Genomic DNA, 56,806 nt, shown 5'->3' on the forward strand with positions numbered 1-56,806 from the left:
GAACGCCCATGCAAACAACGAGATGACAAATGCTGCCCAGCTATCGGCAGACAGGCCTGCCACGCTACGCGGCCCATCGTCGAACATTGAAACGCCTTCGATAAGCGTCACCACGTAGTAGCTGGCAAAGACCATGGCGGCGATGGCAAGGCCGGTCAGCACAGGGCCAACAGGCGAAACCGCCATCAGTTTCTGCTCCCATACCGGGAGATGCCGCCAAGCCTGATCCGGAGGAATATCAGTCATGTCAGGCAGCATCCGGCAATTGCGTCACCACGATAGGTCCACGCCGTGTGGCGACGAGCGTGTGCTCGTACTGCACGGCCAGCGTGCCCTTGGGCGTAAACAGGCTCCAGCCGTCATCCAGTTCATCCACTTGCGTGGCACCGGTGGAGAGAAACGGCTCAATGGTGAAGACAAGACCTTCCGTTATCCGGCGGCGGTCATGCTTGTCATACCAGGTTGGAATTTCACGTGGCTCTTCATGCAGTGCCCGCCCGACGCCATGGCTGGCAAGATTGTCGATCACCGTAAAGCCACGCTTGGCTGCAACACTCTCAACCGTGCGCCCGATGACATTGAACCGCGCTCCGGTTTTGACCTGCCGTACGGATTGCTCCAGCGCCATGCGGCCAGCCTTGCACAGGGCGGCAATGGCGGGTGTCACCGGCGGCACACTGAAACTCGCGCCTGTGTCCGCAAAGTAGCCATCAAGCTCCAACGACACATCAATGTTGATGAGGTCGCCCGCCTGAATGACGTCATCACCAGGAATGCCATGGGCGCAGACTTCGTTCCGACTGATGCAGGTGGCGCCGGGAAAATCATAGGTAAGGGCGGGGGCGGAGCGGGCACCGGCGCGATCCATCATCGCGGCCCCGATGCTGTCCAGCTCCCGGGTCGTCATGCCGGGTTCGGCCGCGCGCACCATGCACTGCAAAATGTCCGCAACCAGCCGCCCGGATTTTTTCAGGCCTTGCAGATCGTCATCATTGTCGATGGTCATGCGCTGCTCCCCAGCTGCGGCAAATGTTGCAGGCTAATGCGCTTCCGCCCAGCTTAACGCCGCATTGGCGTCCACCACCAGTGGCACGGAGAGATTGACCGCAGGTGCGGCTGCACCCTCCATGACCTGGCGCACAACCTTGATGGTCTTGTCCGCCTGCTTTTCGGGCACTTCAAAGATCAACTCATCATGCACCTGCAACAGCATTCTCGCTGGCAGCTTCGCAGCTTCCAGCGCTTCCGGCATACGGATCATTGCCCTGCGGATGATATCTGCGGCTGATCCCTGGATAGGTGCATTGATGGCTGCGCGTTCTGTGAACGAGCGTTGCGCACCGTTCTTGGAGGCAATCTCCGGCAGATGTGTCTTGCGGCCAAACAGCGTCGACACAAAACCATGCTCGCGCGCGTAGGCCTTGGTCTCGTCCATATAGGCGCGAATGCCCGGGAAGCGCTCAAAGTACTTGTCGATATAGTCGGCAGCTTCACCGCGCGGAATAGACAGCTGGTTCGCCAGCCCGAACGCGGAAATGCCGTAGATGATGCCGAAATTGATGGCCTTGGCCTTGCGGCGGATCATCGGGTCCATGCCTTCAATCGGCTCATTGAACATTTCGCTCGCCGTCATGGCATGAATGTCCAGCCCGTCCGCAAAGGCCTGCCGCAACGTATCAATGCCCGCCATATGCGCGAGCACCCGTAGTTCGATCTGGCTGTAGTCAGCCGAGATCAGCACATTGCCTTCATCCGCCACAAAGGCTGTGCGGATCTTGCGGCCTTCTTCCGTCCGAATGGGAATGTTCTGAAGGTTCGGGTCTGACGATGACAGCCGCCCCGTGGTGGTGGAAGCAAGCGAGTAGCTTGTGTGCACGCGGCCCGTGTCTTCATTGATGAAGTCCGGCAGGGCGTCCGTATACGTGCTTTTGAGCTTGGAGAGCTGACGCCATTCCAGAACGCGGATCGGTAGGTCATGGCCCTGCGCCGCCAGCGTTTCCAGAACATCCGCACCCGTGCCCCAGGCTCCGGTCTTGGTCTTCTTGCCGCCTTCAATCCCCATCTTGTCGAACAGGATTTCGCCCAGCTGCTTGGGACTGCCGATATTGAACTCTTCACCCGCAAGCTCGTGGATCTCCGCTTCAAGGCCTGCAAGCTTCTGCGCAAAGTCACTGGACATGCGCTTGAGGATGGCCGGGTCCAGCTTGATGCCCGCCATTTCCATTTGCTGCAGCACGCCGACCATGGGGCGCTCCAGCGTTTCATAGACGGTCATCATCCGCTCGCCCACAAGACGGGGCTTCAGTACGTGATAAAGCCTGAGCGTGACATCCGCGTCCTCGGCGGCGTAGCGGGTCGCCTTGTCCAAGGGCACCTTGTCGAAGGTGATCTGTGACTTCCCCGTGCCCGCCACTTCCTTGAAGGGAATGGGTGTGTGCTCAAGGAACCGTTGTGACAGCGCATCCATGCCGTGGCTGTGCAGGCCGGTGTCCAGCGCATAGGAAATCAGCATGGTGTCATCGATGGGATAGACGTCAATGCCGACACGCTTGAGCACCACCAGGTCGTACTTTGCGTTCTGCAGCACTTTCATGACGCCGCCATCTTCCAGCAGCGGTTTCAACCGTGAGATGACATCCTTGACAGGAATTTGTTCAGGGGCCGGATCATCCAGCGCCAGCGTGCCTTCGCTTGCCATGCCGTGGGTGAGGGGAATGTAACAGGCACGCCCGGGCTTGGTTGCCAGCGAGATGCCCACAAGGGACCCGGACATGGGGTCGAGAGAGGTGGTTTCCGTATCAAGCCCGATCAGCCCCGTCGCATAGGACTCAGCAATCCACGCGTCCAGCGCCTCAAGGGTCGTGACGCAGTCATACTCGGTCTCTTCAATGGGCGGGTTGTCCACATAAGTCGGGTCTACAGCGCCGGGCGTGCCGCCGGTTTCACCGGCTTCCACCGATGGGGCAGCCTTCGGTTTCGCCTCGGACTTGTGATCACCCGCCGCCTCAATGGCATCTGCGTCGGCGTCCAGCATTTCCGCCATGCGCCGCGTCAGGGTGTTGAATTCCATGTCCTTCAAAAAGCCGATGAGCTTCTTGGCGTCCGGCTCGATAACCACCATGTCGTCCAGCGGCACATCCACCGGCACGTCCTGGTCCAGCAGCACAAGCCGGCGTGAGATGCGTGCCTGCTCTGCAAACTCGATGAGGTTTTCCCGGCGCTTCTTCTGCTTGATGGTCTCCGCATTGGCGAGCAGGTTTTCAAGGTCGCCAAACTCGTTGATGAGCAGCGCCGCCGTCTTGATGCCAATACCCGGCACACCCGGCACATTGTCTGACGAGTCCCCCGCCAGCGCCTGCACCTCCACAACCTTGTCCGGTGTCACGCCAAACTTTTCAACAACCCCGTCGCTGTCGATGATCTTGTCCTTCATCGGGTCCAGCATCTCGATCTTGTCATCAACGAGCTGCATCAGGTCCTTGTCCGACGAGACGATGGTGACTTCAGCACCCAGCGCGGCTGCCTGCTTCGCATAAGTGGCAATCAGATCATCGGCCTCAAAGCCGGTCATCTCGATGGAGGGCAGGCTGAACGCCCGCGTCGCATCGCGGACCAGCGGAAACTGCGGCACCATGTCTTCCGGCGGCGCATCGCGATTGGCTTTGTACTCGGAATAGATCTCGTTGCGGAACGTGTTGCCCTTGGCATCAAAAATCACCGCAAAATGCGTCGCCGCATCCCGGCTGCCCTTCTCCCGGGAGGCCAGCACCAGCTTTTGCAGCATATTGCAAAAGCCCGACACAGCCCCCACCGGCAGCCCGTCAGACTTGCGCGTCAGCGGCGGCAGCGCGTGATAGGCCCGAAACAGATAGGCGGACCCATCCACCAGATAAAGATGGCTGTTCTTGGTGACGGGCGTTCCGCCGCTCGATGTCTTCTTGGTTGCCACGCAACACACTCCAGACGATAGTCAAAGTCACATTGATGCAAGTGACCAACCTATCATGCGACCACCAATGAAAAAGGGAGAATTCAATGTTCACGCAGGGTGGCTTTGCGGTAGTTGCCTTGAGCGTACTTTCGTTTCTGGTCCCGCTTGTAGTGGGCGCGCTTTTCCTGATCGCCCTCTTTCGCCCGAACTATCGCTGGAAACTCATCACATACAGACGGGCGGGTGTTCTGTTTCTCATCTGCGTTGCCTGCGAGGCCATCGTCGGTTTGATGTCCGCGTTTCAGAGTGTTCGCTTCTATTGGAAGGATGCGCCGTATGAGCTGCATCTGGATAGCGTTACGCTATGGATGAATTGGGCAGCGGTGCCATTCTCGCTTTTCTCCGCTTCTTTCGTTTATGTGTCTGCGGCGTCATTGGTACTGCTACTTCTCAAAAACAATGGAGTTGACGTGGTTGAGGCCTGGGGCACAAAGCGCAAGGGGCTTGACCCTTACAATTGAGACCCCAGGTTTGACCGCGTACCCTGCACGGGTGTACCAACGCCACCCCGGAAAAGCGGACTCACAAAGAGCCTGCCACCGGCCGAGGAAGACGCCCATGGATATGGAAACCCCTGCCGCTTTGAAAAGCGATGCCTCCACGCGCATCCCCGCCATTCAGGCGCGCGGTCTGCGCAAGATCTACAAGGCATCCAACAATGAGCCCGCCAAAGAGGCGCTCAAGGGCATCGATCTGACCATTCCGCGCGGCAGCATCTTTGGGCTTCTGGGCCCCAACGGCGCGGGCAAATCCACCTTTATCAACGTCCTTGCCGGCCTTGTGGTGAAGACGGAAGGCGAGGTGGATGTCTGGGGATTTGATATCGACGAGAACCCGCGCCAGGCGCGCGCCTCTATCGGCGTCGTCCCGCAGGAACTCAACATCGACCCGTTCTTTACGCCCGGCGAAGTGCTGGAGCTGCAGGCGGGCCTCTATGGTGTGCCGCGCGCTGAGCGCCGCACCGACGAAATTCTGGAAGCCATGGGCCTGGCCGACAAGAAGGACGCCTATGCCCGCACTCTGTCTGGCGGCATGCGTCGCCGACTGCTTGTGGGCAAGGCCATGGTGCACTCACCCCCCGTTATCGTGCTTGATGAGCCAACTGCCGGTGTGGACATCGAACTGCGTCAGCAGCTGTGGGCTTATGTCAAAGGCCTCAATGAGCGCGGCGTGACAATTGTTTTGACCACGCACTATCTCGAAGAAGCAGAAAGCCTGTGCGACGAGATCGCCATCATCAACCACGGTGAAGTAGTGGCCTGCGAGCCAACGCCCCAGCTCGTGTCACGGCTGGACCGCAAGACGCTGCTGGTCACACCGGAAGCACCGTTGAATGACGTGCCCGGCAGCCTCACCAAATATGACGCCAGCATCCTGCCCGGCGGCGTGCTGGAAATCGGCTACCGTCCTTCAAGCCAGAACGTGGCCGAGATCCTTGAGCATGTCAGCACAGCGGGCATCACCATCCGCGATCTGTCGATCGAGGAAGGTCATCTTGAAGATGTGTTCCTGGAAATCACCCGGTCGACAAACAGCTAGAGCCTTAGGCCTCAACCTGTAAGCCTAGATGCCGATCTCGGGAAACGGCGGCTGGTCGTCGCCGGAGTACGCCACCAGCGCACACATGATGATGTCCACCTCTGCGCCATTGGGCGACAGGGGCATGTGCACGGCTTCAAACGTCATATGCGCCAGATCATGGGCCGGTGCTTCAAACGACGCTTCCTTGGGCGGTGTCCACCAGTCCATGGCGCCAAGCGTGCGCATGGGCCGACCATATTCAACAACCGCCGTAAACACAGCCGACGCCAGCCGGGCCGCCTGAGGCCCCAGCGCATCGAGCAATGACTTACCCGTCGGCTCGCAGCCAAACAGATCAACAATCGCCGTGCCCGCGAGCCGGAAGGCAAAGCCCCCATCCGGCAGCACATCAATCAAGAAGACCCGCGGCAGATGGTTCACGAAGTCGCGCGGGTGAATGTTCTCGCGTGCGGGAATGGGCGTCGCGCCGCGCTTGCCGCGCCAGTAGTCGTGCAAAGCCACAAGGCGGGGATCTTTGAGCGCACAGACTGGGTCAGCATAGGCCTCAAACGGCGCCAGCTTGAGCAAAGGCGAGCGCTGTGCCGCTTTGCGGGCTGCTTCATTGGCAGCTGTCTGTGCTGGTGTCGCCATCGTCGTCGCGCCTCGTTGCCGGTCCAGGGCGGTCTCATGTGTCCCGTCAGAACAAAAAAGTCCCAAAAAGGCACAAAACACGCCTGTTCAAAGGCCAAAACGAATCGTCCGGCCTCCTTCCCCGCAACCCATGCGACTATCGCGCCACCTTGCCCCCAAGCCAAGCGCGATCAGGTTTTTGTCCAAATTCGGCGAAATTCAGGCCCGCAGCGCAATCTGCATGATTGCCGCCGCCCCCCAACCGCGCTAGTTTCCGCGCTCCCGTGACAGGGTCACTCCAAGTGGCCCCACTCGCCGGACCAGCACCCGTAGCTCAGCTGGATAGAGCGCTGCCCTCCGAAGGCAGAGGTCGCACGTTCGAATCGTGCCGGGTGCGCCACTTATATTTTCGAAAGCACCAGAACTACCAACGCCTCATTTCATGAAAACTGGGCAAGATAGGTGCGCAGGAGCCTGGCACGCTCCGGGTGGAAGCTTTCGTCGGTGGGCTTGAAAGCTTTGATCCGCGCCACCCAGAATTTTCGAAAGTCTTTGCGAAGGCAGCACCAGGCGAGCAAGGCGCAGCCGGTGTCGAGATAAACGATGGCCAGTGGGTAGATGCGCCGCTGTGTCCTGGCGCCGTCCGCATCGCGATAGTCAATGTCGAGGGCGCGTTCATCCCAGCAGGCCGAACGGATATCCGAGATGTCCGGCGTGTCACTGTCCGACGCTTCATACCGATAGACCATGTGGGTCGCGTGAAGCATCTGGCGCTGCAGACGGTCAGGCAGCGTTGCTGTGATCTTGGCAAGGGCTGCATCAGCGGCTTGTGCCAGATGCGGGTCGCCCCGCTGACGCACATCGCTGAGCCCAACGACCAGCGCCTCCATCTCGATCCGATCGAATGTCTGCGGCGGCAAGGCCGGGTCTTCAGTGAGCGTGTAGCCAAGACCGGGCGCACCATCAATCAATGCACCACCTGCCCGCAGGCTTTCAATGTCGCGGTAAAGCGTGCGCTCGGAGACTTCGGTTTCGTGCGCCAGTCGCGCCGCCGTCACTGGCTTGGGCAACACCCGCAGCGCGTTCAGAAGGCGAAAAAGGCGTTCAGGCCGACTCATGAAACCCTCTCATGACATCCTGACGGAAACTGACAGTAGGGTCCGCCTATACCAGACGTCACGTGGAAACCAAATCATGAGATCACACCATGCCGACCCTCTACCACTCGCCCAACTCCCGTTCGTCGCGCATCATCCGCCTGATTGATGAACTGAATGTCTGGAGCGAGATCGATGTCCAGATTGTCGGCGTCGCGCGCAATGACGGAACGGGCGGGCACGACCCAAAGAACCCGCATCCTGAGGGCAAGGTGCCGCTGTTGGTTCACAACGGTGTCGAGATTTGGGAATCGAATGCGATCATCCTCTATCTCACCGACCTGTTCCCCAAGGCCGGGATGGGCCCGGTTGTGGGCGACCCGCAGCGCGGCCGCTATCTCAGCTGGCTAGCCTGGTACGGCAACGTCGTAGAGCCGGTCGTCGCAATTGGCGTGGCCGGCCTGTCGCATCCGGTCCTCGACGTCACGTTCCGGGGCATGCCCGAGATGATCGCCCGCTTGGCCCGTGCGCTGGAAAGCGCCCCATACCTGATAGGAGAGAGTTTTACGGCGGCGGACCTCTTGCTGGTCTCGACATTCACCTGGTCTCCCGATGCCGCGCCGGACAATCAGGCCATCAAGGAATGGATCAATCGATGCGAAGCCCGGCCGTCGGCAAAGCGGATAGCGGAGTTCGACAGCAAGCACGTTGAGCAAAGCAGCGATGTATGATCGATCGCGCGGCCTGCCAGATGAAGAGCAACGGTCGTGGTTTCTAGTTCGCCAGCACTGTTCTGTATGTAAGCGACACCCGTCGTTTGCGCGGTGTTCGAACACCCTGAACCATGTCGGATTTGCGGGCGGGGATTGTGTGTGTCCACTCAAAGCGTGCAGGCCCGCCAAGAACCAGTAGGCTCCGCGGTTCTAGCATACAGCTCAGCCTCGCGCCGCTCGTTCTGTTGCCAAAAACAATCTCGCACGGTGACCCAAGCGACAACGACGCGACCACAGGGCCAAAACAGGGAACGCAATCAATATGTGGAGCGATGCCCTGCCCGGGCTCGTACTCGTTCACGATGATCTGGCTTGGCTGCTCATCAAACATATCCGAAGCACTGAGCTGGTCACACTCGGCCCTGAGGGGTGGGGGCAGCGGGCCGAGATAAGCGTCCGCAGAGACATGTCTGGCTCGATAGTCGTAAACCCAGCCATAGTGCTGGACCCGGCGACGCAGATCATCCCGCCAGTTCTGATGGTTTACCCACTCCAACAACTCCGCCTCGCGCGCGGCCGAAACAAATCCAAGTATGAGTGATGCACCTGCTGGCAGATTCATAGAAGTCACCTTCTGAGGATCACCCATGATGAGTCTGATGCCTCAGTTGGAAAACCCAAGTGCTGAAAGAGTCGTACTTCGTGATCGCGCTGTCAGGACCCTCAGTGTTCACATGGGTATATCCAGAAAAATCACTTGGTCGGAATGGATAAACCTCGGGTTTATTAAGTCCAGCCATTTTTCCGGCGTCAGGTAGATTGAATGCGCCAAGATAGTAGGGGCTGTTTACGATTGATATCGCTACTAATCCGGTCGGCAGAAGGCAGCCCGCAGCCGACTTTAGAAACCGCCTGATCATCACGTGGTTTGGATTTCTGCCGTAGACTGGGTTTCTACTATGGACATTCGGAAACTGGAAAATGATGAGATGAAAACGCTTGGAGCTAAAGTGGTTGTTTAGCTTGGTGGCATCAATGCTGTATTCCACGCTCGAACCGAGTGATCTAATATAGCTTGCGTTGCGTTTGGCGGAGTTCGATATGTCAACCCTCGACTCAAAAGTCGTGGCCAATAAATTGCTAGCGCGACGCGGGTTCGTCTTAGCGAGACTGAGAGCAAAGCTCAGGTTCCCTTCGCCAACCAGCAAAGTAGCGCCCTCGCCCGTGTGGCCTAAAAAGTCGAAGGAAGCACCCTTTGCTTCAAGAAGTCGACAATATTTCTGGTAGGCGTCATCAAGTTTTATCTTGCGAACAAGCTTGAACGGGTTTGATTTTGCATTTCCGCTCAGGATGTTTTCTTGGGCTTGCGGCCCCAAGTACCAGTAGGATCCAATTTCGTGCATATGAGGGCCTCGAGAAGTTGCGATCAGCAATTTTCTCATACCCTGTTGCACCGGGGATAAGCCCTCTTGTATGGGGCCTGTCCACCAAGCTTCTGATTGTCGTGGCTACATCTCGATTCTCCAGAGTTAGCGAGGAAATAATTCCGGGATGTGTTCTAGCCCACGCCTCACTCCCGGCCACTGGCACATTCCTCGCAACGCCCTGTCTTATCGAGGCGCTCAGCGCGCATTTGTCCATAAAGGGCACAGCGCAATGCCTCAGATATTTGGGCGGGAACGGGTATGGCTAGGGTTAAGATCCTTGGAGACGTGTCTTCTGGACGCGACAACAATCTCAATTTGATGCGGCTGGTAGCAGCAGCCCTTGTGGCGCTGTCTCACAGCTATCTTATCGTTAATGGCGAGGGCAGTTCCCAGCCATTGGCTGATCTGACCGGTTTCACGCTGGGCTATCACGCGGTCAATATCTTCTTCGTTGTCAGCGGGTTTCTGGTGATCCGCAGCTGGCACCGCTCGTCTTCGCTGACCCATTTCGGGGCAGCGCGCGCCATTCGTATTCTCCCGGCACTGATTGTCTGTGTCGTGATTACTGCTTTGATGGTGCTGCCGTTTGCTTCCAGTCTTTCCCTGTGGGCGTATTTCACGTCCCCACAAACCATGGCCTATGTGCCGTTGACCGCGAGCCTTGTGACGCCTGACGCCATACTGCCCGGCGTATTTGAAACCAATCCGGTGCCCTTCGAGGTCAACGGGTCACTGTGGACACTGCGCTACGAGATTGTCTGTTACGCAGCACTCGCGGTTCTGGGCATGCTCGGCGTGTTCTCAAACCGGTTAAAAATGCTTGCGGTCTTTGCTGTGCTGAGTGCGCCGTTGATCGTCCTGTCTTTCATGCCGACGCTCTTTGCCGACATCACGCCGGTGCAGCATCTGGTGCGCTTTGGCCTGTGCTTCGGTCTGGGTGTGCTGGCGCATGAGCTGCGCGACACTATTCCTCTGCACTGGAGCGGTGTGATCGCGCTTCTCGCGTCATCCGTTGTTGCCCACGGCACAGCTGCCTTTCCTTTGGCGCTATATGTTTTTGTTGCATACACGTCTCTTTGGGTGGCCTTCATTCCCGAAGGGCCTGTGCGCAAATTCAATCAGTTCGGCGACATTTCGTACGGCCTGTACATCTATGCCTTCCCGATCCAGCAATTGCTGATCTATCAACTGCCCGCACTGGGGCCGCTGGAGCTGTTCGTGGCGACACTGGCCATCACAATTCCCGTCGCCACCATGTCATGGCTATGGATCGAGCAGCCGATGCTGACTCACAAAGATGCGATGTACGGTTTCGTGCGGCGCGTTTTGAAACTGTCACCTGCACGCGCGTAGCCACACCTATACAAGCGGCTGACAAATGCCGACACTTCCCGGGAACGACACAAAACAAACTGTGCATCCCCGGGAGGAAGCCGTGACTCATCTCAGAAAAAAACCTCTGCCAAATTTGGCCTCGAGCCGAGGCCTTACCGTGAGCAAAGCCCTGGCCAGCACCGCTGCAGGCCTTGCCCTGCTGGTCGCCGGTTCGGGTTATGCACAGGATGTCACTTCCGATGCTGCCCTGCTTGAGCAGGCCCGCGTCATTCATGGCCAGAGCCTCGTGCTGGATGCCCATGCGGACATCGTCATTCCTTCGACGTCCGAAAGCTATCTTGCTGAAGGCGGTGTTTCCAAAGTCTCGCCGGAGAAGATGCGCGCAGGCGGCGTTGACGCGGTGGTCATGTCGCTCGCGGTTGGCCCGGGGCCACGCACGCCGGAGGCTGACAAGGCCGCGCGGGCGCAAGTGGATGAGAAACTGGCTGCCGTCCTCGCGCTTGTGGCTGCGGCGCCGAACGAAGTCGTTCTGGCCACAACAGCAGACGAGATTGTTGCAGCCGATGCCGCTGGTCAGTCGGCCCTCATTTTGGGTTTCCAGAATGCGCGGTCACTGGAAGGCAATGTTTCAGCGCTCGACGACTTCTATGCTGCAGGCATGCGCGTCTTTGGGCTGAACCACCTGGCGCACAACGACTTTGCGGACTCGTCACGCCCACTCTATGACGGAGCAACCGGCAGTTATGAGCCGACCGAAGAACACGGCGGCCTGTCGCCGCTTGGTGTTGAGGCGGTCAGCAGAGTCAACGCGCTTGGTGCTCTCGTTGACGTGTCGCAGATGTCAAAGGCCGCCACGCTGCAGGCGATTGATCTCTCAACGTCGCCCGTCATTGCCAGTCACTCAAACGTACGCGCCATCTCCAATGTCACCCGCAATCTGTCTGATGAGGAGATTGATCGCATCGGTGAAACCGGTGGTGTCATTCATATCGCTGCCTTTGGCGCATACCTGGTGCAGTTGTCGGATCCAGAGACCCTGGCTGCGGTGGAAGCCGTCCGCCTCGAAGCAGGTCTGCCCGCAGAATATTCATACCCTTACGAGCTCTACTGGGAGCTTGAAGACCCCGACGCCCAGCGCGCCTTCCTGATGAAGATGCGGTCCACCATCGGTAAGGGCAGCGTTGCCGACATGATTGCCCACATCAATTACATCGTGGAACGCATCGGCGTTGAACATGTCGGCATTGGCAATGACTTCAACCACGGCAGCAGCATCGACGGATTTGCGGACGCCAGTGAAGCACTGAATGTAACGGTTGCGTTGGTGCAGGCGGGCTATTCCGCCGAGGACATTCAAAAGATCTGGAGCGGAAATTTCCTGCGTGTGCTGCGCCAGGCAGAGCAGGGCGCAGCAGCACCCTAGCTGCGCTCCCGACGAAGCTGGTTCTCCAATATCCCTGAGCCGGTCCAAGTTCCAGGTGGAGGCAACTTCACCTCCTGTTTCACAAAACCGATTTGACGCAAGCCCTGCGAATGCGCACCCTGAGCGTCAAATCCATATTGAATTTCACACCATTCGGAGCCTGCCCAGATGACAGACCTGCTGTCACCGCTCTCTTTCACGAGCGGTCCCACCATGAAAAACCGCTTCATGCTTGCCCCCCTCACCAACTGCCAGAGCCATGTCGACGGCACCCTGTCGGATGATGAGTACACATGGCTCACCATGCGTGCCAAGGGCGGCTTTGGACTCACCATGACGTGTGCCTCGCACGTGCAGGCTATCGGGCAGGGCTTCCCGGGCCAGTTGGGCATCTGGGATGACAAACACATTCCCGGCCTCACCCGCATGGCGGACGGCATCAAGGCGCATGACAGTGTCGCCCTGGTTCAACTGCATCACGCAGGCATGCGATCTTCGCTGGTAAAGGACCTGCTGGACGGGCCTCCCGTATGCCCATCCGACAACGAGCGGTCCGGCGCCCGTGGGCTGTCACTCGCTGAGACGCAGCAACTCGTTGAGGATTTTGTCCGGGGTGCTGAACGCGCCGAGGCGGCAGGTTTTGATGGCGTCGAGTTGCACGGGGCGCATGGTTACATCCTGTGCCAGTATTTCAGCGCTTCCATCAACAAGCGTGATGACCAGTATGGCGGAGACACAGAGGGTCGTTACCGCATCCTGTTTGAGATCATCGAGGGCGTGCGCGCCCGCTGCCGCAAGGACTTTGTACTGGGTGTGCGCCTGTCGCCGGAGCGCTTCGGCATGCAACTCGGCGAGGTTCTCGGTGTTGCCGAAAAACTCCTGAACGACGACCGTGTGGACTTCCTGGATATGTCGCTGTGGGATTGCTTCAAGGAACCTGAAGAAGACGACTTCAAAGGAAAATCCTTGCTGGATCACTTCGGTGCCCTCAAGCGCGGCAACACACGACTGGGTGCAGCAGGTGCACTCGAAACACCGGCGGACGCCGAGAAGGTGCTGGCGGCCGGGTACGACTACGCGATGCTTGGTCGAGCGGGCATGTGGAACCACGATTTCCCGAAACTCTATGAAGCCAACCGCAGCTTCACGCCGGCCACCTTGCCAGCAAGCCGTGAATATCTGAATGCCGAAGGCATCTCGAATACATTCGTGGACTACATCAAAGGCAACTGGCCGCAATATGTTGCGGAGTAGCCAGACCTAGTTCAGCTGGTCGAGATATCGCAGGATCGCTTGCGCTATCGCGTCCGGCTGCTCTGGAAGCAGCGCGTGTCCTGCGTCCTCAATGAGCGCAACCTCAACGCGCCCGGCAAACTCTTCAGCCAGGGCGTCGGACGCGTCCTCCTTGGGTGCCACGGTGTCGCTGTCCGCCTGCACCACAAGAATGGGCACACCACCTGCCGCCTGCCATGGCTCGTCGCCCATCTGCTGCCACGATTTGCCCTGCAAAGTGGCCGTGTGCCGGTACCAACCGACGTTCCAGTAGTCCGGTATGGGATTGTCGCCTGCAAAAAACGCCATGCGGATGTTCTCTTCGCGCACGTTCGCGGGAACCGTCGGATCAAATGCCGCTCTCAGGGCCTTGCTCGCCTCAACAGGCACAGGCTTCTGGCCTCCGGCGGCAATCAATATGGCTGCCCGCACCCGTGGTGCATGATCATGGGAAAAAGCGCGCACCACGCGGTTGCCAAAGGCATGGCCGAGCACGACCACAGGATCTGTCACACTTTCTTTGGCAAGAACTGTATCGATGTCTGTCGCAAGGTCGCGCAGGCTCATGGGCTCGTCTGGCAAGGCAGACCCGCCAATGCCCGGTGCTTCAATGGCGATGGTTCGATATCCACTGGCCACCAGAGTTGCCACCAGTTCATTGAAGTCGCTTACTTCGCGCCCGGCGCTGGCCATCAAAACCACTAACGGCCCCTCGCCATTGACGAAGTATTCAATCGCCCGGCCATCCCGTTCGGTCTGATAGGCATAGCCAACAGCAGCGCGCGCCGGGCTGTCGGGCAGAGGGGCATAGACCATCCAGAAAACTCCAATCAGAACTGCCAACATGGCGGCAAGAGTTAGGGAGATGTATCTCAGCATACGGATGGTCCTTCAGCCAATACGCTGGTCGAGCGCCAGGGTTTCCTGCACTAGGCGGCTCAGTTTTGCAGCAGCCGGGGGCAGGGGGCGTCCGGCAAGAGAAGCAATAACGCCAGGAATGGTTTCGGCAAAGGGCGAGCTGGCCGGTGGCAGCATCGCCAGTTGACCGGCCCGCAAATCCTCTTCGATGACTGGCAGCGGCATCATGGCCAGCGCATCTGTTGCCAGCAGCATCTGGCGAACAAGTCCAAGATCCTGCGCAATCATGAAAGTAGACCGCAGGGCTTCAATCGACCTGAACCGCTCGGGGTACTTTTGCTGCAGGGCAGACAGAAACCAGTCAGGCGCCTCCCCACCAATGATTGGATATTCCGTCCAGTCGGTCGCGTCAGTGGCCGGATTGCACAGCAGCGGATGTGATGCACGGCAGGTCACAACAGGGGGCAGAAAAGACAGGTCCGCATATACGAAATCACTCTCTCGCCTGTCCGGGGCCAGGCCGAGATAGAGATCAATGCGCCGAGCACGCAGTTCTTCCACCATCGTGACCCAATTGTGGGCACGTACAGAGAAATGAAGTTTGGGGTACTCCCGCATCAATTGACTAAGGGCAGGGGCCAGCAGGCTTTCACTCACATTGGGGTCCGACCCGATGATCAGGCGACCTGCTTCCAGGTTGCGCATCAGGCTGATTTCCCGCTCAGCCTCGCCCACCTCGCCAATCGCCAGACGGGCCGCATCCATCAGCCGCTGTCCGTAGCTTGTGGGGACCGTCGCCAGCTTTGTCCGGACGAACAGGGAAACGCCAAGCCGCTTCTCCATCTTTGAGACCGTTTGACTAAGCGCCGAGTGCGAAATACCCAGCCGGTCCGCCGCCTTGCGGAAGTTTCCAGCGTCCTCAAGGGCCAGCAGCTGTCGATAGTCATTGAAGGAATCCATGGAAATCCGCCAATTCGCACTTTCACCGGTAAGTATTTCTTACCTTATTCCATAAATTGGTCAGCCATGGAACAAGTGCGCCTATTGAAACAGCCACGTCCGAAACAGATCAAACGGAGCATCAAAAAATGCAGATAGATGGCAAAGCAGCTTTCATAACGGGCGGTGCCTCCGGCATCGGATTTGAGATCGCCAGAGCACTTGGTGAAGAAGGCGCCCAGGTGATGATTGCAGACCTTGATCAGGCAAAGGTCGATGATGCGGTCAAAGCACTCACCGCAAAAGGCGTGACAGCTTTTGGCACCACCTGCGACGTCGCTGACGAAAGCGCCATGCGTGCTGCTGCCGACAAGGCTCTTGCCGAACTCGGCGGTGTCGACATCCTCGTCAACAATGCAGGCGTCAGCCTTGGCGGTGAGACCGGGACCATCCCTCTCAAGGACTGGCGCTGGATCATCGATGTCAATCTGATGGGTGTCGTTCACGGCACCGAGATTTTCACACCGCTTCTCAAGGCACGCGGCGGCGGCCATATCGTCAACGTGGCGTCCATGGCTGGCCATTGGGCCAGCCCCGGTCTGTCACCTTATTGCGCCACAAAGTTTGCTGTTGTCGGTCTGTCGGAAAGCCAGCGTCTTGAACTTGAGGCTGACAAGATTGGTGTCAGCGTTCTGTGTCCCGGCTTTGTACGCACCAATATCCACAACGCCCATCTCGGTCGCCCCTCGGGCAAGACGTATGATGATTCCGCAGGCCTTGAAGCCATGACGGCCTTTGTCGAAGGCGGCATGCCCGCGGATATTGTTGGTGGGGTGACATTGGATGCCATCCGTGACAATCGGCTCTACATCTTCACCGATCCCGACATGGGCGTCGCAATTGATGCACGCCGCGACATGATACAGGCCGACTACGCCGCCTGCGCGGCCAATCCGCGGGTCAAGGCCTTTCGGGGAGAAGCGTCGTGAGTGCCGCGAAGACCGAACCCGTGTCCAAGGTTCTGGATGCTGTCATCATCGGCTCAGGATTTTCCGGCCTGTGCGCCGCCATCAAGCTGCGTGAAAAGGGCATCAACAACATTGCCTTGATTGAAAAAGGCGACGGGGTGGGTGGCACATGGCGGGAGAACACCTATCCAGGCGCCGCTTGCGATGTGCCGTCGCCGCTATATTGCTACTCGTTTGAACCAAACCCGGAATGGTCGCGGCTGTTCTCACCGCAGCCCGAGATCCACGCCTATATCCGTCATTGTGCGGACAAATATGGCATTACGCCTCTGGTGCGGTTCAACGAAAAGGTCAAAACCCTGCGCCTTGATGATGCGCACATCTGGAACGTCGAGCTTCATTCAGGCGAGACCATGCAGGCACATCACGTCATCAATGGGTCAGGTGGCCTGCACAAGCCGATGATCCCGGACTTTGCCGGTCTGGAAACATTCGAGGGCCCATACTTCCATACGGCGACCTGGAACCATGACGTGGATCTGGATGGAAAACGTGTGATCGTCATCGGCAGTGCCGCCAGCGCGATTCAGGTGATCCCGGAGATTGCGAAAGTCGCCACTCATGTCACTGTCATGCAGCGCACACCAAATTACATCGCGCGACGCGGTGACATAGTATTTTCCGACAAAGACAAGGCGCAATTCCGCGACAAGCCTGAAACGCGGGCAAAGCTGCGGCAGGACATCTTTGATTTTTTGGAAGCGGAAAACGTTCCCATCATCAAGCGTGACTCTGAGGTCGCCGCCCGCCGGACCGATGAAATTCTCGGCCACATGCGCGGCATCATCAAAGACCCGGATATGCGTGCCAAGCTGACGCCAGACTATGAGTTGGGCTGCAAACGCATTCTGCTGTCAGACAATTTTTACGAGACCCTGACACTGCCGCATGTGGACCTTGTCGCCAGTGGTGTTGAACGTATCGAAGAGAACGCTGTCATCGCCAGCAATGGTGAACGGATCGAGGCCGATGTGATCATCATGGCCACAGGCTTTGACCTTGCGGGTCATGCCGTCGAGCTGGAAGTGTTGGGAGAGGGCGGGCACAATTTGGCGACGCGCTGGATCAATGGTCCCGACACGCTCAATGGTGCGTGTGTCCCCGGGTTTCCAAATCTCTACTGGGTGACGGGCCCCAACACGGGTGTTGCCACCAACTCAGTTGTGTTCATGGTCGAAGCGCAGGTCAACTACATCGTCCAGGCAATCGAACTTGCCGGTCGCGACAAGACGATTGAGCCCACTGAAGAAGTCGTTGCAGCGCAGGATGCGCAGTTCCAGGCAGACCTCAAAGACACCGTTTGGGCGTCTGGCTGTAACAGTTGGTATCTTGGTGAGGGTGGCGCAGAGCGCATCGGGACGCTCTATCCATATGATGCCCGGCGGTTTGCGGCAGAACGGGCAACACTCAATGTGGACGAGTTCCTGATCAAGCAACGGTAGAGCTTGGAGATGGCGACCTGAAGTTCTATTGCAATCTCTCAGTCTGGTAATGGTGCGGCGGGCGGCGTATGACGCTGCCTCACCAGTGCTGGCTGTGCCCAGCGCAGAAACGGGCGGAGCTTGAATGACGTCGAACGACAGCCAGCATGGACACACCCTGAGCAGATCACGTTTGTACCTGCTCGCGCTGGCAAGTGCCGTTGTCACCGCCAATGCCTATTATGTTCACCCCATCATCGCCGTCGTAGCGGAAGACTTTGGCGTCAGCGCTTCCATCATTGGAGCCGTGCCTGCCTTCAACCAGATTGCACTGGCATTGGGCATCTTCTTCCTGCTGCCTTTGGGTGACCGTGTCAGCAACAAGCGCCTGACATCCATCTTTGTGGCTGCGCAGTTTTTTGCCATAGCCGGAATGGCATTTGCTCAAGACTTCGAGCTGTTTGTTGCCAGCTCGGCCTTGTTGGGCTTCTTCACCATCGCCCCCTATCTTTTGCCCGCCTATGTCTCGCGTCGTGTGGCCCCCGGTGAGCTTGGTCACGCAACAGCGATTCTCACCACAGGCATTATTGCGGGCATTCTGGTGGCACGTGCTGGCGGTGGCATTCTGGCGGAGCAGTTTGGCTGGCGCTCGGTCTATTACGCAGCTGCAGGTCTCATGTTGCTTGTCTCGATCTTGTTGCCATTCATCATGGAGCCCCGGGACGGCGAGACGGCACCGAGCCAAAGCTACGCCCATCTGATCCTGTCGATTTTCCCTATCATTGCCAACCACCCAAAGGTCCTGTTGTCCGGCGTGATCCAGGCGTTGAGCTTTGGCATCTTTCTGGCGGTATGGATGGGCCTTGGCCTTCATCTCACCAGCCCCCAAATGGGCTACGGCGTGGACGTGGTTGGCTATCTTGCGGTTTTCTCCGCCATCAGTCTGGTGACGACCGCACGCCTTGGGAAATGGGCAGATCAGGTGGGTGCCACCAAAGCCCGCTTCGTGCTGGCCATAGGTCAGCTCGTAGCCGTTGTGACCTTGCCGTTCTTCGGACATAGCCTGTGGCTGTTGATGATCCCGATCATCTTGATGAACCTGGTCGGCCCCGCCATCGACGTGTCCGGCCGCATGACGTTTCTCAGTCTCGACCCTGAAATCCGCACCCGCCTAATGACGATCTATATCGTCATCATGTTTGCAGGTGGCGGCATCTTCAGTTGGGCAGGAACCATCGCGTACGACCTGGCAGGATGGAACGGAAACGCCATCCTGTCGGTAATCCTGTCCATCCTCGTCCTTGGACTGACAGCCTTAAGCCTGCGGCAGCGGCGCGACAGCTAGTCGCTCTGGCGGTAAGCATCCATCCAGCGAAGCGCATTGGTCAGGCCAAAGAGCGAGAACTGCACATTGCCGGTCTCACCATTCTCGTCCGTAAACCGCACAGCCATTGTAGAGCCGGCCTGCATCGCAGGAAGCATGTCGAGGTTGCTACGCGACTGGCCGAAGGTGAATTCATTCACCACATTGCCCTCGCGGTAGTAGCCGTCATCGGCACCGAACTCAAAATTGCCCAGCGACTCATCGTCTATGATGATCTCCATCGGCATGGATGTATCCGCCATCACGGCGATGGGAACGAATTGCATCTGGTAATCCAGTCCAACCATGCCGGAGCGGACATAAAACTGGTAGTCGCCCACATGGCCAACCTTGCCGGCGTAGCCGACGGCGCGGCAGGCGTCCTCGCCTGGTTTGCAGACGGCCAGCCAGTCCCGGAAGTAAGCACGCGTCTCACCATATTTGGTGGTGATGCTGTTGGGCACGGGGGCTGAGTTGAAGTCCTGCGCCTGTGACGGCGCGGCAAACGCGAACGCCGCACACAACAAGGCACCAAGGAAAGTGAGATTTTTCATATTCTTATTTCTCCGGAAGCGGAATGAATTCATCTTCGCCGGGCACCTTTGCAAAGCGGCCCTCCTGCCAGTCCTGCTTGGCCTGCTCAATACGCTCAGGCCGTGTGGACACCAGGTTCCACCATAGTTTGCGCGGACCAATGGGAGCGCCACCAATCAACATCAGATGGGCGCCGTGTGGCGAAGTTATGGCCGGGGTCACATGTTGGTCGAGCACCAGCATCTGCATTTTTCCAAATGTATCGCCTGCCACCTCTATTTCTCCGTCCACAACATAAAGGGCGCGCTCTTCCACCCCGACAGGAACACCAAACTGCGTTCCGGGTTGCATGCGAACATCCGCATACAGTGTTTCTGAATAGACCTTCATCGGTGACACCATGCCGAAGGCTCCACCGGCGATCAGCGCCACGCGCACGCCGCCATGGTCCACCACCGGAATGTCTTCCATAGGGTAGTGCTCAAATGTTGGATCAATTTCTTCATCCTCGGCAGGCAATGCATGCCAGGTTTGAATGCCTTCAATGCGCGCGTCGCTGTCACGAAAATGATCCGGCGAACGCTCCGAGTGCACAATGCCGGACCCGGCCGTCATCCAGTTGACTTCCCCCGGCTTGATTTCCTGCACGGCACCGACGCTGTCACGGTGCATCAAGGAGCCATCAAACAGCCAGGTCAGGGTTGATAGGCCGATATGGGGATGCGGCCGTACGTCGATGCCTTGTCCGGCAGGCAGCGTTGCCGGTCCCATATGGTCAAAGAACACAAATGGGCCGATGGAACGCGCCTCAATAGACGGCAATACCCGGCGCACCTCAAAGCCACCGATGTCCTTTGGCTTTGGCGTGATGACCGCACGTATCGGTGCACACCCGGTGTTGCCGTTGCAGTCTGCATCCTGTGATGGTTGCCAGCTCATATGATCCTCAAAAACACGCGAAGCAGTTGAGACCCATACTGGCCGTATGCAGAGGTTTTTTAAAGCGGCGAGTGGTCGGGCGTCGCGGCCAGCCCGTCAAGAAGTGAAAGAGTGCCACCCAGATATCTCGTACAATAAGTGACGTTGTAGGTTGCAGCTGCCTGCGCATCACCAACGAGCAACCCTGTTTGAGGCATCAAGGCCCCATAGCTCTTTCTGTCTGTTGCAATGCGTGCAGGCTCAAGGGCGCAGTCAAACCTGTCTGGTGTTGCGAGGTATTCTGCTGCAAGCAGATCAAACGGATAAAACCCATCCCGCCCCACGTCCCTTTGCCAAAAGGCCAGCCATGCCGTCGATCGTTCGGCTACCCATGAAACAGCACCTGTAGATGCGGCCAGGGCCGCAAGGTCTTGAGACGTAATCTCCACCTGGCGCGCAAGTTCGTAGGGCAGGAGCGTCACCGCGACATCAAGAGTTGCCAGCAGGCGCGCAGCTTCGGTGTCTTCGCATAGATTGAAATCCCGAAAGAGCGGGCCGTGCCCGAACAGCACACCCCCGGTCGCTCCCTCTGCTGGGTGAAACGCATGTCCTTCACGCTTGCCCATGACGGCAACCGCATTGGTTACGTTGTCGACAAGGTCTGGCCGCGCGCTGAAGAGGTCCGCGAGATTGGTCAGCGGCCCCAGGGCAACAAGCGTCAATGGTCCTTCTTCCAGCGCCCGCGCAAGTGCCTGAGTGGCGTCTGTCTCACGTACAACACTGGGAGAGAAGGGTGTCCCAGCGCCGCGATACACCTCCAGGAGCTGGCCCGTCTCCCGCGCGATTTCAAAAGCCAGTGCGCGCGATATCGTATCTGTCGTCTCAATGTCGGCATTGCCGAACACGGTCGAGACCCCGACAATCTCGATATCCGTATTGCGCGCAAGGGCGGCGATGGCGAAGCAGTCGTCCGGGTCCACGCGGCCTACTGCACCGCAGGCAGCGTCCGTGTCGATCCATACTCGTTGCGGCGCGGCAAAAGCGGATGTGACTGTGAGCCCGGCCACAGCGGCAGCAAGCAAGGCGGACAGGCTCAAACCCCTTCTTGTCACACCAAAAGCGAAGCGTTTGCTCACGTTTTCCGTCCCCAATTGACAATCAGGATGTCATTTGGGGGATTGGACCCATGCTTTCAACCCGCTTTGCACCTTACCTGGAAGGTAAGTGTAAGCTGATTGGTGCCTCCTAATATGAAAGCCAGACCAACCTGTTCGCCCGTCTCTGGAGATCCACAATGAATGACCTGATTGCCAATCCCGCCAGCTTGGAGGGCACAGAACCTGAGACTTTTGGCGATCATCTGCGTCTCTGGCGCCGCATTCGTGGTCTCAGCCAGTTGCAATTGAGCGTACGGGCGGACGTATCATCCCGCCATGTGTCGTTTCTGGAGTCCGGCCGCGCCAAACCCAGCCGCCAGATGGTGGACACGTTGGCTGACGCCTTGGACATTCCCCTGCGTGCCCGCAACCCGCTGCTTCTGTCAGCGGGCTTTGCGCCTGCCTACCGCGAAACCGCGCTGGAGGCACCAGACGCAAGTTACATCCGCCAGGTGCTTGAAACTGTTCTCAAGAGCACCGAGCCGTTTCCAGCTCTGGTGCTGGACCGCCACTGGCGCGTGCTGATGACGAATGCAGGTGGCGGATTGCTCATGAGCCTTGCTGGCGATGACAGTGCGGACAAAACCATGTTCGAGCTGATGCTCCAGCCCGGTCCCATGCGCGACGCGATCGTCAACTGGGATGAAGTCGTATCCGACGTGCTCAAACGCGTGCGCCGGGAAGCAGACCACGCAGGCGATGACACCGTGCTCAAAATGATGATGGAGATGCTGCCCAAGGGCTGGAAGCCGCCGCGCCGGGCCGACAATGCAGTGCCGCTCATCATCCCCCTTCACATGCGTCTGGGCGATGTGGACATGCGCTTCACGTCAATCATTGGAAGTCTTGGAACCGCTGCCGACATCGGCCTGGCAGAACTCTCTATCGAGACATTCCTGCCGGCCGATGAAGCAACGGAAAACGTGCTGCGCGAGATGATCGCCTAGGCGTTTTTCGTCTCTTTGAGGTACGCCAGTGCACCAATGGCGATCACGGCCAGCATGATGTGTACGGCCATGACCGGCGGCCAGCCGAACAGGTAGATCACGTCATTGGCCAGGCTCTGCTTGAACGGGCCGCCGCCAAACGCCAGGCCGCGTGTGCCAAAGAAAGTGTTGGCCATCGCAGGCAGCGTGAACAGCCATGCAGTGATCAGGGATGACCACAGCAAAACCGTCTGCATCCTGTCGGTCAGCCGCAGATAGCGCCCGCCAAAACCAAGCCCCATCAGCATCAGGCCCTGTGTGATGGCCTCCATGTGCCCCATGCGGAAAGCTCGGGAGTCGCCGGGAATGTCCACTTCAATCTGGATCGGCAGCGGCCAGAGAACGATCTCGCCCAGCAGATGGAAGAACCAGACCCACCCAAAAAGGCAGGCGACGGCAAAAAGCCCAAACCCGTTGAAAAAAAGCAAAGCGCGCCGCCTCTCGGTCATCACGCTTCGCTCCACACTGTCTGTGTACGTTGTATCAGCCATCGATCCGTGTTCTCCCCTTTGGTAAAGCGCCGTCTTTATGCAGCGATGAGTGCCGGCTCTGGTTCCTCGAGCCGGGTCGTGTCGAGCTTGCCAAGCTGTTCGCCCATGGTCACCGGATGTGCGCCATACAGGTCCCACCACGCCTTCACCCAGTCAGGATCAGCCACCTTGCTGGGGTGATAGGAGGGCTTGAGAATGCGCAGCATCTTGGGCGTGAGGATGCGGAAGATGCGGCCAAGGTCTTTAGCCAGTTGCCAGCGTGAGCGCCAGTTGCGCCACAACCCATCTTCCTTCAGCAGGGCGCGATAGCCCTGGCCGATGCGGTACATGATGTGTGCCGTCGCAAACAGCAGCCCATAAACGCGCCAGAAGTACCCGCCTCCGATGGCATGGAATACGTCGAACGTTGCTTCCTTGTGCTCGATCTCTTCTACGAAATGCCACAGCACCAGCGAAGACACTGCAGGGTCCGCATCACCAAAAAGATGTTCGCGGTCTTCCACCAGCATGTGGCCGATGGCCAGCGCCATGGATTCAAAACCTTCCGCGTAGGCCATGTTGAACTTGAGGGAGCGCTTCTCACCGAAGCTTGCATAGTCGCGCTTCAGCACCTCTTCAAAGGGCGCCACGCTCTCATACCCACAGGCAGCCACCGTATCGTTGAACATCTTGTGCTGGCGGTAGTGGGTTGTTTCCTGCGCCACGTAGCCGTTCAGCTCCTTGACGAGGGCAGGGTCATCAACCAGCGGGCGCGCTTTTGCCATTGTGCGGATCAGGTAGGGCTCCAGGTAAGGCATGGCCAGCGACGCCGCGTTGACGATCTGGCTGAACTCGGGCCGCTTCTTGTTCCAGTGGGCGCCCTGCTCGATGGGAAAGCTGAACTTCAGTTTGCGCACACCCCTAATGCGACCTTCAGGCTCGGCCTCATGTGACGTTTCGTCTTGCACGATCTTGTCCATTTCCCGTTCCTTCCTCTTGCGCCTGCTACTGTGACCGGCGACAATTAGAGTAATTCATCTAATTTAGAGGTTTTCCTCTAAAACAAGGTGAGTGTCAAGTGTGGCGTGAGTGGGACTGCGAAAATGGCCGGAAACCGGGAAAAAATAATTGAGGGCGCGCGCCAGCTGATGAACCGCGAGGGCACGTCAGCCACCGGAACAACGCGCATTGCCGAAGCTCTCAGCATTAGCCCTGGCAATCTCTACTATCACTTCAAAAGCCGCGAAGAGATCGTGGCGGAGATCTATGAGCGGTTTGAAACCGCTTTCCGCGACAGCCTGGTAAGGGACATTGACCACATCTCCCCGGAGCGGTTTGCTGAGTTTTATCTCAACGCCATGGAGATCGCCTGGGCCTACCGTTTCTTTTTCGCAAGCCAGACGGATCTCCTCACAGCGGACGAAAAACTCGCCGCCCGCCACAAGGAGTTCCAAAGCTGGAGCCTGGCCGCGCTGGAAGCCATTGTGGTCGTGCTGGAAAAACAGGGCACAGCTTTGCTGCCAAAGGCCCGTGCCCAGGCAGCCCGCCTCAGAAAATCCATCGCGCTCAACACCTGGCTGCTTTGGAGCGCCTGGATCAGTTTTCGAAAAGTGGAAAAGGCCGAAAGCGAACTGGTGCGCGATGACATGGCCCGCGGCGCTGTCCAGATGTTTGACCTGTTCAGCCCGTGGCTTGATCCGGATTTTGAAGCAAAGGCCCGCAAGACCCTGACAAAGGAACTTGATCGCGTAGAGGCCGTGGCCTAGGCGTCGGTATCTGTCTCAGCTTCTTTGGCCGCCAGCGCCTGAGCCTCATAATCGGTCTCAGGCTTGCCGTAGTACTTGATGCCGTGGCGGATCGGCGGACGGCCCTGATCCATGCGGTGCTTGTTCGTATCGCGCAGAGAATAAACGCAGCCGCAATATTCCTGCTGATAGAATTCTTCATCCTTGGACACTTCCAGCATCCGCTGGCTGCCGCCGCCCTTGCGCCAGTTATGGGTCCAGTAGGCCATGTCCGGGTAGCGCGAGGCCGCACGCTCACCGGAGCCGTTGATCTGGTTGAAGTCCTTCCAGCGCGATGTGCCCAGCGTGGAGCAGATGGTGCCAAAGCCATGCTCGTAGGCGTAAAGCGCTGTACGTTCAAACCGCATGTCGAAACACAGCGTGCACCTGTGGCCACGCTCGGGCTCGTTCTCAAATCCTTTGATCCGTTCGAACCAGTTGTCCTTGTCATAATCAAGGTCGATGAACGGCACGCCGAGCTTCTCCGCGTAGCGCATGTTCTCCTCCTTGCGGAGGTCATATTCCTTACGCGGATGAATGTTCGGATTGTAGAACAGGATCGTATATTCGATGCCCGAACGCTCAATCTCGTTCATCACATCACCTGAGCACGGCGCGCAGCACGAATGCAGCAGCAGCTTGTCTCCGGCCGGGAGAACGAGCGGCTTAGGCATCTGTTTCTTGTCCGTCTTGGACTTGTTGGTGCTGTGCGTCATGGGCGGCGTTATACCGCCCAATCAGCCTTGATGCCAATGCCTGCCTGGGCGTTAGGACGCTTCTTCTTCCTGCCCGCCCATCAGGCGGCCAAGCACCTTGTGATACTTGATTGGCAGCAGGCGCTGGATGCGATCCATAAAGCGCGCATCGCCGCCAATCAGGATACGTGGGTTGTTCTTTTCAATGCCGGTAAAAATGACCCGCGCGGCTTCTTCCGGTGTGGTGCGGGCAAACTCGTCAAAGCCCTTGGCAATTTCGTCCTTGCGGGCCAGCAGCTCTTCGTTCTGGGCCAGCCGTGCATTGCGCGCCACATTGGTTTTGATGCCGCCGGGGTGAACGCTGGCGATTTCCACGCCGGTCTCGTTGCGCACCATTTCCGTGCGCAGGCTTTCGGTAAAGCCGCGAATGGCGAACTTGGCAGCGTGATAGGCCGAGTTGCCCGGCACCGCGATCATGCCGAAGATCGACGACACATTGACGATGTGCCCCGAGCCGCGCTCGATCATCCGGGGCAAAAACGCCTTGGTGCCGTACACCATGCCCCAGAAATCAATGTCCATGACCCACTCAAAGTCCTGATAGGTCATCTCGTTCACTTCAGCGAACAGCGCCACGCCTGCATTGTTGATCACAATGTCCGCGCCGCCATGGTCCGCCTGAATGCTATCCGCCAGCGCGTACACCGCGTCCTTGTCGGAGACATCCAGAATGTGGGTTTCGATTTCGCCGGACCCCAGCTTCGAGGCCTCCTCTGCCGTTTTGCCAAGACCCGCAGAATCCACATCCGTCGCGATCACCCGCTTGGCGCCATGCTGGATGGCGTGCTTCACGAGGCCGCGGCCGATGCCGGATGCACAGCCGGTGATGAAAATGGTTTTGCCTGCAATCTGGGTCATCTGGAGTTTCCTGGGGCCTGATTATGACTTTTTGTCAGTAATGTTGGCGATGTTATGCCCGATAGCGCCAAGCTGGCGCAATGCCTGACGCCTGCTTATCCTTATGCCCGAACAAGAAAAACGCTGCTTCAGGAAGGTAAAGCCTATGGAAATCGCTCCAATTCCCGGTCTTGCAGACGAGGTCAATGACATCCGGCTGCGTGCGGCCAAGATCGTCAATGACAAGATCATTCCCGCCGAACCAATCCTCTTTAAAGGCGGCAAGGATGCCGAACCTGTCCGGGCTGAGATCAAGGAACACGTGAAAGACCAGGGGCTGTGGGCACCGCATCTGCCAGTGGAATATGGCGGCATGGGTGTCGGCTTCCTCGCCCACGCCTACATGAATGAAGTCATGGCCTGGTCGCCCTTTTCAGCGCGCCTGTTCGGCGTCGTGGCGCCCAATTCCGGCAACCAGAAAGTGCTGCTGAAATACGGCACCGAAGAGCAGAAGAAGAAATGGCTCGAACCGTTGATCTCCGGAGAGATGGAAAGCTGCTTCTCCATGACCGAGCCAGACAATGCAGGCTCTGACCCCCGTTCCATCCAAACGCGCGCCGTCCGCGACGGAGACGAGTGGGTCATCAACGGCCACAAATGGTACACGTCAAACGCGCGCCGGGCAGACTTTGCCATCGTCATGTGCCGCACCGCACGCGAAGAGGCGGAAGCCGGCAAGCCGAGCGACACCATGGTGCAGATCATCGTGCCAATGGACTCGCCGGGTCTTGAAATCGTGCGTTCTGTTCCTGTTTGGGGACACACCCACGGTGACCATTGTGAAATAACGTATACGGATGTTCGGGTGCCTGTGGAAAATGCGCTGGGCCGCGTCGGCTCAGGGCACGCTGCCGCCCAGGACCGGCTGGGCGCGGGGCGCGTCTTCCATTGCATGAATTCCATCGGCGCCATGTGGCGCGCCTTCGACATGATGGTGACCCGCGCCATGAGCCGCGAAGTGCATGGCGGCACACTTGAGACCAAGCAGTTCGTTCAGGGCTTTATAGCGGATAGCTATATGGACATTCAGGCAGCACGCCTGATGACCATCAACTGTGCCCGCGTCATGGACGAAGGCGGTGATGCCCGCACGGATATCTCGGCCATCAAAGTGTTTGTGCCAGCGGCCTTCGAGCGTGTGGTTGACCGCGCCATTCAGGTGCATGGTGCCCTTGGTGTCTCCGGCGATACGCCGCTTGCAGGCATGTACACCGGGGCCCGTACCCTGCGACTGGCCGATGGCCCTGATGAAGTGCATCGAATCCTGATCGCCAAAAATGTCTTCAAACATTACAAGGCAGGTGGTAGCTGGGACTTTGGTACCTGAGGCTCCTGTATGATTCTGGTGTCCTGTCTCCCCTGGAGAACCAATGGCCGACGAGCGTGATGACCTGACGCATTCTACTGACCCGCTGCGCCGCGGTCTGCGTCCGGCTGCCTCTGAAGACCTGGTCAAGCTGCGTACCCTCGACATTGCTGTTGTTGCAGCGGGCGGCATGGGGTTCGTGCTGTTCGCAGGCTTTTGGGATGTCATGGCCATGGACGCCGCGGTGTTGCTGGCAGCAGCTATCGCAGCCTTGGCAGCGGCATGGTTGAAATTTGCGCCGCGTGCCAGCCAGACGGTGCGGCGCGCCGAAATGCCCATGACCCGACCAGTATCAACCCGGTCTGAGTTTCCGCTTACACCTGAAACCGGTGTCGCCATTATTGAGCGTCTGCCGGACCCGATCATTCTGCTGGATCGCTCGGGTCGTATCATCCTGCACAACCGCGCGGCCACAAATATTGTGGGGCAGGGGGCAGCGCGCCGTCACATCTCCACCGTCATGCGCGTGCCGGAGGTTCTCGAAGCGGTGGCGCATGTGGTGGAGGGTGAAGCAGCACAGGTTGTGGAATATGCGCAGCCAGTTCCTATTGAGCGCCACTACCACGCATTTATCGCGCCGGTTATTGCGGCCGCCGCCGACAATGCAAAAGAGCGCCAGCGCAATGTGCTGATACTGCTGCACGACCTGACGACCCTCAAGCGAGCCGAGCAGATGCGGGCGGATTTTGTGGCCAATGCCAGCCACGAACTGCGCACGCCTCTGGCGTCCATGTCCGGCTTTGTGGAAACCTTGCAGGGCCCCGCCCGTGATGACCCTGACGCCCGCGACAAGTTCCTCGGCATTATGCAGGAGCAGGCGGAGCGCATGGGCCGTCTCATCAATGATCTGCTGTCGCTCAGCCGCATTGAACTCAATGAGCATGTGCGCCCGAGCGATCGCGTAGACCTTGGTTCCATCATTCGCGACACCGCAGACATGCTGTCCCCTCTTGCTGAAAAAGAAGGGGTCACCATCAGCATCGATATCGAGGATGACCTGCCCCAGCCCCTCGGCGATCGCGATGAGCTGGTTCAGGTCTGTCAGAACCTGCTGGCCAATGCATTCAAATATGGTGGGTCCGGCGGCCGCGTTGAAGTCTCGCTGCGGCGCGACCGGCCCCAGGGAAGTGACGACACTTCCAGTGCTGACCCTTTGCCTGGCAGCATCGTCATGACTGTGCGCGACTTTGGACACGGCATTGAGCGCGAGCACATTCCGCGTCTGACGGAACGGTTCTACCGGGTGAATGTGGAGCAGAGTCGCCGTCGCGGTGGCACCGGGCTTGGCCTTGCGATCGTCAAACACATCGTCAATCGGCACATGGGCTCCCTGTCTATCGACAGCGAGCTGGGTGTCGGCTCGACCTTTAGGGTGTTCCTGCCGGTGGATCAGAAATCGATTCTGGCATCGGTCGTGGCGCGGTCACCGGCGAATGTGACAGGCAATGTCACATAAGACCATGCACTATGTGCGGATATTGAAAATCGCAACCGCCCAAATACGAAGAAAATACCTCAAAAAGCTCTGAAATCAGCCGTTTCCGCACAGGCTGATGCTGTCACTGAACCGTCATCTGGGCGTAATAAATCAGTCGTCGGTCCGGCCTAATTTCCGCGGCAACCGACCCGCTGAGACGGTCGGCTTGGGATGGTGTCACCCATAGCGGCGCGCGCGTCTGGCGTTTTTTCAGACGGAAGCGGTCACACACTTTTTGTTGTCTCAGGATCGTTGCCGGGTCGCCAAGGGGGCGTCTTAGGGGAGCGGTCTTAGAAGATTTCCAACCGGATTGGAGAAATCATGAACTATCGCAAAATGACCATCGCTGCTGCAGCGGTTGCGTCGATCGCATTCGCAGGCGCTGCCCAGGCACGCGACCAGATCCAGATCGTCGGTTCGTCGACGGTTTTCCCGTTCTCGACCCTCGTGGCCGAGCAGTTCGGTAAGACGACCGAATTCAAGACACCGGTTGTTGAATCAACTGGTTCAGGCGGCGGCATGAAGCTGTTCTGCTCAGGCGTTGGCCTTGAGCACCCGGACGTCACCAATGCGTCACGTCGCATCAAGTCCAGCGAATTTGAAAAGTGCACAGCAGCCGGCATCACCATCACCGAAGTCAAAATCGGTTACGATGGCATCGTGCTCGCAAACTCCAACTCTGCACCAACATACGAACTGACACGTCAGCAGCTGTTCCTGGCGCTTGCCAAGCAGGTTCCAAATGCTGAAGGCGAGCTTGTTGATAACCCCAACAACACATGGTCAGACATTGACCCGTCTCTGCCGGACGTTGAAATCGAAGTTCTGGGCCCGCCCCCGACCTCCGGTACGCGTGACGCATTCGTTGAGCTCGTGATGCGCAAGGGCGCTCGCAAGTTCGACCAGCTCAACACACTGCGCGGCGAAGACAAGAAGGCATTCCGTGCCATCTCCGACACCATGCGCGAAGACGGCAAGTTCGTTGAAGCCGGCGAAAACGACAACCTGATCGTTCAGAAGCTCGAAGCCAACCCGAACGCTCTGGGCATCTTCGGTTTCTCTTTCCTCGAAGAAAACCGCGACAAGGTTCACGGTTCAATCGTTGAAGGCAACGAGCCGACCTTTGAATCAATCGCTTCTGGCGACTACCCCGTCTCCCGCTCACTCTTCTTCTACGTGAAGAACGAGCACGTCGGTGTGGTTCCAGGCATCAAGGAATTCGTTGCCGAATTCGTTGCTGAAAAGGCTGTTGGCCCAGAAGGTTATGCCATCGACAAGGGTCTGATCCCGCTTCCGGACGCTGACCGCGAAGCAATGCGTGAAGGTGCATTGGCACTGACACCACTGACCATGTAGTCAAACGGCTGGCGGGGCGGCGATCCGGACGGATTGCCGCCCCAACGGCACTCAAGCCATAAGTTTGATATTCTCTACGCCTGTCGTGCCGATTCTATCTTTTTGAATTTTCGTGCTTTTCGTTGCGCCACCTGGTGCAGCGATGAGCGCCGGATCCGCGCTTTTGGGGCAATCCGGACTACAGGGGGCAAGTCAGACCGCTCAGTGCTTCAGTCCACCAGGACATGAAGCAGGACGGCACCTGACAACGAACGAGTAACCGCATGAGCGCGACCACCCTAATCCTTGTTATTCTGGTCCTGAGTTACATCGGGTACCTGTTGGGCCGCAGCAAGGCGACCGCTGTTGCAGGCGGCGAACTGGTGTCTCTTCATTCGCTTCCCAGCTATCACGGCGCCTATGTTGCCGTTTGGTGCGGCATCCCCGCCCTTGTCCTTCTCGCGCTGTGGCTAGTGCTGGAGCCACAGGTCGCGGACATGATCCTGCGGGCAAATCTGCCGGACTCAACCGTTGCCGCACTCACCGCTCCAGAGCTGAGCCTCCTTATCACCGACATCAAGAACCTTGCGACCGGCAACATTGTCAGCCGCGAGGTTGATCCTGCCCTTCAGGCGGCCGCGGATGGATATTCTGCAGCGCTTTGGATCAGCAACATGGCGCTCATCGTTGTGGCGCTGTCGATAGCCATCCTCGGTATTGGTTACGCGCGCAGCCACATCGAAAAAGACCTGCGGGCTCGTAACCGTGTCGAGCGTGTCGTCCGGGTCGTCATGGTTGTCGCATCAACAATCGCCATCTTCACGACCATCGGCATTGTTGCCTCGCTCATATTTGAGGCCAGCCGCTTCTTTGCCCGCGTCTCCTGGGTTGAGTTCCTTTTCGGCCTTCAGTGGAGCCCGCAGACAGCCATCCGCGCCGAGCAAGTGGGGTCCTCAGGCGCCTTTGGTGCTATTCCGATTTTCGCTGGTACATTCCTCATCACCATCATCGCCATGTGCGTGGCGGTGCCGGTTGGATTGTTCTCAGCCATCTACATGTCTGAATATGCCGGCCCAAAATTCCGGTCGGTCGCAAAGCCAATTCTTGAGGTACTCGCTGGCGTCCCGACCGTGGTGTACGGCTTTTTCGCGGCCCTCACTGTGGCGCCGCTCTTTCGCGGCTTTGGCGAGTCGATCGGCCTTGATGTGTCATCAGAAAGTGCGCTTGCTGCAGGCATGGTCATGGGTGTCATGATCATCCCCTTCGTATCATCCCTTTCTGATGACGTGATGAACGCTGTGCCGCAAACCCTGCGCGACGGGTCATTTGCTCTGGGCGCCACCAAGTCTGAAACAATCAAGCAGGTGGTCGTGCCCGCCGCATTGCCGGGCATTGTGGGCGCCGTTCTGCTGGCCGTCTCCCGCGCCATCGGTGAAACCATGATTGTGGTCATGGCTGCAGGCTTGGCGGCCAACCTGACGGCGAACCCGCTTGAAGCTGTGACCACCGTCACCGTGCAGATTGTGACGCTGCTCGTGGGTGACCAGGAATTTGACAGCGCCAAGACACTGGCAGCCTTTGCGCTGGGTCTTGTTCTCTTCTTCATCACGCTCTGCCTGAACGTCTTCGCGCTCAGCATCGTTCGCAAGTACCGGGAAAAGTATGACTGACGCCACCTCATCTCCTGGATCTGTCGTCGACCGCAAGCCGGACCTTTCTCCCGCGCGTGTGCGTCGGCGCTACGCTGCTGAACGACGCTTTCAGGCTTATGGCCTGACGGCCATCTTCATTGCGGTTGGTGTGCTCGTGTGGCTCATCGGCTCTATCGTGTGGCAGGGTCTGCCCGCGTTTACTCAGTACAAGACCACCCTCAATGTGGAGCTGAGTGCCGACGAGATTGACCCGGACAACCTGGGAGCGGCCAACTATCAGGCCCTCGCACGCCGGGCGCTCTATGACCGTTTTCCCAATGTAACCGCGCGACGCGACAAGCGGCAGCTGGCCTCGGTGCTGTCTGGCGGCGCGGACATCACATTGAAGGAATTTGTCGAGGCTGATCCATCGGTCATTGGCACCACACAGGAAGTTCAGGTGTCGGTATCCGACAGCATGGACACTTTCCTCAAAGGCCAGATGACGGACATTGTTGAAACCAATCCGGATACAGATCTTCTGCCGTCCCAGGACGGTGATGCTGTCACACTTGTCGCTTCAACAGACGTATTCGCTGACGTGCTGGCCTCGGTCAAAGTCGAGCTGGAGGCAGAAGCCAACAAGACGCTGGAAAGTGCCCGCCGTGAAACGCGCGGCATCGCCGTAACAGAAAACGACCTTGCTGCCCTGCGCGTGCGTGTCGACCAGTCGGTTGGTGCCGAACGCGAAAGCCTTGAGGCGCGCGTTGCAGCGCTTGAGACGGATATCGCCAAGCGCATTCGCAAGCTGGAAGCATTCAACAGCCAGGCAGAGCAACTGCTTGACGTGGCAGGATCAGCAGGCGGCACCCTTGACCTGACGGTGGCCATGCCCAGCGTCCTTGTTGAAATCAATGGCGGTGTGGTGAAAGCCCAGCAAGTTGCCAATGACCGGGTGATAGGCAAGGCGTTTATTCCGCTTGAGACCACAGCACCCGCCGCTGCGGGCGAATGGACAGTCGTCACCTATGTAACGCCGGAACGCGGCCGTCAGGTCAACGACCAGACAGCCACCTGGTTGCGCGAGCTGCAGAAAGACGGGGCCGTTGAAAACACGTTTGCAGATGTGTTGTTCACCAAGGGTGACAGTCGTGCACCTGAGCAGGCTGGTCTATGGGGCGCAGTTGTCGGCTCGTTCCTGACGCTGATTATTACTCTGATGCTGTCATTCCCAATCGGCGTGCTGGCCGCGATCTATCTGGAAGAGTTTGCGCCGCAAAACCGCATTACGGATCTGATCGAAGTCAACATCAACAACCTGGCCGCTGTTCCCTCGATCGTGTTCGGTCTTCTGGGCCTTGCAATGTTCCTGAACTTCTTCGGATTGCCGCGCTCCGCGCCGCTCGTCGGCGGCATGGTGCTTGCGCTCATGACGCTTCCGACGATCATTATTGCGACCCGCGCCGCTCTCAAGGCAGTGCCGCCTTCCATTCGCGAAGCAGCGCTTGGCATCGGTGCCTCCAAAGTGCAGGTCATCACCCATCACGTATTGCCGCTGGCAATGCCCGGCATTCTGACCGGCACAATCATCGGCATGGCGCAGGCGCTGGGTGAAACAGCGCCGCTCCTGATGATCGGCATGGTGGCCTTCATTGTGGACGTGCCGGGCGGATTTACCGACCCCGCGACAGTGCTGCCTGTGCAGATTTACATTTGGGCTGACAGCCCCGAACGCGCCTTTGTGGCAAAAACCAGTGCCGCCATCATGGTGCTGCTCACCTTCCTGATCATGATGAACGCACTTGCTGTTCTACTTCGCCGCCGCTTTGAGCGCCGCTGGTAGACGACACGACCGTAACGCGCATACAAACGCATAGAGGACTATCTCAATGTCAGTTGCCGAGAATATCTCTGAAGCCCCGACCACTGAGCCGGCTGCGACCAACGCGCCGGTGAAGATGGAAACGCGCGACGTCAATGTCTTCTACGGTGAGAAGCAGGCCCTGTTCGATGTCAGCTTGGACATCCGCAAGAACCAGGTCACGTCCCTCATCGGCCCGTCCGGCTGTGGCAAGTCCACCTATTTGCGCTGTCTCAATCGCATGAACGATGTGATCGATATTGCGCGTATCACAGGGTCTATCAAGCTGGACGAGGAAAACATCTACGACCCGAATGTGGACGTGGTGGAAATCCGCGCTCGCATCGGCATGGTGTTTCAGAAGCCAAACCCGTTCCCCAAATCCATCTACGACAACATTTCCTATGGCCCGCGCATCCACGGCATTGCAGCCACAAAGAATGAGATGGATGAAATCGTTGAAGTGTCGCTTCGGCGCGCTGGCCTTTGGGAAGAGGTCAAAGATCGTCTGGCCGAACCTGGCACGGGCCTGTCTGGTGGCCAGCAGCAGCGGCTGTGCATTGCCCGTGCCATTGCTGTGTCACCGGAAGTGATCCTCATGGATGAGCCATGCTCTGCTCTTGACCCGATCGCGACAGCCCGCATCGAAGAGCTGATCGATGAGCTCAAGGACAATTACACCATCGCCATCGTGACCCATTCCATGCAGCAGGCGGCACGCGTGTCCCAGCGCACGGCGTTCTTCCACCTGGGCATTCTGGTGGAAGAAGGCGATACGGAACAGATTTTCACCAACCCGCGCGATGAGCGGACACAGGACTATATTACCGGTCGTTTTGGTTAGTCGGCCGATGCACCTAGACTGTTCAGCAAGGTCCGCATAGTTGGGCCGTCAGGCTGAATGCCACACCGGGCTAAGGCCCAATCGGGAGAGACCCCAAGTGCAAGAGCATATCGTTACGTCCTTTGAAGAGGCTCTCGATAGTATCAACGAAAGCCTCGCACGCATGGGCGGCCTTGCTGAAAAGCAGCTGGCCGACTCCATTGAAGCGATTACCCGCCGCGACCGCGCGCTGGCGGAACAGACCGTTGCATCTGACAAGCAGATTGATGCTCTTGAGGTGGACATTGAAGCGCAGGCGCTGCGCCTGATTGCTCTGCGCCAGCCAATGGCGATTGATCTGCGCGAAACAGTCTCCGCCATCAAGATCTCATCGGACCTTGAGCGCATTGGTGATTTGGCCAAGAACATTTCAAAGCGCGCGCTGGCTGTGGATCAGGCAAGTCCGGGTCGTGCCATGCAGGGGCTTGAGCGCATGGGCCGTCAGGTCCTCAATCAGCTCAAGGAAGTGCTTGATGCCTACGCCCAGCGCGACAATGAGCGTGCCATGGTCGTCTGGCGGCGCGACGAAGAGATTGACGAGATGTACAACTCCCTCTTCCGGGAGCTGCTCACCTACATGATGGAAGATCCGCGCACGATTTCCCTGTGCACCCATCTTCTGTTTGTCGCCAAGAACCTTGAACGTATCGGCGACCATTCCACCAACATCGCAGAAACCATTCAGTTCCTTGTGACCGGTGAAGCGCTTGGAGAGAACCGGCCAAAGGGTGACACGACCAGTGTCACAAACATGGAATTCCCAGCTGACGCAGAAACACCACCGCAGTCATGATGCAACTCTCGACCGCGCCATCAGCTGCAAAAGCAATGTCCGGGGCAAGACCAATGAAAACGCAACCCCTCGTGCTCATCGTTGAAGACGAAGACGCACTGACGACCCTGCTGCAATACAATCTTGAAAAAGAGGGTTACAGGGTCTCAACCACAGCTGACGGCGAAGAAGCCACGATGATTGTGGATGAGCAGCAGCCTGATTTGGTCCTGCTGGACTGGATGCTGCCGCAGGTCTCAGGCATTGAGCTCTGCCGTCGCTTTCGGGGGCGCAGCGAAACACGCAACATTCCTATCATCATGCTGACCGCACGCGGCGAAGAAGCGGATCGTGTTCGCGGGCTGGATACGGGCGCTGACGACTACATCACCAAGCCCTTTTCCATGACCGAGCTTCTCGCCCGCGTCCGGGCAGTCCTGCGCCGTATTCGGCCAGCCCTGACAGACGACATTGTGACCTTCGGCGATGTGGCGGTTGATCGGTCATCCCACCGTGTGCGGCGAGGCGAGCGGGAAATTCATCTCGGGCCAACCGAATTCCGCCTGCTTGATCACCTGATCCAGCATCCCGGTCGTGTGTTCAGCCGCGAGCAGCTGCTGGATGCGGTTTGGGGGTCAGACGTCTATGTGGAAGCCCGCACCGTGGATGTGCATGTCGGTCGGTTGCGCAAAGCCCTGAACAATCCTGGCGAGCAGGATCCCATCCGTACTGTGCGTTCTGCCGGCTACGCTTTGGATGAACACTTCCGCGATTAGCAGAAACGTCAGGCGCGAAAACGAAAAAGGCGGACCGTTTGGCGGTCCGCCTTTTTGTTGAAGCCGTCTTCTTGGAAAAGACGTGAAAACTTGTGTCCGGCCTTAACCGATCATGCGGTTTGGAAACTGCCGTGGACGATCCTTGCGTTCCCGACGGGAAGGAAGTGGCTGATAGGCCTTCTTGGCGTGGGCTGCGCAATAGGGCAGGCCGGGTGCAGAACGCTGCCCGCAGAAGTGGAAGCTTTCGTCGCCCGGATCACCATTTGGCCACTTGCAGGTCTGTTCGGTGAGCTCCAGAAGGTTTGCCTGGGCATCAGGGTCGCTGATGACTTCTAGCTCTTCGGGTTCTGGCGCCGGAGCAACGGCTGTCTTCTTACTGGCCGTTTCACGCCGGGGCGCTGCCGTTGACGCTGCACGCGGCGCGCGCGGCGCTGCAGGGCGGCGACGGGTGACGCGGGTGGGTGCACCACGGCCTGACAGGCCCAGACGGTGCACTTTACCAATCACGGCATTACGAGTGACGCCGCCAAGCCGGGCTGCAATCTGACTGGCACTCAGCCCGTCGAGCCACATCTGCTTGAGCTGTTCAACGCGCTCATCGGTCCACGTCATCGCATTTTCCCCCTACAAATCGCAGATGAGCGGTCACTTTGGGTGTAAACCACAACATCTCGTGTTAACCTTGAGTTAACCTACTATATGGCCCGACTCGGCGGCAAGAGATGTTGTGGTTTTATAGGGGGTTATCCACAATATATTGATTCTAACGCTTCGCGAGGGCGTCGGCTGTGGATAAAGGCCTTGCGCGAGGTCCCGCAGGGGCATACCTCCCGCACCAAGGGTCACATCACATAAAGACAGCTGGTTTTTGGCGCAGGGGTCTGCCATTGCGCCACCAGCAGCCGCTTTGCGGCAGTTCAGGGGGAACGAATGACAGAAACACACTTTGAGCCCGGCGTCCGACGTTTTGGATCAGTCAACTGGCTTGGTCTCTGGACGCTTTATCTCAAGGAAGTTCGTCGCTTCATGAAGGTGTTCACCCAGACCGTCGCCGGTCCGGTGGTAACAGCGCTTCTGTTCTTTGCAGTGTTTGCAGTGGCCATGGGCCGAGCGGACACGGTGGTGGCGGGCGTGCCCTACCTGGCGTTTTTGGGTCCGGGCCTCATCATGATGACGGTCATTCAGAATGCCTTCGCCAATACCTCATCATCCATTCTGGTCTCCAAGGTGCAGGGCAGCACAGTGGATTTCCTGATGCCGCCACTCTCCCCCGGCGAGCTGAACGTGGCCTTCGCTCTGGGCGGCATGACACGCGGCGTGGTTGTGGCCATTGCCTCTGCGCTGGTGATCTCGCTCATTGCCCCCATGGGCATTTCACATCTGTGGGCCGTCGTCTTCTTTGTCTTGGCCTCGTCCCTCGCACTGGCGCTCATGGGTGTCCTTGCGGGCGTCTGGGCGGAGAAGTTCGACCATATGCAGGCGGTGACCAACTTCATCATTACGCCGCTGGCCTTCCTGTCCGGCACGTTTTACTCCGTGGAGCGTCTGCCGGAGATCGCGCGCGTTATCAGCAGCTACAACCCGTTTTTCTACATGATTGACGGCTTCCGCTATGGGTTCACCGGTCATGCTGACGGGTCTATCGCCACCGGCGTTGTCGTGCTGGTGGCCATCAATGTGGTTCTGTGGAGCCTTTGCTACTGGGTCTTCAAAAAAGGCTTTAGGCTCAAGGCCTAAGCGTCTCGCAGGGCTGATATCCGTGGACGCGGGGCGTATTGACATAGGCCCGCGTCCACGAAAGAATCCCGCTCCATTTTTGGCACGGATTTCAGAAATGCCGCCGTCGACCGGCGGCATTTCCATTTTCAGGGCCAGGTGAACCCAAGCGACGTCCGGCCCCGTGTATTTCGGGGCCGTGTGCGTTTGAAACAGTCGATTTTTGCCGAAGGATGAAACCGTGGCCCCGCACGCCGCAGATACCGCTATTAGTCCCGTACTCCCGACATACGCCCGCGCTGACATAGCGTTTGAGCGAGGGGAGGGCGCGTGGCTTGTCGCCACCAATGGCGACCGATATCTGGATTTCGGTGCAGGTGTCGCGGTGAATGCCCTTGGCCATGCCCACCCCAAACTGGTTGAAGCGCTGACTGAGCAGGCCAACAAGGTCTGGCATGTCTCAAACCTGTATCAGGTGGAGGGCCAGACGGCGCTTGCCGAAAAACTGATCAGCCTGACTTTTGCCGACACAGTGTTCTTTGCGAATTCCGGGGCGGAAGCGCTTGAGGCCTCCATCAAGATGGCCCGCAAGTATCATGCGGTCTCCGGACATCCTGAACGGTTCGAACTCATCACCTTCGAGGGCGCGTTCCACGGTCGGACCCTTGCCACCATCGCTGCAGGTGGTCAGGAAAAATATCTCGAGGGCTTTGGTCCTGTGACGCCCGGCTTCGTGCAGGTTCCGTTGAACGATATTGCCGCGGTCAAGGCCGCTATAACGGACAACACCGCCGGCTTCTTGATCGAGCCCATTCAGGGTGAAGGGGGCATCTGCGAAGCATCAAAGGACTTCATGCGCCAGCTGCGGGCATTGGCTGACGAACACGGTCTGCTCCTCGTGCTGGACGAAGTGCAAAGCGGTGTCGGCCGTACCGGGCACCTGTATGCCTATCAGGACATGGGAATTGAGCCGGACATCATGGCCTCCGCAAAAGGTATCGGCGGTGGTTTTCCACTAGGCGCATGCCTTGCGACGGCGGAAGCCGCCAAAGGCATGACACCGGGTACGCATGGCTCCACCTATGGCGGTAACCCGCTGGCTGTGGCCGTTGGCGGTGCCGTGATTGATGAAGTCTCGAAGCCTGAATTTCTTGAGCACGTCCGCCGTGTCTCCGGGCGATTGTCTCAGGGGCTGGCCATGCTGGCAGATGAATACCCCGACGTTATTGGATCCGTGCGCGGGCGCGGCCTGATGCTTGGTCTCAAATGCGTCAAGCCAAACACCGAGCTGCAGAAGGCCTTCATGGACAAAGGCCTGCTCACCGTTGCAGCAGGCGATAACGTCGTGCGTCTGCTGCCGCCACTCATCATTTCAGAAGACGAAGCAATGGATGCCGTTGCTCGCATAGAAGCCGTTTGCGCTGAGCTCTCCCCTAAGAGCACCGCAGGCCAGGAAGAGGTGTCTGCGTCATGACACACAAGAATTTCATCGATCTCAACACGCTGGACAAGTCAGCGCTGCGCAGCATCCTGGACCGCTCGCATGCCGCCAAGAAGGCGCGTGCCGGTTGGCCCAAGGGCCGTCAGGATGCGGACAAACCGCTTGAAGGTTATCTGCTGGCGATGATCTTCGAAAAGCCATCCACGCGCACCCGTGTTTCGTTTGACGTGGGCATGCGGCAGCTGGGTGGTGAAACGCTTCTGCTCAATGGTGGTGAGATGCAGCTTGGGCGTGGCGAAACCGTTGCAGATACTGCACGCGTCCTGTCACGCTATGTCGACATCATCATGCTGCGAACTGACGATCATGCGAAGATGCAGGAGTTGGCCGACCACGCTTCTGTGCCTGTCATCAATGGCCTGTCAGATGATGGTCACCCCTGTCAGTTGATGGCCGATGTCATGACCTTTGAAGAGCATCGCGGCCCCATCACTGGCAAGCGCGTGGCGTGGATTGGGGATGGCAACAACATGGCCCGGTCATGGATCGAAGCCACACACCGCTTTGATTTTGAACTCATGCTGGCCTGCCCACCGGAGCTGGCCCCGCCTGCGCAATGCATCGAAGATGCTGTTGCCGCTGGCGGCAAGGTGCGCCTGGTCAATGATGCCCATGAAGCTGCTGAAAATGTTGATGCCATTGTCACCGACACTTGGGTCTCCATGGGCGACAAGGAAGCAGAGCGCCGTCACAACCTGTTGGCTCCCTATCAGGTGAGTGCATCTGTCATGGGTGCAGCCAATGACGACGCCATCTTCCTGCATTGCTTGCCCGCTCATCGCGGCGAGGAAGTTACATCCGATGTAATCGACGGTCCGCAGTCAGTCATCTTTGATGAAGCTGAAAACCGACTGCATGCCCAAAAGGGCATTCTTGCCTGGTGTCTGGACTGATCATGGACCAGACAACACCTGTGTCCTCCGACGCACCCGCAACAAATGTGGTGGTAGACGCCACAGACGACGTGGTTCTGCCGTTCGCCATTGAAGGCATGAGCGTGCGTGGCCGTCTTGCGCGCACGGGGCCGGTCATCTCTGACATTCTCGGTCGTCATGATTATCCTCCTGCGGTATCGCGACTGGTCGCTGAAACGCTGCTGCTTGCGTCCATGCTGGGCACGGCGCTGAAGTTGGAAGGCCGCTTCACGGTCCAGACCTCAAGTGATGGACCGGTCGACCTGCTGGTTGCAGACATGACCAAGGACGGTGGCCTGCGCGGCTATGCCCATTTTGATGCAGACGCCGTTGCTGCTCTGGGCACGGAAACACCAACCCTTGAGCAACTAACCGGCAAGGGCAGCATGGCCCTCACGATTGATCAGGGCCCCGGTCGCAACTCCTATCAGGGCGTTGTTCCGCTTGAAGGCGACTCCATCGCGGCCTGTGGCGAAGATTACTTCCGTCGCTCAGAGCAACTGCCGACGCTGATCAAACTGGTTGTGGCTCAGTCCTTCGAGCGTGATGCAAGCGGCACCGCTGACGGTGGCTGGCGTGGAGGCGGCATCATGATCCAGCAGATGCCCGAAGATGGCGGCTTTGTCCGTGATCTGGATCCCGGCGATGCACCCGACGGCAGCGCAGCGACACAGGACACAGCCGAAGACGAGAACTGGAATCGCGCCAAAATCCTTATGGAAACTGTTGAGGATCATGAGCTTGTTGATCCGGCTCTGGCGTCTGAACAGTTGCTGTACCGGCTGTATCATGAGGATGGCGTGCGGGCTTTTCCGCCGCACCCGCTAAGCTTCTCATGCAGGTGCTCTCAGGATTACATTAAGGGCGTGCTTGAAGGATTCGGCTCTGAAGAAATGGCCGACATGCACACAGATGATGGCCGCATAGAGGTGCGATGTGAGTTTTGCAGCAGCACATACAACTTTGATCCGGACGAGTTCAAAGGCAGCTAGGGCGCTTGGCGTTCTGCTGGCGGTCGGGTTTATGGCTGCGTGCGCCAATTCATCACCGCCCCCACCTTCCGGCCCTGTGGCTGCAACCATCACCTTTGCGCACAAGACACCGCTCGCTTTGGATGTGGCCTCTGTCGAACTGGTTGAGCCATGGCGGCAGCCCGGTACACCGCCGCATATCGGTCATCGCAATGCCAACAGCCCGCCCGACATTGTGCGCGCGTGGACCCGTGACCGCCTCAAGGCGTCACCCGGCGGCGCCGGTGCAAAGGATGGCACGGTGCTGCGCGTCATCCTGCAGGACGGCGCTGTAACGCGAACGGCCCTGAAAGTGGAAGAGGGTGTCGGTGGCCTGTTCCGCGATGAAGCGGATACCCAGATTGATGCCGCAGCCGCCGTTGATGTTGAGGTTGTGGACCCGGTGGCCGGACGCATCGGCAGCGTCAGCGTGAAAGTTGTTGGCAGCCGAAAGATACTTGAAAGCGCCAGCATCAATGAGCGTGATCGGGTCTATTTCGCGTTGATGGAAGAGATCGCAGCATCCCTCAACAGCGCGCTTGAAAACGGTCTCAATGCTGAGTTGGGTTTCGTCATCAAGCGCTGATGTAGTCCACCAGCCGCGATAGAAAATCATCACATGCTTCAAGCTGTGCCTGGGTCACCCACTCATCGGGCTTATGCGCCTGCTGAATGCTTCCTGGTCCGCACACAAGCGTTGGAATACCAACATCCTGAAACAGCCCTGCTTCGGTCGCATAGGACACAGCCTGTCGGTCATTGGTGCCCGCCAGCATCATCACGGCGGTTTCCAGCGGCGAGGCTTCTTCACTGGCTTTCAGCCCCGGCGCCTGCGCAAGCGTTTCAATTGTGATGTCTGCGTCAGGATAGACCTTCTGCATGTCGGGCAGCAGGTCGCGGCGGGCATAGTCCATCAGCCGATGACTGATCTCGTCTTCGTCCTGCCCCGGCAAGGTCCGGTGCTCGAACGCAAACCAGCAATGGCGCGGGACGATGTTTGTGGCGGTGCCACCACCTATGCGGCCCACTGACAGTGTGGTGTAGGGCGGTGAAAAACGACCCGTCGCATCTCCGCGTTGACGCATCTCTTCGGCAATCTCAGCCAGATGGGAAATCATCCGGGCAGCAGCAATGATCGAGTTCACACCCTTGTCGGTCTGGCTGGAGTGAAACTCCAGACCAGTCACTTCAACACGAAAGGACCGAATGGCCTTGTGCGCATCCACCACGGCCATATCTGTTGGCTCACCCACGATGACCAGATCGGGCTTGGGCAGGTGCTTCGCAATGTGCGCAATCATCGGGCGCACGCCAAGACAGCCGATTTCTTCGTCATAGGAAAAGGCAAAATGGACGGGACGTTTCAGGTCGGCTGCGGCCAGTTTGGGAAGCTGTGACAGTGCGCAGGCAATAAACCCCTTCATGTCACATGCCCCGCGCCCGTAGTAACGGGCATCACGCACATCCATGGTGAAAGGATCTGTCGTCCAGTCCTGATCAGCGACCGGCACAACGTCCGTGTGTCCCGAGAGCACGATCCCGCCCGGCCCGTCACCCCCGATTGTGCCGTACAGATTGGCCTTTGTGCCGTCCTCATTGGGCAGCAACTCGTAGGTCATGCCGTGTGCGTCCATCAGGCCTGTAATGAAGTCTGTCAGGGCCAGATTGCTCAAATGGCTGGTCGTATCGAACGAAATCAGCTTCGCGAGCAGGTCAGGGGCCGCATAGGAAACATTATCAGGCATGGGGATAGAGGCTCCGGAAACTCAAAAACTCAGTATTCATGGTGACTTAGGAAAAAATCCGACGGATTCAGCCCGATGTGACCGTTTGACACAAAGCAATCCGGTTCACACATGTGGACCGTATATCATCTAGGGTCTTTTGCCTCGCGAGGTTTGCGATGCTGACCAGCCATTCATGATCTGTTGTGGCACCGTTCATCGACCACGGGTCACTATGGGGCCATCACATACCGCCCGAAAGGCAATTGATGCTTGATCGCTACGAGGATGAAGAGCGCGGCTCCCGCCAATATGGGCGCGATAGCGCACCTGCTTTGCCCGGCGACGAGCCTTATCGTCCCTGGTGGCGTCGCTTTTTGCCGCTGCTCATTCTTGGTGGCGCAATCGCCGCGTTTGCACTCCTGCGCATTACCCAGCCAGAAGTCGTGCCCGAAGCGCCTGAAGAGCGCATCTGGACAGTGAATGCCTCTACAGTTGAGTTTGCCGATATTCAGCCTGAGCTGCAGGTATTTGGTGAGATCGTGCCGGGCCGCAAGGTTGAACTGCGCGCCCTCGTTGCGGGTGAAATTCTCGAAACTGGTGAGAATTTCCAGGAAGGCGGCATCATCAAGGCAGATGATCTGCTCGTCCTGATTGATCCCTTCGACTACGAAGCCGCCCGTGACGAAGCGACAGCTCAGCTTGACGAAGGCCGTGCCCGCCTTGCGGAGATCAAGGCGCGCGCCGTGCTTGAGGGCCAGGCACTCGTAAGTGCACGCCAGCAACTCACCATTCGCCAGCGGGATTTGAGCCGGGCCATCCGCCTTGCCAAGGGGGGCAACATTTCCCAAAAGACAGTGGACGACCGCCGCCTTGCCGTGAGCCAGCAGGAAGCCGCTGTTGACCAGCGCGTCAGCAATGTAGCTGTCGAAAACTCGCGTGTTGAGCAGCAGCAGGCAACTATCTCGCGCCTTGAGGTTGGTCTGCGCCGTGCCGAACGTGATCTCAACAACACGCGCGTCGTCTCGCCATTCACCGGCTTTGTTGGCGACGTGTCTGCAGAACGCGGCAAGCGGGTAAGCCTCAACGACAAACTGGCGGATTTAACAGACGCAGACCGGCTTGAAGTTGCCTTCACTCTGTCCGACGCGCAATATGGCCGCATCATTGCAGCAGAAGGCAACGTCACCGGGCGGCCGGCCAAAGTGCTGTGGCGTGTAGGCAATCGACAGATTGAATATGATGCGACCATCGAGCGGGTCGGTGCCGAGATATCGGCAGCTTCCGGCGGTGTCGAAGCCTTCGCCCGCCTTGAAACCAAGGGCACAGATACACCATTGCGCCCTGGTGCGTTTGTAGAGGTCCGACTTCCAGACACCCGCTACGAACAGGTGGCGCAACTGCCCGAAACAGCGCTGTACGAAAGCAATCGTGTCTATGTGATTGCAGAAGGCCGACTTGAGGCCCGCGAGATTGAAGTCGCTGCACGTACGTCAGACGGTATTCTGGTCAGCGGCAACCTGGTACCGGGAGAAAAAGTCCTGGCGACGCGATTTGCCGAAGCAGGACCCGGCGTTCGTGTTGAGGAGCGCTAGTCATGTCAGGGCGCGATGATTTTTCCGACGACGATCAAACCGATCCCTATCGCTCCATAGCGGCAGCTGATCGCCCGCGCGGCATCCTTGGTTTCTTTGTGGTGCATCGCAATGCGGCCAATCTGCTGATGGGCATGCTGGTGGTGGCTGGCCTGTACGCGCTGACCCAGCTCAACACACAGTTTTTTCCGCGGACCGAGATCCCAACAATCTCGGTCGTCATTGCATGGCCCGGTGCCAGCGCCGAAGACGTCGAAGGCAATATCATTGAGGCGATTGAGCCTGAGGTGAGGTTTCTCGATGGCGTGGACAGTGTAGATAGCTATGCGCGCGAAGGCGTAGCGCAAATTGTCGTCGAGTTTGCCAGCGGTGCTGACATGCAAAAAGCGCAGGCTGATATCGAGCAGGCTGTCTCAAGCGTCACCACGCTGCCCCAGGACAGCGAGCGTGCTGTCATCAGCCGCTTCATCTTTTATGAGTCTGTCGCTGCTCTCGCCATTTCCGGCCCTTTCACTGAAAGCGCCCTGCGCGCTTACGCAAAAGACATCCGTGACGAACTTCTGAACTCCGGTGTGGACCGGGTTGTCATGAAGGGCGTGCGTGACCCTGAACTGATTGTTGAGGTGTCCGCTGCCAACCTGCGTCGGCTTGATCTGTCGGTCGCAGATGTGTCTGCGCGCATCCGTCAGGTCAGTCAGGATTTGCCGTCGGGCACGCTCGAAGGCGCGCAGGAAAAGCAGCTACGCTCCATGGGGCTTGCAACAGATCCAACCTCTCTGGGTGCCATCGAAATCAAGTCGCTTGCAGGTGGTGAAAAAGTACGCCTGCAGGATATCGCCGACATTCGCGATGGGTTTGACGAAAGTCAGTCGACGGGTCTGCGCGGCGGTCAGCTGGCCATGCAGCTTGATATCCAGCGCGCGATGACCGCTGACACACTGGACGTACAGGCGAATGTGGAAAAGGCCCTCGCAGGCCTGACCTCCACCTTGCCGCCGACCCTCAAGGTCGAGATGTTCAACGTTCAGGCTGATCTGGTGTTCGACCGGATCATGCTGCTGGTCAAGAACGGCGTTGGTGGGCTTCTCCTCGTGTTGGCCATCCTCTTTGTCTTCCTCAACGCCCGTGTCGCATTCTGGGTGTCAGCCGGCATTCCGGTCGCCATGATGGCCACGCTGGCCGTCATGCTGGCAACTGGTCAGTCGATCAACATGATCTCGTTGTTCGCGCTCATCATGACAATTGGCATCATCGTCGATGACGCCATCGTGGTCGGCGAGCATGCAACGACGTTGCGCGAGCAGGGACATCCGCCTGCGGTTGCTGCCTATCTTGGTGGCAAGCGCATGTTCGGCCCGGTGTTCGCCGCCATCCTCACGACGGTGGCCGCCTTCGCGCCAATTCTTCTGATCGGTGACATCATCGGACAGATCCTTCGCGCCATGCCGTTGGTTGTTATGGCCGTCATGGTCGCCAGTCTGGTTGAGTGCTTTTTGGTTCTGCCCGGCCATATGCATCACGCCCTTGAAGGCAGCATGAAGCAGAGCCGGTTCCACGCTTGGTTCAACGCCCATTTTGCCCGCTTCCGCGATGGACCGTTTCGGCGGATTGTCGCTGTGTCTTTTGACATGCGCTATACGACGCTGGCCATTGCAGCGGCAGCCTTCATCATCTGTATCGGGTTAATGCAGACAGGCCGCGTTGGATTCCAGTTCTTCCCCTCCCCAGAGGGCGAGACGGTGGATGCCAATGTCATTTTTGCCCCGGGTACGCCGCGCGAAACCACGCAGGATGCCATCGAGCAGATTGACGCCGCGCTGGAGCGCGCTGTCCTGCAGCTTGCAGGCGAAGACGGTGTTCTTGTGCAGATGTCTTACGGCACCATTGGCGAGACCGGTGGATCCTTCAGTGCAACCACGGGTGATAACCAGGGCAGCCTTCAAGTTGAGTTGGTTGCATCCGAACTTCGCAGCATCCGAACCCGCGACCTTGTGGCGGCATGGCGCGCGGAGCTGCCTGTCATTCCTGGCGTGGAGCGCATTGCCCTCAAGGAGCGGCGCGGTGGCCCTCCCGGGCGCGATCTTGATGTGCGCCTTACCGGCGGTGATCCGCGAGAGTTGAAAGCAGCCGCACTTGAAGTCCGCGATCTGCTGGCGACCTTTGATGGTGTGTCAGACATTGAAGATGATCTGCCTTACGGCAAACAGGAACTGATCCTCGAAGTTAATCCACGTGGTGCTGCGCTTGGCTTCACAACAGAAACCGTTGGCCGTCAGGTGCGTAACTCCTTTGAGGGATCCATCTCAAAACGATTTGCTCGGGATGACGAGGAAGTAACGATCCGCGTCCAGCTGCCCGACGTAGAAAAATCCCGAGCGCTTGAAGACTTGTTCCTGCGCACCGATCAGGGCCGCGAAGTACCGCTTACAGAAGTTGTCTCCATCCGCGAGCAATCCGGCTTCTCCCGACTGCGCAGGGAAGATGGCAAAAGGTTTGTGTCCATCGCTGCTGAAGTTGATGCGCTGGCAGCCGACTCAAATGCCATCATTCGCGCCTTGCCGGAGCAGGGTCTTGCTGACATTGCGGCCAAGTACAATCTGCAGTTTGAGTTTGCAGGCCGTGCCGAAGAACAGGGAGCAGCCTTTGCTGACCTAGGTGCAGGCACGCTCATTGCCTTGATTGCGATCTACATCATCCTTGCGTGGGTCTTCGCAAGCTATGCGCGCCCCATCGTGGTGATGTCTATTATTCCGTTCGGTCTTGTGGGTGCTGTGCTCGGCCATCTGGTCATGGGCTTTGACCTCACCATCCTGAGCTTCGTCGCTCTGCTTGGCCTTGCGGGCATTCTGGTGAATGACTCGATCATTCTCGTGGATCAGATCGACAACAGGCTCGATGAAGGCATGAACGTGCGCGACGCTGTGATCAATGGGGTACAGGACCGCTTGCGCGCGGTGTTGCTCACCTCATTGACAACCGTCGGTGGGCTCACGCCCCTTCTGTTTGAAACCAGTCTGCAGGCACAATTTCTGTTGCCCATGGCAATTACTCTGGCCTTTGGTCTGGCGACCGCAACCTTCCTGGTGCTTCTCGTCGTGCCGGCCATTCTGGGTATTCAGGAAGACGCCCGCGCACTCTTCGGGCGCAAGCGCTCGCCCCGCATCATCGATATTGATGCCGAGGCCATGGACGAAGCAGACGCCCGCATTGCTGAACGTGACAATGTTCGCCGCATCCCCCGGCCGGGCGAGTAACCGCCCGACCAGGATAAGTGAGGCCTACCAGTGAATGCCGCGGGTAAGCGCTGCCAGCGCCACGGCTTCGTTGCTGACTTTCGGCTGCGCCTTGTCGCCCGGCTTGCCACCCTTGGCAGCATTTGAATCGGGAAACAGCCGGTACGTCGTGTTGAAGATCGTGTTCATGGCCTTGGGTGCCAACGCCCACGCCACCTGCGCGAATGTACCAAGACGCGTACTGACACTCGTGGGCTTTTCAACAATCGCCCGGCAAATGAGGTTAGCGGCATCTTCCGGAGACAATGTTGGCACGTGGTCATACATCTTCGTAGGTGCGATCATCGGTGTACGGACCAGCGGCATGTACACATTGGTGAAATTGATATTGTTGTGCTGGTACTCAGGCGCCGCACATGAGGAGAACGCCCCAAGCGCGGACTTTGATGCCACATAGGCGGAGAAGCGTGGCTGGTTTGCCTGCACACCAATCGACAGGATGTTGATGATGTGTCCGTTGTTCTGGTTCACCATATGCGGCAGGAAGCCCATGATGAGACGCAACGCACCAAAGTAGTTCAGCTGCATGGTGCGCTCAAAGTCATGGAAGCGGTCATAGGACAGCGACACAGACCGGCGGATTGAGCGACCGGCGTTGTTGACCAGAACATCAGCCCGTCCCAGATCGTCGATCACCTTCTTCACGAATTTGTCGCAGTCTTCAATCTCTGCAGCATCCAGCGTGTAGGCGTGGACTTTGCCTTTGCCCTTCTTTTGAAGGTGCACTTTCGTTTCAGCCAATGTCTCGGCTGTACGTGCAGCAATCACCGTCGTCGCGCCTGCGGCTACCAGCTTCTCAGCGACCGCAAGTCCGATGCCTGATGTGGCACCTGTAACAATCACGACCTTGTCTTTGACAGCGCCTGAGAGCGTGCGGTCCTGGAACAGTGACGGATCAAGGTTCCGTTCCCAATAGTCCCAAAGCACCGGCGCATAGGATTCAAGTTCAGGGCATTTGATGCCAGACCCCTTGAGGGCTGCTGCCGTATCCCGGTTATCGAACTTGGTGGGATAGTTGAAAAACTTCATCGTCGCACGCGGAATGCCGAAGTCTGCCAGAACACCATCAGAGATGGTGCGCACCGGCGGCAGATTCTTGATGCCGTCACGAACAGCTTTCGGGATGAAACCAAAAATCCCCGCATCAATACGCATGGCAAATTCAGGACCATGTCCCGCGCGTGCAAACGTGTTGAGCACATCACCCACACGCATCCCGTCCGGGTTGGTGAGATGGAATGTTTTCCCGTTCAGGCCGGTCTTATGTGCAATGTGGTCCATGGCATTCGCCACATAGTCCACCGGCACAATGTTCATATATCCGCCTTCAAGGCCCACCAGAGACAGCCAGCGGGGCAGGGCATTGCGCAAACGCTGCAGCATCTTGAAGAAGAAGTAGGGGCCATCAATCTTGTCGATGAAGCCGGTCTTGCTGTGCCCGACAACAATGCCGGGACGATAAATCCGATAAGGGATCGTGCAGTTTTCACGCACGACCTTCTCAGAGTCGTGCTTGGTGCGGAAATAGGGGTGTTCGTTTTCCTCCCATTCCTCATACATGTCTTCGCGCCAATAGCCATTGAACAGACCAGCCGCGGCGATGGAGCTTGTGTGGTGGAAGCACTTTGCTTTGACAGCTTCAGCAAAGGTCACCGCATTGTTGGTGCCTTCAACATTGGCCTTGATCTGGCTGTCTGCATCTTCGTTGGCGATGTCATAGATCGCAGCAAGGTGGAAGACGTTGCCGATCTTGCCGCGAAGGGCAGCAATCTGCTTGGCAGAGACACCGAGCTTGGCTTTGCCAAGATCGCCCGTGACCGGAACAATCCGGTCTGCAGCGTTGGGTGTTTTTTCTGACAGATCGTCAATCAGGCTTTTGATCTTGGCCTTGGAGCCAGACCGCACCAGCACATAGATCTTGCCTTTACGGGCCAGAAGATTTTCCAGCAGATGCCGACCGATAAAACCGGTCGCACCGGTCACAAAGCTGTCCATAGGACACCCTCCCCAAATTCGTTCCCTGTGTATCGAAAGCCTGGCTCATTGAGCGGCCAGCTCCCGTTGTTCTGACAGAAAGACTAGGGGAAACACGCCGCCTGTACAGGCAAAAGTGTGGGAAAGGGGGACTATGACCGCCAAAAAATGCGCGAAAAGAGAATGAGCACCGTGAACAGCTCAAGGCGACCGATGAGCATACCCAGTGCCATCAGCCATTTGGCCGTATCCGGAATACCTGAAAAGTTGGCTGAGGGACCGACTTCAGGTCCAAGCCCCGGGCCAACATTGGCAATGGATGTGGCGGCTGACGATAGAGCCGTCAGCGGTTCAAGCCCTGAAAAGGTCAGCAGCAATGCGAGTCCGCCGAAGCACGCGATGTACAGAAAGAAAAAACTCATCACTGATGCAGAGACGCTTTCAGGGATCGCCCTGCGATTGTAATGGGGAATGAAAATCCCGTGCGGATAGATCATCCGGCGCAAATGGCTCATGCAGGTGGCAGCAATCACCTGCACGCGGAAAATTTTGAGGCCACATGACGTGGAACCCGAGCACCCACCGATAAACATCAGCGTAAAAAACAGTGCAATTGCGAAGGGGCCCCACGCACCATAATCCTGCGTGGCATATCCTGTGCCCGTCATCACGGAAACAACGTTGAACGCGGCATAGCGAACTTGCGCTTCCAGGGTCCCCTCTATGCCGCGCGTGATCTGATAAATAATCATCGCAAGGGTCGCAATCGCGAGCAGGCTCAGGAACACCCGCACCTGCGTATCCTGCAGGAACGGCATGGCCTTGCCGCGAAACGCCTGGATATACAGAACGAACGGCAGGCTGCCTGCAATCATGCCCGCGATAATGATGTAGTGGATGAGGGCGCTGTCGAAGTGGCCAACCGATGCGTCACGGGTCGAATAGCCCCCGGTGGCAATGGTCGTCATCGCATGATTGATACCGTCAAAAAAATTCATGCCCGCAGCCCAAAGGGCAAACGCGGTCACAACCGTAAAAATCACATACACAGTGGTGATGGTGCCTGCGAGGCCGGCTGCACTGGGCAACACTTTCTCAGGCGTATCAAACGCCTCCACCTTAAACAGCTGCATACCACCGACCTGCAGGATCGGCAGAATGCTCACGGCCATAACAATGATCCCGATGCCGCCGAGCCATTGCAGCAAAGATCGCCAGAGCAATAGTCCCGGCGGAACCGCATCGAGCCCGACAATGATGGTGGATCCGGTGGTCGTCAGCCCGGACATGCTTTCAAAAAAAGCGTCCGTGTAGGACAGGTTGAGCTCGGAGAAGGCAAAGGGCAGAGCACCGAAGACGACCAATGACATCCACACGGCCGGCACCAGCACAAAGGCCTGCTTGAGGGTCATGTCGCCGGCGCTGCCCCAGTTCATCAGGGCAAATGTGACGCCAAAGAAAGTGGTGACAACGGCCGACGCCAGAAACACCCGCCAATCCGGATTGGAGACAGCCGCATCGTAAAGCGCTGGCAACACCATCGCGATGCCAAGCGTCACGAGCAAAATGCCCACCACCAGAAGTATTGGCCGCGCGTCAAACAACGCCAAGGGCATGCTCCCCTATTGGCATCACGGGTGAATCAATCAGTGGGGTGAGTGTAGAGCGCCAGAGGTAAACTACGCTAGTTGACGCTCTTGAAGTCGTGCGGGCTATCAAGTGAGAACGCCGGAATGGTGACGTCGAAGCGTTCTCCGCCACCTGACAACATGCCGTATGTGCCGCTCATGATGCCTGACGGCGTTGGGAGCGGTGCACCGGAGGTGTACTCGAAACACTCACCGGGTTCGATCACCGGTTGTTCGCCGACAACGCCATCCCCGCGTACTTCCTGCACGCGACCAAGCGCATCGGTGATGCGCCAGTAGCGGTCCTGCAGCTGAACGCTTTCGCCACCCTCATTTTCAATCTCCACCTCATAGGCCCACACATAGTGGTCCTCGGATGGTTCAGACTGATCATCAAGATAGACCGGACGCACCCGCACGCGGATGTTGCGGGTCAGCGCATCATAGAAGAAATCGTCTTCAATCATGTCACCATCCATGTCCGCCTGAGCGAATTCCATGAAAATCGGGTCCGCCATACTTGAGCGCGTCCTTATAAAACTAATCTACTGCAATCGGCCTCAGGCTGCATCCAGCCCGAAACCAATATCATCTGTCAGGTCCGCAGCGTCTTCGAGGCCCACAGATAGTCTCAGCATTGCATCTGAGATGCCAAGTTCTGCGCGGGCTTCAGGTGTCAGCCGCTGATGTGTCGTTGTCGCCGGGTGCGTGATGAGGCTTTTGGCGTCCCCAAGATTGTTACTGATCTTGATCACGCCCAGCTGGTTTGCCAGCCGGAAGGCTGCTTCCTTACCGCCCTTAACCTCAAAAGCAATCATGTTGCCGGGCAATTTCATCTGTGCGGCCGCCAGATTGTGCTGCGGATGGTCAGAACGTCCAGGATAGATCACCCGGGCAATCTTCTCCTGCGCACCGAGAAAATCGGCAACGGCTATCGCATTTTCACAGTGGCGTTGGACCCGCAAATCCAGTGTCTCCAGGCTCTTAAGCATAACCCAGGCGTTGAAAGGGCTCAGCGCCGGCCCCGTCTGCCGCAAGAAGTTTGCCAGATGGTCAGTGACGAATTCGTCAGATCCCAGAACCACCCCGCCAAGGCAGCGGCCCTGACCGTCAATGTGCTTCGTGGCGGAATAAACCACTACATCTGCGCCAAATTCCATGGGTTTTTGCAAAACCGGCGTGGCAAAAACATTGTCCACCACCAGCCGCGCGCCCGCATCATGGGCAATGTCAGCAACCGCTTTCAGGTCGATAATGTCCAAAGTGGGATTGGTGGGTGTTTCGAGAAAGAACACTTTTGTGTTCGGCCGGCGCGCCTCACGCCATTGGTTAAGATCGCAGCCATCCACCAAAGTGCTTTCCACGCCAAAGCGCGGCAGCAGTTCTTCAACAATGTAGCGGCATGAGCCAAACAGCGCCCGGGCAGCAACCACATGGTCGCCGGCGCTAAGCTGACACAGCATGGAGGCGGTCACAGCTGCCATGCCTGTTGCGGTTGCGCGGGCAGCCTCAGCACCTTCAAGCGCAATCATGCGCTCTTCAAACATCTGGACCGTTGGATTGGAGAAGCGGGAATAGATAAAGCCGTCATTCTCGCCCTTGAAGCGGGCTTCCGCCTGCTCGGCACTGTCATAGACATAGCCGGAGGTAAGGTACATTGCTTCGGAGGTTTCGCCGAAGGGGGACCGCTGGGTCCCGCCATGCACCATTTCGGTCTGTGGACGCAGCTTGCGGTCTGACACTGTGCTGTTCTTGCTATCGTTTGTTGGCTCGCCCATGGGGCCTTCTCCTTCAAACGCCCAAAAGAAAACCCGGCCTGTTTTCGCATCCGCCAACAGGCAGATCAAAAAACACAAAAGGCCGGGGGGCGCCCGTCCGACCTTTTAGCGCTGTTGTTTAACGTGGCCGCAAGCCGGTCGGCTCAAATCACCACGGGTGCCATGAACGGCCCCGATGGGCCCCTCAGACGAAGCGAGTCATACGCCGACGTGCAGATAGGGTCAAGCAGGCCTGAATCGGTCTATGATGCGGTCCAATCTGAATGCGAAAGATATTCCGACAATGACTGCTGCTGCCCAAAATGCGCCAAATACCGGCATCCTTGACGACCAGCGAGACGGTATTCTGCCCGCCGCAGAAATCGCCGCCCTGTGGCAGGCGGGTGTGATCCGCGCCAATCAGCCCCCCGCAGACAAGCAGATTCAGCCCGCCAGCCTTGATCTGCGGCTGGGCGAAAAGGCCTATCGCGTCCGCGCCAGCTTCCTGCCGGGCCACGGCGAACCAGTGTCCCACAAGCTTAAGAGCCTCAAGCTGCACGAAATTGATCTGCGTGAAGGCGCCGTCCTGGAGACCGGCTGCGTTTATCTCGTGCCCCTGCTGGAGAGCCTCGCCCTGCCGGACACGCTCACCGCAGCAGCAAACCCGAAAAGCTCAACGGGCCGCCTTGATGTCTTCACCCGTGTCATCGTCGACGGCGGCGTCGAGTTTGATCAGATACCGGCAGGCTACGAGGGGCCGCTCTACGCAGAAATCAGTCCACGGACGTTCTCCATTCTTGTACGCACCGGTTCCCGCCTGTCGCAGCTGCGGCTGCGTCGCGGTGACGCCGCCGTGGCACCGGAAGACATGCGGCAGCTACAGGCGGAAGCAGGTCTCATCACAGGGACATCCGACGCAGGTGTCGCGCCGACAAATGATGCCCGCGGCATTACCTTGAGCGTCGATCTGCGCGGCGATGATGAGACCGGCCTCATCGGCTACCGCGCCAAACGTCATTCAGGCCTTGTCGATGTGGACAGGGTCGGGGCCTATGACGTGCTCGACTACTGGGATCCCGTCCATGTACGCGGTGACGCCCGCATTATTCTGGACCCGGATGAGTTTTACATTCTCGCCAGTCGTGAAGCAGTTCAGATACCAGCAGACTACGCCGCCGAAATGGTGCCCTATGACCCGCTGGTAGGTGAGTTCCGGGTTCACTATGCGGGTTTCTTTGATCCGGGCTTTGGCGCGGCGGAGGCCCATGGCGCCGGTGCCCGTGCCGTGCTGGAAGTGCGCAGCCACGAAGTGCCGTTCATTCTGGAACACGGCCAGACCATTGGCCGTCTTGTCTACGAGCACATGGCAAGCCGGCCGGACGCGCTTTACGGACAGGATCTGGGCTCCAACTATCAGCGTCAGGGTCTGAAGCTTTCCAAACACTTCAAGGCTGGTGGGTCACCGGCGTGATGCGGCTTGCTGTGGCATTGCTCGGCGGTGCTGTCGCGCTCGTGACGGCGCAGCTTGTCGGCACGGCCTTCATGCAGGGTATGGGCATCCCGGTGCCCGGCGCGGTTGCGGGCCTCATTTTGATGCTTGTGGCTCTGGCCCTCGGGGGCGGTGTGCCGGACGGTCTGGGCAGATTGTCTGATTTGCTTCTGCGCCATCTCAATCTCTTCTTCGTACCCGCTGGCGTGGGTCTCATGGCGCATCTGGGATTGCTCGCCCGCGATGGCGGACCTTTGATGATCGCCATTGTCGTCAGCACCCTTGCCGGCCTTGTGGTGGCTGGCGTCGTGTTCGTCTGGGCCAAAAAACGAACAGGCGGTGCATTGTGAGCGCACTCATCTGGCTTGCCATCACCATCGTCGCTTACTTGGGGGCCTTGGCATTTGCCCGCCGCGTGAATGGCCACCCACTTGCCAATCCTGTTCTGGTCGCCTCCGTTCCCGTCATCCTGGCGATGCTGGCAACAGACACACCGCACGCGGTCTATCAGGAAGGTGGCGCTTGGCTTTTGGCGCTTCTGGGACCGGCAACGGTCGCACTGGCGATACCGCTGTTTCGAAACTGGCCCAAAGTGCGTGCCGCTGCAGGCCCTTTGTTTCTGGCAATCGGCGCCGGGTCGGTCACGGCTGTATCCACAGCTCTTGTCACCGCATGGGCGCTGGGCGCGGAAACCCAGACCCTGCTTTCTTTGGCGCCCAAGTCCGTCACGACACCCATCGCCATGGGTATCGCCCAGACCACACATGGTCTGCCCTTGCTGGCGGCTGCCATTGTTATTGTCACAGGTGTTATTGGAGCGATCATCGGCCCGTGGCTGCTCAACCGTCTGGGCATCAAGGACGCGCAAGCCCATGGCGTGGCGCTGGGCACGGCAGCGCATGGTATCGGCACGGCACGCGCGTTTCAGGAGAGCGAGGAGACCGGAACGTTCTCCGGCGTGGCTATGGGCGTGAATGGCATTGCCACAGCGCTGCTTTTGCCATGGCTGCTCATCTGGCTTTTTGCCTGATCTTGCCGGGTGTTCTTTCTTGTCAGTCCGCCATGTGTTGGACTAACGTCCGCGTCCGCGCTTAGAGGGTGCGTATGCGGGTGTAGCTCAATGGTAGAGCAGCAGCTTCCCAAGCTGACGACGAGAGTTCGATTCTCTTCACCCGCTCCAGATCTTCGCACAACATCATTGCTCGAGTTTTGGGTGCCTGCCGACTTTGGCAGAACCAAGAGCCAAAGGGTGTGATTGCAGTGCAGAACCTGCGCAATCACACCCTGTTTGCTTTTGTGTCTGATCTCTTTGACGAACGGCGTTAGTCGACGTGCGTAATCAGAGTTTCGTGCGCCTTGCGGACTTTCGGCATCTGCAAAAGCCAGTCACCTGTTGGATCACGATACCCCAGCGGCAAAAGAACAACTGAGCGCAAGCCCCGCTCTCTCAGACCCAAAATCTTGTCGACCGTATCTGGGTCAAAACCTTCCATCGGCGTGCTGTCGACTTCCTGATCCGCGGCAGCAATCAGCGCGAAACCCAGTGCGATATAGGCCTGGCGCGCCGCATGGGCGTAGTTGACCT

The 56,806-nt window shown here is 58.2% G+C and carries 51 protein-coding genes, 2 tRNA genes, 2 pseudogenes and 1 riboswitch (2 of these 56 only partly in view); of the genes and pseudogenes, 32 read left to right on the top strand and 23 right to left on the bottom strand.

Going from position 1 to position 56,806, the window contains the following annotated elements:
- The 3 genes in view from ABXH05_RS09145 to polA are tightly spaced (at most 33 nt apart) and all read right to left on the bottom strand, a layout consistent with a single transcriptional unit that may run on beyond the window.
- Positions 1 to 246, bottom strand: the 5' portion of a protein-coding gene (locus ABXH05_RS09145; RefSeq protein ID WP_353560735.1) for a hypothetical protein. It extends 825 nt beyond the left edge of the window; 246 of the gene's 1,071 nt are visible here — the first part of the coding sequence; the start codon lies at positions 244 to 246; the stop codon falls past the left edge of the window.
- Between the two features lies 1 nt (position 247).
- The gene (map, locus tag ABXH05_RS09150; protein ID WP_353560736.1) at positions 248 to 1,006 is read right to left on the bottom strand and encodes a type I methionyl aminopeptidase; all 759 of its coding nucleotides are present in this window, start codon (positions 1,004 to 1,006) and stop codon (positions 248 to 250) included.
- A 33-nt stretch (positions 1,007 to 1,039) separates the two neighbouring features.
- Positions 1,040 to 3,949: a DNA polymerase I gene (gene polA, locus ABXH05_RS09155; RefSeq protein ID WP_353560737.1), complete on the bottom strand. Its 2,910-nt coding sequence runs from the start codon at positions 3,947 to 3,949 to the stop codon at positions 1,040 to 1,042.
- A gap of 86 nt (positions 3,950 to 4,035) precedes the next feature.
- On the opposite strand from polA, the gene ABXH05_RS09160 reads away from it, so the two are divergent.
- Together ABXH05_RS09160 and ABXH05_RS09165 are read left to right on the top strand one after the other, a co-directional pair.
- Positions 4,036 to 4,452, top strand: coding sequence for a hypothetical protein (locus ABXH05_RS09160; protein ID WP_353560738.1), 417 nt, complete (start codon positions 4,036 to 4,038; stop codon positions 4,450 to 4,452).
- A gap of 97 nt (positions 4,453 to 4,549) precedes the next feature.
- The gene (locus ABXH05_RS09165; RefSeq protein WP_353560739.1) at positions 4,550 to 5,530 is read left to right on the top strand and encodes an ABC transporter ATP-binding protein; all 981 of its coding nucleotides are present in this window, start codon (positions 4,550 to 4,552) and stop codon (positions 5,528 to 5,530) included.
- Between the two features lie 24 nt (positions 5,531 to 5,554).
- Here ABXH05_RS09165 and ABXH05_RS09170 read toward each other — a convergent pair whose 3' ends face one another.
- Positions 5,555 to 6,163, bottom strand: a complete 609-nt coding sequence (locus ABXH05_RS09170; protein ID WP_353560740.1) for a PAS domain-containing protein — start codon at positions 6,161 to 6,163, stop codon at positions 5,555 to 5,557.
- Between the two features lie 302 nt (positions 6,164 to 6,465).
- Between ABXH05_RS09170 and ABXH05_RS09175 the strand changes: the two genes are divergently transcribed.
- Positions 6,466 to 6,542, top strand: a tRNA-Arg gene (locus ABXH05_RS09175).
- A gap of 40 nt (positions 6,543 to 6,582) precedes the next feature.
- Here the strand turns inward: ABXH05_RS09175 and ABXH05_RS09180 are convergent.
- Complete coding sequence (locus ABXH05_RS09180; RefSeq protein WP_353560741.1) at positions 6,583 to 7,260, bottom strand: helix-turn-helix transcriptional regulator; 678 nt, start codon at positions 7,258 to 7,260, stop codon at positions 6,583 to 6,585.
- 89 nt (positions 7,261 to 7,349) lie between these two features.
- On the opposite strand from ABXH05_RS09180, the gene ABXH05_RS09185 reads away from it, so the two are divergent.
- Positions 7,350 to 7,970 (top strand): glutathione S-transferase family protein, encoded by a 621-nt coding sequence (locus ABXH05_RS09185; RefSeq protein ID WP_353560742.1) that lies wholly within the window; start codon positions 7,350 to 7,352, stop codon positions 7,968 to 7,970.
- A 43-nt stretch (positions 7,971 to 8,013) separates the two neighbouring features.
- Here ABXH05_RS09185 and ABXH05_RS09190 read toward each other — a convergent pair whose 3' ends face one another.
- Positions 8,014 to 8,574: an alpha-ketoglutarate-dependent dioxygenase AlkB gene (locus ABXH05_RS09190; RefSeq protein ID WP_353560743.1), complete on the bottom strand. Its 561-nt coding sequence runs from the start codon at positions 8,572 to 8,574 to the stop codon at positions 8,014 to 8,016.
- Positions 8,575 to 8,593: 19 nt separating this feature from the next.
- Entirely contained in the window at positions 8,594 to 9,394 is an 801-nt protein-coding gene (locus ABXH05_RS09195) for a class I SAM-dependent methyltransferase (protein ID WP_353560744.1), read from the bottom strand.
- 243 nt (positions 9,395 to 9,637) lie between these two features.
- On the opposite strand from ABXH05_RS09195, the gene ABXH05_RS09200 reads away from it, so the two are divergent.
- From ABXH05_RS09200 to ABXH05_RS09210, 3 genes are all read left to right on the top strand, one after another.
- On the top strand, positions 9,638 to 10,732 hold the full coding sequence (locus tag ABXH05_RS09200; RefSeq protein ID WP_353560745.1) for an acyltransferase family protein: 1,095 nt from the start codon (positions 9,638 to 9,640) through the stop codon (positions 10,730 to 10,732).
- 139 nt (positions 10,733 to 10,871) lie between these two features.
- The gene (locus ABXH05_RS09205; protein WP_353560746.1) at positions 10,872 to 12,137 is read left to right on the top strand and encodes a dipeptidase; all 1,266 of its coding nucleotides are present in this window, start codon (positions 10,872 to 10,874) and stop codon (positions 12,135 to 12,137) included.
- Positions 12,138 to 12,305: 168 nt separating this feature from the next.
- The gene (locus ABXH05_RS09210; RefSeq protein ID WP_353560747.1) at positions 12,306 to 13,391 is read left to right on the top strand and encodes an NADH:flavin oxidoreductase; all 1,086 of its coding nucleotides are present in this window, start codon (positions 12,306 to 12,308) and stop codon (positions 13,389 to 13,391) included.
- 6 nt (positions 13,392 to 13,397) lie between these two features.
- Here the strand turns inward: ABXH05_RS09210 and ABXH05_RS09215 are convergent, their stop codons facing one another.
- Positions 13,398 to 14,288, bottom strand: coding sequence for an alpha/beta fold hydrolase (locus ABXH05_RS09215; protein WP_353560748.1), 891 nt, complete (start codon positions 14,286 to 14,288; stop codon positions 13,398 to 13,400).
- A gap of 12 nt (positions 14,289 to 14,300) precedes the next feature.
- Positions 14,301 to 15,227: a LysR family transcriptional regulator gene (locus tag ABXH05_RS09220; protein ID WP_353560749.1), complete on the bottom strand. Its 927-nt coding sequence runs from the start codon at positions 15,225 to 15,227 to the stop codon at positions 14,301 to 14,303.
- A gap of 128 nt (positions 15,228 to 15,355) precedes the next feature.
- On the opposite strand from ABXH05_RS09220, the gene ABXH05_RS09225 reads away from it, so the two are divergent.
- The 3 genes from ABXH05_RS09225 (at position 15,356) to ABXH05_RS09235 (ending at position 19,000) form a co-directional block, all read left to right on the top strand.
- Positions 15,356 to 16,195, top strand: coding sequence for an SDR family NAD(P)-dependent oxidoreductase (locus ABXH05_RS09225; protein WP_353560750.1), 840 nt, complete (start codon positions 15,356 to 15,358; stop codon positions 16,193 to 16,195).
- On the top strand, positions 16,192 to 17,676 hold the full coding sequence (locus tag ABXH05_RS09230; RefSeq protein ID WP_353560751.1) for a flavin-containing monooxygenase: 1,485 nt from the start codon (positions 16,192 to 16,194) through the stop codon (positions 17,674 to 17,676). The genes ABXH05_RS09225 and ABXH05_RS09230 overlap by 4 nt, the downstream gene beginning before the upstream one ends.
- A gap of 124 nt (positions 17,677 to 17,800) precedes the next feature.
- Positions 17,801 to 19,000 (top strand): MFS transporter, encoded by a 1,200-nt coding sequence (locus ABXH05_RS09235; protein ID WP_353560752.1) that lies wholly within the window; start codon positions 17,801 to 17,803, stop codon positions 18,998 to 19,000.
- Here the strand turns inward: ABXH05_RS09235 and ABXH05_RS09240 are convergent.
- Genes ABXH05_RS09240 through ABXH05_RS09250 form a run of 3 tightly spaced genes read right to left on the bottom strand, consistent with a single transcriptional unit; the run spans position 18,997 to position 21,567 of the window.
- A complete protein-coding gene (locus tag ABXH05_RS09240; protein ID WP_353560753.1) occupies positions 18,997 to 19,572 on the bottom strand; it encodes a hypothetical protein in 576 nt (191 codons plus the stop codon). The genes ABXH05_RS09235 and ABXH05_RS09240 overlap by 4 nt on opposite strands.
- 4 nt (positions 19,573 to 19,576) lie before the next feature.
- On the bottom strand, positions 19,577 to 20,491 hold the full coding sequence (locus ABXH05_RS09245; RefSeq protein WP_353560754.1) for a pirin family protein: 915 nt from the start codon (positions 20,489 to 20,491) through the stop codon (positions 19,577 to 19,579).
- 59 nt (positions 20,492 to 20,550) lie between these two features.
- Positions 20,551 to 21,567, bottom strand: coding sequence for a nucleoside hydrolase (locus tag ABXH05_RS09250; protein ID WP_353560755.1), 1,017 nt, complete (start codon positions 21,565 to 21,567; stop codon positions 20,551 to 20,553).
- 197 nt (positions 21,568 to 21,764) lie between these two features.
- Here ABXH05_RS09250 and ABXH05_RS09255 point away from each other — a divergent pair, with 197 nt between their 5' ends.
- Positions 21,765 to 22,574, top strand: a complete 810-nt coding sequence (locus ABXH05_RS09255) for a helix-turn-helix domain-containing protein (protein WP_353560756.1) — start codon at positions 21,765 to 21,767, stop codon at positions 22,572 to 22,574.
- On the opposite strand, the gene ABXH05_RS09260 is transcribed toward ABXH05_RS09255, so the two are convergent.
- On the bottom strand, positions 22,571 to 23,104 hold the full coding sequence (locus tag ABXH05_RS09260; protein WP_197538326.1) for a styrene oxide isomerase: 534 nt from the start codon (positions 23,102 to 23,104) through the stop codon (positions 22,571 to 22,573). The two genes, ABXH05_RS09255 and ABXH05_RS09260, sit on opposite strands and share 4 nt — an antisense overlap.
- A 35-nt stretch (positions 23,105 to 23,139) precedes the next feature.
- Positions 23,140 to 24,063, bottom strand: coding sequence for a metal-dependent hydrolase (locus ABXH05_RS09265; protein WP_348137008.1), 924 nt, complete (start codon positions 24,061 to 24,063; stop codon positions 23,140 to 23,142).
- 123 nt (positions 24,064 to 24,186) lie between these two features.
- Between ABXH05_RS09265 and ABXH05_RS09270 the strand changes: the two genes are divergently transcribed.
- The gene (locus ABXH05_RS09270) at positions 24,187 to 24,849 is read left to right on the top strand and encodes a TetR/AcrR family transcriptional regulator (protein WP_353560757.1); all 663 of its coding nucleotides are present in this window, start codon (positions 24,187 to 24,189) and stop codon (positions 24,847 to 24,849) included.
- Here ABXH05_RS09270 and ABXH05_RS09275 read toward each other — a convergent pair.
- Positions 24,846 to 25,583 carry an epoxyqueuosine reductase QueH gene (locus tag ABXH05_RS09275; RefSeq protein ID WP_353560758.1) on the bottom strand — a complete coding sequence of 246 codons (738 nt, stop codon included), beginning with the start codon at positions 25,581 to 25,583 and terminating at the stop codon, positions 24,846 to 24,848. The genes ABXH05_RS09270 and ABXH05_RS09275 overlap by 4 nt on opposite strands.
- Before the next feature lie 51 nt (positions 25,584 to 25,634).
- A complete protein-coding gene (locus ABXH05_RS09280; protein WP_348137014.1) occupies positions 25,635 to 26,480 on the bottom strand; it encodes an SDR family NAD(P)-dependent oxidoreductase in 846 nt (281 codons plus the stop codon).
- A gap of 145 nt (positions 26,481 to 26,625) precedes the next feature.
- Here ABXH05_RS09280 and ABXH05_RS09285 point away from each other — a divergent pair, with 145 nt between their 5' ends.
- From ABXH05_RS09285 to phoB, 9 genes and pseudogenes are all read left to right on the top strand, one after another.
- Positions 26,626 to 27,846, top strand: a complete 1,221-nt coding sequence (locus tag ABXH05_RS09285; RefSeq protein ID WP_353560759.1) for an acyl-CoA dehydrogenase family protein — start codon at positions 26,626 to 26,628, stop codon at positions 27,844 to 27,846.
- A gap of 43 nt (positions 27,847 to 27,889) precedes the next feature.
- The gene (locus ABXH05_RS09290) at positions 27,890 to 29,341 is read left to right on the top strand and encodes an ATP-binding protein (protein ID WP_353560760.1); all 1,452 of its coding nucleotides are present in this window, start codon (positions 27,890 to 27,892) and stop codon (positions 29,339 to 29,341) included.
- 342 nt (positions 29,342 to 29,683) lie between these two features.
- Entirely contained in the window at positions 29,684 to 30,718 is a 1,035-nt protein-coding gene (locus tag ABXH05_RS09295; RefSeq protein ID WP_348137022.1) for a substrate-binding domain-containing protein, read from the top strand.
- A gap of 263 nt (positions 30,719 to 30,981) precedes the next feature.
- Complete coding sequence (gene pstC, locus ABXH05_RS09300; RefSeq protein WP_353560761.1) at positions 30,982 to 32,367, top strand: phosphate ABC transporter permease subunit PstC; 1,386 nt, start codon at positions 30,982 to 30,984, stop codon at positions 32,365 to 32,367.
- Positions 32,360 to 32,827 (top strand): annotated as a pseudogene (locus ABXH05_RS09305) (DUF3333 domain-containing protein); the annotation flags it as partial. The gene pstC and the pseudogene ABXH05_RS09305, both read left to right, overlap by 8 nt.
- Before the next feature lie 441 nt (positions 32,828 to 33,268).
- Positions 33,269 to 34,171 (top strand): annotated as a pseudogene (pstA, locus tag ABXH05_RS09310) (phosphate ABC transporter permease PstA); the annotation flags it as partial.
- 46 nt (positions 34,172 to 34,217) lie between these two features.
- Complete coding sequence (gene pstB, locus ABXH05_RS09315; protein WP_502947727.1) at positions 34,218 to 35,033, top strand: phosphate ABC transporter ATP-binding protein PstB; 816 nt, start codon at positions 34,218 to 34,220, stop codon at positions 35,031 to 35,033.
- A gap of 97 nt (positions 35,034 to 35,130) precedes the next feature.
- On the top strand, positions 35,131 to 35,865 hold the full coding sequence (gene phoU / locus ABXH05_RS09320; protein ID WP_348137026.1) for a phosphate signaling complex protein PhoU: 735 nt from the start codon (positions 35,131 to 35,133) through the stop codon (positions 35,863 to 35,865).
- Between the two features lie 53 nt (positions 35,866 to 35,918).
- A complete protein-coding gene (gene phoB / locus ABXH05_RS09325) occupies positions 35,919 to 36,620 on the top strand; it encodes a phosphate regulon transcriptional regulator PhoB (RefSeq protein ID WP_043948237.1) in 702 nt (233 codons plus the stop codon).
- Positions 36,621 to 36,722: 102 nt separating this feature from the next.
- Here phoB and ABXH05_RS09330 read toward each other — a convergent pair whose 3' ends face one another.
- A complete protein-coding gene (locus ABXH05_RS09330) occupies positions 36,723 to 37,232 on the bottom strand; it encodes a GcrA family cell cycle regulator (RefSeq protein WP_043948238.1) in 510 nt (169 codons plus the stop codon).
- Positions 37,233 to 37,550: 318 nt separating this feature from the next.
- Here ABXH05_RS09330 and ABXH05_RS09335 point away from each other — a divergent pair, with 318 nt between their 5' ends.
- The 5 genes from ABXH05_RS09335 to ABXH05_RS09355 all read left to right on the top strand — a co-directional run bounded on the left by ABXH05_RS09335 (position 37,551) and on the right by ABXH05_RS09355 (position 42,347).
- A complete protein-coding gene (locus tag ABXH05_RS09335; RefSeq protein ID WP_348137028.1) occupies positions 37,551 to 38,357 on the top strand; it encodes an ABC transporter permease in 807 nt (268 codons plus the stop codon).
- 220 nt (positions 38,358 to 38,577) lie between these two features.
- Entirely contained in the window at positions 38,578 to 39,810 is a 1,233-nt protein-coding gene (locus ABXH05_RS09340; RefSeq protein ID WP_353560762.1) for an aspartate aminotransferase family protein, read from the top strand.
- Entirely contained in the window at positions 39,807 to 40,730 is a 924-nt protein-coding gene (gene argF / locus ABXH05_RS09345) for an ornithine carbamoyltransferase (protein ID WP_353560763.1), read from the top strand. The genes ABXH05_RS09340 and argF overlap by 4 nt, the downstream gene beginning before the upstream one ends.
- A 2-nt stretch (positions 40,731 to 40,732) precedes the next feature.
- Entirely contained in the window at positions 40,733 to 41,743 is a 1,011-nt protein-coding gene (locus ABXH05_RS09350; protein ID WP_353560764.1) for an Hsp33 family molecular chaperone, read from the top strand.
- 31 nt (positions 41,744 to 41,774) lie between these two features.
- Entirely contained in the window at positions 41,775 to 42,347 is a 573-nt protein-coding gene (locus ABXH05_RS09355) for a hypothetical protein (protein ID WP_353560765.1), read from the top strand.
- On the opposite strand, the gene argE is transcribed toward ABXH05_RS09355, so the two are convergent.
- The gene (gene argE, locus ABXH05_RS09360) at positions 42,337 to 43,506 is read right to left on the bottom strand and encodes an acetylornithine deacetylase (RefSeq protein ID WP_353560766.1); all 1,170 of its coding nucleotides are present in this window, start codon (positions 43,504 to 43,506) and stop codon (positions 42,337 to 42,339) included. The two genes, ABXH05_RS09355 and argE, sit on opposite strands and share 11 nt — an antisense overlap.
- A gap of 248 nt (positions 43,507 to 43,754) precedes the next feature.
- Between argE and ABXH05_RS09365 the strand changes: the two genes are divergently transcribed.
- Both ABXH05_RS09365 and ABXH05_RS09370 read left to right on the top strand, forming a co-directional pair.
- A complete protein-coding gene (locus ABXH05_RS09365) occupies positions 43,755 to 45,080 on the top strand; it encodes an efflux RND transporter periplasmic adaptor subunit (RefSeq protein ID WP_353560767.1) in 1,326 nt (441 codons plus the stop codon).
- Positions 45,081 to 45,082: 2 nt separating this feature from the next.
- Positions 45,083 to 48,334: an efflux RND transporter permease subunit gene (locus ABXH05_RS09370; RefSeq protein ID WP_353560768.1), complete on the top strand. Its 3,252-nt coding sequence runs from the start codon at positions 45,083 to 45,085 to the stop codon at positions 48,332 to 48,334.
- A 24-nt stretch (positions 48,335 to 48,358) separates the two neighbouring features.
- On the opposite strand, the gene ABXH05_RS09375 is transcribed toward ABXH05_RS09370, so the two are convergent.
- From ABXH05_RS09375 to ABXH05_RS09390, 4 genes are all read right to left on the bottom strand, one after another.
- Complete coding sequence (locus tag ABXH05_RS09375) at positions 48,359 to 50,368, bottom strand: SDR family oxidoreductase (protein WP_353560769.1); 2,010 nt, start codon at positions 50,366 to 50,368, stop codon at positions 48,359 to 48,361.
- 131 nt (positions 50,369 to 50,499) lie between these two features.
- On the bottom strand, positions 50,500 to 51,957 hold the full coding sequence (locus tag ABXH05_RS09380; RefSeq protein ID WP_353560770.1) for a TrkH family potassium uptake protein: 1,458 nt from the start codon (positions 51,955 to 51,957) through the stop codon (positions 50,500 to 50,502).
- 74 nt (positions 51,958 to 52,031) lie between these two features.
- Positions 52,032 to 52,442 (bottom strand): Co2+/Mg2+ efflux facilitator ApaG/CorD, encoded by a 411-nt coding sequence (gene apaG / locus ABXH05_RS09385; RefSeq protein WP_348137607.1) that lies wholly within the window; start codon positions 52,440 to 52,442, stop codon positions 52,032 to 52,034.
- A gap of 93 nt (positions 52,443 to 52,535) precedes the next feature.
- Complete coding sequence (locus tag ABXH05_RS09390; RefSeq protein ID WP_353560771.1) at positions 52,536 to 53,753, bottom strand: O-succinylhomoserine sulfhydrylase; 1,218 nt, start codon at positions 53,751 to 53,753, stop codon at positions 52,536 to 52,538.
- A gap of 85 nt (positions 53,754 to 53,838) precedes the next feature.
- Positions 53,839 to 53,918: riboswitch (SAM riboswitch) on the bottom strand.
- A 118-nt stretch (positions 53,919 to 54,036) separates the two neighbouring features.
- On the opposite strand from ABXH05_RS09390, the gene ABXH05_RS09395 reads away from it, so the two are divergent.
- The 4 genes from ABXH05_RS09395 (at position 54,037) to ABXH05_RS09410 (ending at position 56,401) form a co-directional block, all read left to right on the top strand.
- Positions 54,037 to 55,203, top strand: coding sequence for a 2'-deoxycytidine 5'-triphosphate deaminase (locus ABXH05_RS09395; protein ID WP_353560772.1), 1,167 nt, complete (start codon positions 54,037 to 54,039; stop codon positions 55,201 to 55,203).
- Positions 55,203 to 55,571, top strand: a complete 369-nt coding sequence (locus tag ABXH05_RS09400) for a CidA/LrgA family protein (RefSeq protein ID WP_348137052.1) — start codon at positions 55,203 to 55,205, stop codon at positions 55,569 to 55,571. Before ABXH05_RS09395 ends, ABXH05_RS09400 begins: the two co-directional genes overlap by 1 nt.
- A complete protein-coding gene (locus ABXH05_RS09405) occupies positions 55,568 to 56,251 on the top strand; it encodes an LrgB family protein (RefSeq protein ID WP_353560773.1) in 684 nt (227 codons plus the stop codon). The genes ABXH05_RS09400 and ABXH05_RS09405 overlap by 4 nt, the downstream gene beginning before the upstream one ends.
- A gap of 76 nt (positions 56,252 to 56,327) precedes the next feature.
- Positions 56,328 to 56,401, top strand: a tRNA-Gly gene (locus tag ABXH05_RS09410).
- A gap of 142 nt (positions 56,402 to 56,543) precedes the next feature.
- Here ABXH05_RS09410 and ABXH05_RS09415 read toward each other — a convergent pair.
- Positions 56,544 to 56,806, bottom strand: partial view of an NAD(P)H-dependent oxidoreductase gene (locus tag ABXH05_RS09415; RefSeq protein WP_353560774.1) — the end only. It continues 379 nt past the right edge of the window; only the last 263 of its 642 coding nucleotides appear in the window; its start codon lies beyond the right edge, outside the window; its stop codon occupies positions 56,544 to 56,546.

The sequence above is a fragment of the Pyruvatibacter sp. HU-CL02332 genome (assembly GCF_040362765.1).
GTDB lineage: Bacteria > Pseudomonadota > Alphaproteobacteria > CGMCC-115125 > CGMCC-115125 > Pyruvatibacter.

What these genes read in the sequence shown, in the direction of transcription:
- map (WP_353560736.1), bottom strand. Translation starts at nt 1,006, where the DNA reads ATGACCATCGACAATGATGACGATCTGCAAGGCCTGAAAAAATCCGGG.
- ABXH05_RS09160 (WP_353560738.1), top strand. Translation starts at nt 4,036, where the DNA reads ATGTTCACGCAGGGTGGCTTTGCGGTAGTTGCCTTGAGCGTACTTTCG.
- ABXH05_RS09165 (WP_353560739.1), top strand. Translation starts at nt 4,550, where the DNA reads ATGGATATGGAAACCCCTGCCGCTTTGAAAAGCGATGCCTCCACGCGC.
- ABXH05_RS09170 (WP_353560740.1), bottom strand. Translation starts at nt 6,163, where the DNA reads ATGGCGACACCAGCACAGACAGCTGCCAATGAAGCAGCCCGCAAAGCG.
- ABXH05_RS09180 (WP_353560741.1), bottom strand. Translation starts at nt 7,260, where the DNA reads ATGAGTCGGCCTGAACGCCTTTTTCGCCTTCTGAACGCGCTGCGGGTG.
- ABXH05_RS09185 (WP_353560742.1), top strand. Translation starts at nt 7,350, where the DNA reads ATGCCGACCCTCTACCACTCGCCCAACTCCCGTTCGTCGCGCATCATC.
- ABXH05_RS09190 (WP_353560743.1), bottom strand. Translation starts at nt 8,574, where the DNA reads ATGAATCTGCCAGCAGGTGCATCACTCATACTTGGATTTGTTTCGGCC.
- ABXH05_RS09195 (WP_353560744.1), bottom strand. Translation starts at nt 9,394, where the DNA reads ATGAGAAAATTGCTGATCGCAACTTCTCGAGGCCCTCATATGCACGAA.
- ABXH05_RS09200 (WP_353560745.1), top strand. Translation starts at nt 9,638, where the DNA reads ATGGCTAGGGTTAAGATCCTTGGAGACGTGTCTTCTGGACGCGACAAC.
- ABXH05_RS09210 (WP_353560747.1), top strand. Translation starts at nt 12,306, where the DNA reads ATGACAGACCTGCTGTCACCGCTCTCTTTCACGAGCGGTCCCACCATG.
- ABXH05_RS09215 (WP_353560748.1), bottom strand. Translation starts at nt 14,288, where the DNA reads ATGCTGAGATACATCTCCCTAACTCTTGCCGCCATGTTGGCAGTTCTG.
- ABXH05_RS09220 (WP_353560749.1), bottom strand. Translation starts at nt 15,227, where the DNA reads ATGGATTCCTTCAATGACTATCGACAGCTGCTGGCCCTTGAGGACGCT.
- ABXH05_RS09225 (WP_353560750.1), top strand. Translation starts at nt 15,356, where the DNA reads ATGCAGATAGATGGCAAAGCAGCTTTCATAACGGGCGGTGCCTCCGGC.
- ABXH05_RS09235 (WP_353560752.1), top strand. Translation starts at nt 17,801, where the DNA reads ATGACGTCGAACGACAGCCAGCATGGACACACCCTGAGCAGATCACGT.
- ABXH05_RS09240 (WP_353560753.1), bottom strand. Translation starts at nt 19,572, where the DNA reads ATGAAAAATCTCACTTTCCTTGGTGCCTTGTTGTGTGCGGCGTTCGCG.
- ABXH05_RS09245 (WP_353560754.1), bottom strand. Translation starts at nt 20,491, where the DNA reads ATGAGCTGGCAACCATCACAGGATGCAGACTGCAACGGCAACACCGGG.
- ABXH05_RS09255 (WP_353560756.1), top strand. Translation starts at nt 21,765, where the DNA reads ATGAATGACCTGATTGCCAATCCCGCCAGCTTGGAGGGCACAGAACCT.
- ABXH05_RS09260 (WP_197538326.1), bottom strand. Translation starts at nt 23,104, where the DNA reads ATGGCTGATACAACGTACACAGACAGTGTGGAGCGAAGCGTGATGACC.
- ABXH05_RS09265 (WP_348137008.1), bottom strand. Translation starts at nt 24,063, where the DNA reads ATGGACAAGATCGTGCAAGACGAAACGTCACATGAGGCCGAGCCTGAA.
- ABXH05_RS09270 (WP_353560757.1), top strand. Translation starts at nt 24,187, where the DNA reads ATGGCCGGAAACCGGGAAAAAATAATTGAGGGCGCGCGCCAGCTGATG.
- ABXH05_RS09275 (WP_353560758.1), bottom strand. Translation starts at nt 25,583, where the DNA reads ATGACGCACAGCACCAACAAGTCCAAGACGGACAAGAAACAGATGCCT.
- ABXH05_RS09280 (WP_348137014.1), bottom strand. Translation starts at nt 26,480, where the DNA reads ATGACCCAGATTGCAGGCAAAACCATTTTCATCACCGGCTGTGCATCC.
- ABXH05_RS09285 (WP_353560759.1), top strand. Translation starts at nt 26,626, where the DNA reads ATGGAAATCGCTCCAATTCCCGGTCTTGCAGACGAGGTCAATGACATC.
- ABXH05_RS09290 (WP_353560760.1), top strand. Translation starts at nt 27,890, where the DNA reads ATGGCCGACGAGCGTGATGACCTGACGCATTCTACTGACCCGCTGCGC.
- ABXH05_RS09295 (WP_348137022.1), top strand. Translation starts at nt 29,684, where the DNA reads ATGAACTATCGCAAAATGACCATCGCTGCTGCAGCGGTTGCGTCGATC.
- pstC (WP_353560761.1), top strand. Translation starts at nt 30,982, where the DNA reads ATGAGCGCGACCACCCTAATCCTTGTTATTCTGGTCCTGAGTTACATC.
- pstB (WP_502947727.1), top strand. Translation starts at nt 34,218, where the DNA reads ATGTCAGTTGCCGAGAATATCTCTGAAGCCCCGACCACTGAGCCGGCT.
- phoB (WP_043948237.1), top strand. Translation starts at nt 35,919, where the DNA reads ATGAAAACGCAACCCCTCGTGCTCATCGTTGAAGACGAAGACGCACTG.
- ABXH05_RS09330 (WP_043948238.1), bottom strand. Translation starts at nt 37,232, where the DNA reads ATGACGTGGACCGATGAGCGCGTTGAACAGCTCAAGCAGATGTGGCTC.
- ABXH05_RS09335 (WP_348137028.1), top strand. Translation starts at nt 37,551, where the DNA reads ATGACAGAAACACACTTTGAGCCCGGCGTCCGACGTTTTGGATCAGTC.
- argF (WP_353560763.1), top strand. Translation starts at nt 39,807, where the DNA reads ATGACACACAAGAATTTCATCGATCTCAACACGCTGGACAAGTCAGCG.
- ABXH05_RS09350 (WP_353560764.1), top strand. Translation starts at nt 40,733, where the DNA reads ATGGACCAGACAACACCTGTGTCCTCCGACGCACCCGCAACAAATGTG.
- ABXH05_RS09355 (WP_353560765.1), top strand. Translation starts at nt 41,775, where the DNA reads ATGGCTGCGTGCGCCAATTCATCACCGCCCCCACCTTCCGGCCCTGTG.
- argE (WP_353560766.1), bottom strand. Translation starts at nt 43,506, where the DNA reads ATGCCTGATAATGTTTCCTATGCGGCCCCTGACCTGCTCGCGAAGCTG.
- ABXH05_RS09365 (WP_353560767.1), top strand. Translation starts at nt 43,755, where the DNA reads ATGCTTGATCGCTACGAGGATGAAGAGCGCGGCTCCCGCCAATATGGG.
- ABXH05_RS09370 (WP_353560768.1), top strand. Translation starts at nt 45,083, where the DNA reads ATGTCAGGGCGCGATGATTTTTCCGACGACGATCAAACCGATCCCTAT.
- ABXH05_RS09375 (WP_353560769.1), bottom strand. Translation starts at nt 50,368, where the DNA reads ATGGACAGCTTTGTGACCGGTGCGACCGGTTTTATCGGTCGGCATCTG.
- apaG (WP_348137607.1), bottom strand. Translation starts at nt 52,442, where the DNA reads ATGATTGAAGACGATTTCTTCTATGATGCGCTGACCCGCAACATCCGC.
- ABXH05_RS09390 (WP_353560771.1), bottom strand. Translation starts at nt 53,753, where the DNA reads ATGGGCGAGCCAACAAACGATAGCAAGAACAGCACAGTGTCAGACCGC.
- ABXH05_RS09395 (WP_353560772.1), top strand. Translation starts at nt 54,037, where the DNA reads ATGACTGCTGCTGCCCAAAATGCGCCAAATACCGGCATCCTTGACGAC.
- ABXH05_RS09400 (WP_348137052.1), top strand. Translation starts at nt 55,203, where the DNA reads ATGCGGCTTGCTGTGGCATTGCTCGGCGGTGCTGTCGCGCTCGTGACG.